Source organism: Pyxidicoccus sp. M6 (assembly GCF_055568925.1).
Genome location: NZ_CM145714.1, coordinates 12,972,343 through 13,028,126 on the forward strand (window position 1 = coordinate 12,972,343; position 55,784 = coordinate 13,028,126).

Here is a 55,784-nt window from a genome sequence, read left to right on the forward strand (position 1 = left end):
AGAACTCGACGACGTCGTACTCCGCGAATGAGAGGACGAAGGCACTGACCTCGTTGCGGTCCTTGTCGCCCAGCCGCTGCGCGCGCCGGAAGGCGGCCTGTTGCTCGGGCGGGAGCGCCGCCACCCGGCGGTGCAGCGAGTCGTAGACGGGCGCAGCCAGGTAGCACGTCGTGGAGCGGATGGACCCCAGGTAGCAGAGCCAGAACTCGCGCCGGTCCTCCTCATTCATGCCGTGGTCAAAGAAGAACGCCAGGTCCTGCTGGATGAGCCCAGCCAGGAAGGCCTGGAAGGCCTCAGGCGCGCGCGCCCGGACCCGCGCCCAGGCCGACGCCTGTGCCTGCTGAGACTGCCGGGGGTCTCCGAACTCAGAATCCTTCGAGACAAGCCGCTCAGCCAGCCGAGCGCGGACGAGGTCACTACAGACGCCCTTTGCGCGGCACTCCAACACGGCGGCCACCACCTCGATGCGTGCCTCCATGGGCGCAGGCAGGACATTCGTCTCCGTCCCGGTGAAGGGCAACCATGCCCGTCCCCGTGCATCGTCCATCAGGAACGCCAGACTGACCGTGCGGTCCTCGCGCGCCTTGATACCCAACCGCAGGTGCTCGGCCACGACATGCCCTGCATAAACGCTCGTCGGCCGCAGCCCGGCGCCCCTTAGCGTCTCGACCACTTCGAGCAGCGAATTGTCCATCCACCGGTCGGCGAGCAGTCCCGGGCCTTCCCGCCGCAGCACGCTCTCGACAGGAAGCGGCAAACGCCACCTCGGGTTGCTCGGGGCCTTGCCCGCGAGCTGCGCCCACCTCGCCATCTCCTGCGCATCCCAGTCGGGGCTCCAGTCTCTCAACAACTGGCGCACCAGACGCGGCCAAGATTGAGGACTCCACTCCAAGAACCCACGCATGGGCTCGACGCCAATGAGTTGCCACAGCGCTGGCACCGCGCGCCGCTCTCGGCGGGAGAGGCTGTCGAAGTCCCTCCTCGCTACATGCTCCTTGACCCTGACCTTGTTGATCGACTCGCGCATGCGCTCGACACGCGAGGGCTCGCGCTCGTCCATGCGCTGCTCTGCGGCATCCAGCCGCTGTGACAGCAGCTTGAGTCCACGTTCCGACTGCACCCGGAACGTCTCCAGCTCCGCCTTGAAGGTGCGCTGACGCTCGGAAACCTTCCCCAGCCAGGACTCAAGTCCCATCGGTTTCTCCTACAGTCGAAGGTCTCCGCGGACGCGAATCACCAGGCGGCGGTTGGCCGGCTCGTTGCCGGACATTCCGGGGCGCGGCGCCGTCTGTCCACGCCCCGAGACGACGAAGTTCGAGTCGAGGCACTCACGCTCGTACCCCGCATCCGCGAGCTGGCTGCGCACGGTGAAGAACACCTCCTGGGCCCGCGCGGAGCTGGCCCTGACGTTGTTCTCGAAGCTGGCCGAAGCCACACCGTTTCGCACGCCGCACTCGTTGCTGGTGCCCAGGAACGGCCGGTCGTCCGTGTGGCCCTCCAGGATGATGGTCGGTTCCGCGCCCGCGTCCCGCATGGCGTCCACCGCCTCGCAGACGCGGTGAATCAGCGGCACGGCACCGCGCTCGAACTGGCTTACGTAGGCCTGAGGCGTGCTGCACTGGCCCAGCCCGAACTGGAGGTTCTTGAACTCAATCTCCAGCGAGTTCACCCCGCCATCAAGCCCGCTCAGGGAGATGAACCCTCCATCCAGCGCGGCGTCCAGCGTGATGAGGTCGGCCCGCAGCGCGACCAGCGACGCCTGCACGCCCTCCTTCTGCGAGTCCACCTTGCCGATGGCGGCCTCCTTCTCCTGGATGGCGGCCTGTTGCTGCTTGCGCGCCTCCAGGATGAAGATGACAGCCAACAGGAGGAACACCACGGCGACGCCGGCCATGAGGTCCGCCAGCGAGCGCTCGCTGCCATCCCCCCCGGCACTCATGTGCGCCTCGCTTGCTGCTTCAGCGCATCCTTCAACTCCTTCACTACGTCGGACAGCTCGTCCACTCCCTGGGCAAGCTCACCAGAGGCCGTCTCGGACACGGACGTGAGCTTGTTCATCACCTGCATCCACTGGCTACTCAAGTACTGGACCTGATTCTTGACGGACTCCTCGTAGGTCCGAACCAGTCCAGAGAGCAGAGGGTCCACTCTGTCCAGCGCCTCCTTCTGCGCGGTGAGCAGCTTCCGCTCGTCCTCGACGACGGCGATTCGCCCCGCCGACTGCTGCTGGAAGGCGCTCGCTGCCTTGCTGAAGCTGTCCGCCACCTGGGCCATCTGGCTGGTGACCTTGCTGGCGCCGTCCTGCGTCGCGCTGACGCCGCGCGTGGCGGAGACGAGCTGCACGGCGGTCTCTTGAAGCTGCTTCGTGAGCGCCAGCAGCCCGTCCTGCGTCTGCTGCATGCTCCGAGAGAACGCCTCGGAGCGGACGTTCAGGTCCTGCATTCCCACGTTCGCGGCAGCCTGAAGCGCCTTTACATGGTCACCAAGGTTCTCCGACTGACGGACCGTATGGTCCTGGAGGTTCTGCGCGGAGGAGGCAGCGGCCTGCATCAGGGCCTTCGTGCTGCCATTCATTCCCGCGAGCACCTCCTCGAAGCGGCCCACTACTTCGGACACCGTGCCACTGAGCTGCCCCAGCACCTGCTGGTTCTCGGTGTTCAGTCGGCGCGAGGACTCGGTCGAGGCATCCAGCGCCCGCTCAGTGGCTGCCTCCAAACCAGTGCGCACCTGGTCGAAACTGCCCACCATCGAGGTGACCTTCTCCGCGAGCGTGTCGATGGCGCGCTGGTTCTCGCTCCCCCACTGGCGCGCGTTCTCCCCGAGGCTCCTGGAGAGGCTGTCGAACTGGCTCTCCAGCCTCGGGAACACGGCCGTGAGCTGCTCCAACTGGCGAGCCATGTCCTGCGACTGGGAATGGAAGCCTCCGGACACAGAGTCCCTGAGCTGTTCGAGGATTCGACCGAGGTCGTGCTCCTGCCGCTCGGAGAGGGCCTTCTGGATTCCCTCCAGGTGCCCGCGAACCGTGGACATCTCCTGCTGCAAGGTCGTGGCGAAACCAGTGGCAATGGTGCGCTGGAGGTTCTCAGCGATTTCCCGTGCCGTCACCTCGACGGAGGATAGCTGGCGCGTCAGCACGTCACCCACGTGCTCCTTCATCATCGTGCCCAGGTGCGTCTTCACGTCGCCGCCAATCTCCTGGAGGCTGACGTTGACGCTCTCCAGCTTCTCGAGCTGCGAGCACAGCTCCTCGCGCGTCTGGGCCAACTCGGTGCGCAGCGCCCCCAGTGCGTCTCCGCGCGCGTCGGCCCTCAGTACCTCATGCGCGTCGAGCGTGCGGGTCTCCTGCTCGAAGAGCACCCGCATAGCGTCCAGCCGGGCCAGCAGTCGCCGCTCCATGAGCGAGGAGAAGGCCTGGAAGAGGAACGAGCCCGCCAGACCCACGGCGGAGACGAAGAACTTCGCGCCCATACCACCAATGGCCTGGGAGAGCAGGTCCGCCTGGGAGGTCGAGCCCGCAGTGCTGGAGCTCCGCAGCGCCTCCTGCACGGGCATGACGAGCGTGTAGCCGAGGAGGCCGAAAGTCATCACCAGCGCGAGCCCCGTCAGGTTGCGCCCCAGGCCCTGCCCGAACGAATGCCGGAACAGGGCCCGGCACGTCTCGCGCAGCTCCCGGGACGGCGAGGTGCGGATGAGGACGGGCCCCGGCACCTTCTGGCTTCCCGGAGGAAAGACGAGCTGCTCGCGGATGGCGCGCCACAGGGCCCGCGCCTCCACGCGCCCCATAGGCTCGGCGCGCGCGCCCGTGAGCAACGCCTTCAACTGGGACTCCAGCGCCTGGACCGCCCCTATCAGCATACGCCCGCGAAGCGCGGCTGCCGCGTGCGCCAGCACAATCATGCAGAACATCACCGCGACGACCGACAACAGCAGCGTGTCCTGCAACACGTTGGACCAGAAGGTCATGATTCACACCTCCCCTTCACGCTCGGACTCCTGAAGCACCTTCGCGTACTGGCTCGCGTCATCCGGCTCTGGCGACAGGAACCCTCGCGCCATGGCGCGCTTGCGCTCGACGAGCGCGTGCAGTTGCTTGTCGAAGCCCGCATCGGGAGAGCCCCGCCGGTGCAGGAGCGGGTAGTAGACATGCACATTCCGCGTCTGGCCGATGCGGTGTGCCCGGTCCGTGGCCTGGTCTTCCTTAGCGGGGTTCCACCAGCGTCCGTAGTGGATGACGTGGTTGGCGGCCACGATGTTGAGCCCCGCACCCGCTGCAATGGGGCTCAGGATGAGGACGCGGAAGCTGCTGGCCCGGGAGAACGCGTCGATGTGGCGCAGCGCCAGACGCCGGTTCTCCGGGTCCCCGTTGATGATGGGTACCGTGTCGAGGCCGAACTCCTCTTGGATGAGCTGTGCCAGCAGGTCCTGCATGGCACGCGACAGCACGAACACCAGCGCCTTCTCCGGCTCCGCGCCACTACCACCAGCCGCAATCCCCTTGAGCAGCTTCAGGCACAGCGCCGTCTTGGGACTCTCGGAGAGCACCGTCGCGGTGGACAGGCGGCGAGAACCGTGCAGCAGCGCCGGATGCTGGTAGAGCTTCTGGAGAGCGTCGAGCGCCCAGAAGGCGCCCTTCTCCCGGACCTGCGCGCTGATTCTCCGCTCCGCGTCCTCCTGAAAGGACGTCATCTCCACCTCGACGACCTGGGGGAGTTTGGGAGGCAGGTCCTTGAGCGCCTCCGACTTCTCGCGGCGCAGCAGCGTGCAGTCGGACTTGGGGTAGCCGAGTGCCTGACGAAGTGACTGCACGGCGCCGTCGCCCTGGAACCGCTGCCTGAAGGATGCGCGCGTGTCGAAGACGCGGGGCATCCGGCTCTGGATGGCATCGTAGATGGCCCAGATGTCGAGGAGCTCGTTCTCCACGGGAGTCCCCGTCAGGGCGACGGCAAAGCTCCGCTTGAGCGCTCGTGCCGCACGGGAGCGCAGTGTGTCCGGGTTCTTGAGATTGTGGGCCTCGTCGAAGACAACGGCGTCGAAGTCCATCTTCAGCAGCGAGCGTTGGTGGGCGCCGAGCGTCTCGTAGTTGGTGAGGATGAGCTCCTGCCGGGCGAGGAAGACCGTATTGAGCCCGCCGTCGCGCATCACTGCATGCACCCCCGCGCCATGCAGCACGTAGGGCGCGGGCCAGACGTGCGCCTCGAAGAAGCGGTCCAGCTCCTGCTCCCAGTTTTCGAGCAGGATGGTGGGACAAACCACCAAATGCGGGCGCCGCTGGGCAGGAGGTGTCTCCAACTGCCTCAGCGTCAGGAAACACGCGACCTGCAGGGTCTTCCCCAGCCCCATGTCGTCCGCTAGCAGGACGCCCGGCCCTCCGGATTTCGCGTGCTGCCACAGCCACTCGATCCCCGATTTCTGGTGCGGCTTGAGCTGCACGCCGGGCCGAAGCACCCGTGCGAGCGTTTCCCAGGACACGGAATGATGTACCGACTCGGAACGAGTCACCGGAGAAGCAATGCCCCCCTCTTTGATGATTGCGCCTACACGCCCACCTGCCTTCGACGAGCCTCCATTCCCAGACTCCGCTGCGTCCGACTTCCGGTCCGGCGCTTCCGTCACCCCGAGCACGCCACGGAGCTGACTGCCCAGTGCCTCGCTGGCGGGGAAGGGAATGCCCCTCACGAGCAGCGGAGTGGAACCGCCCTGCTTCAAAGCGGCGTCGTTGCGCTGCAACAACTCCAGCGCCTCTTCGCGCGAAGTCAGATGAATCGAACGAGAAGGCCCGCCGTCCTCCGACTCGACCTGGAGCGTGAGCGAGAATCCGTCCTCCTCCACCGCCACGAACCACTCCAGCCCCGAGCCCTCCATCCGCTCGGAGGGCTGCCTGCCCCGTAGTACCTCGAAGCCTTCCACCCGCTCCGAGTACTCGGACAGGTCCAGGAACCCATCCGCATTACGTCCCTCTGGGACGAGACAACCAGGGTCCGAGAACTCGCGCGCCACGTCCCTGGGGAGGCGACGCTGCAACGGACGGACGCGCTCCAGCACCTCTTCGGCGCCCTCGGGGAGCAGCAACGGGCGGTGCGCGTCCCCCGCGATGCCGCCAGAGCGGAGGCTTTCGAGGGGCAGTGGTACCGACGTCCCGTCCTGACGGACGGCGAAAGGTTGGAGGGAGACGACCTTCGGGTTGTCGGACTCGCGCTCCCAGCGCAGTCGCAGCCGTGTGACGGGTTGGGGCTCGAACTTCTGGAGATACCCCGTGGGGGAGAACTGAATCCTCCCCTCCAGCAACCTGGAGGCCGCCTCCAGCCCACTCCGAAGGCGGGCCACGCGCGCAAGCTGCGCGGCAGGCACGGCATGGGTCGCGAAGCCAGCCTCGACACACGCCCAGGCGGCAGTAGGCGTCAGCGGGCGATGAACTCCTTCTCTCTGAGAGACGAACCAGGGCAGGGCCGCTGGAGGCTCGGGAATGGCCTTACCATCCACGCGGATGCGGTATCGCGCCCCCTTCCCTCCAGGAATGCCTACCACCTCGCAGCTCACGTCCTGCTGTTCGAGTTCCAGTAGGTCCATGAGCAGGTGCTGGAGCGTGACCCACTCTTCCTGGAGGGCAGCGCGCTCCTCGTCGTCAGCTCCACCTTCGGTGGGCCGCCCCAGGGCGACCCACTGGCTCATGGAAAAGCGCGCATGGTGTGCGTCTCGCCACCCCCTGGATGCCCATTCCTCCCCACGAAGCGCAACGCGAGACGCAAGCTCGCGAGGAAGATCCTTCAAGGAAACACACAACGTGTCGGCTTCGACGAACCAACGAAAAGAAGGTGCGCGCAAGTCTGGAGTCACTGGACGAAGCATTCCAGATGAATCCCTTCACGCCAAACACTGGCAGACAGGGGCAAGAACGACCCGGATTCATCCTTGGGCAAAGCCGGGACGAACACTCCGTCACGATGGACCGGCAGGGACAGTCGCCTCAAGTGCACAGCCACGCTGACCGGCTCACCCTGGAGAGGTATGGCGCCCCCCGAAATCGCCAATGCTCCGTTGCCGCCACGTCCGCCCACCAGAACAGCCGACCGCAAAAAACGCTGCTTCCCGTGGGTTCATCGCAAACACGACGGAGTAGCAACTTCGGGGGGCGCGACTCCTTCGACTAAAGCAGGCTCCGCCGGAGTACCACGCACCGAATGCCTCTCTACCGTTGGCAGGTGTGCGTCACACGGGCCGCGCATCAATCGCGGCGAACGCTCACTTCATTGCGCATCGTGGAAGATGATACCCACCGTGTGCCGGTGCCCGGAGCGCAGCCGGCTCACGCCGTGACGCATGTTGACGCGGTAGTGGCCGCGAGTGCCCTTCACCGGGCGGTGGTGGACCGCGAAGATGACGCCGTCCCCCTGCCCCAGCGGCACCACCTCCGCTCGGGACTGCATGCGCGGGCGCTGCTCCGTGAGGACGAACTCCCCTCCCGTGAAGTCCTGGCCCGGGACGGAGAGGAGGAAGGCGACCTGGAGCGGGAAGACGTGCTCGCCGTAGAGGTCCTGGTGGAGGCAGTTGTAGTCGCCCTCGCCGTACTGGAGGAGCAGCGGTGTCGGCCGCGTCTGCCCGGCTTCATGACAGCGCGCGAGGAACGCCGCATGCGCGTCCGGGTAGCGCACGTCGATGCCCATGGTCTCGTTCCACCGGTTGGCGATGCGCGAGAGCGGTGGGTACAGCTCGGTGCGGAGGGTGGAGACGGTCGCAGGTAGCGGATGGGCGAAGTACTTGTACTCGCCACGCCCGAAGCCGTGCCGGGCCATGACCACGCGGCTGCGGAACGCGGTGTCCGACGAATACATCTCCGCGAGCGCCACGCACTCGGCCGGAGTGAGCAGCGCGCTCACCGTGGCGCAGCCTCGAGTGTCGAGGTCCGCCGAGATGCGTTCCCAGTCGAGCGCCGCCACGCGCTCGGAGAGGGAAGACGCCTTGCGTCGGCGCAGCGCGGCGGTCATGGCGTCACCTCCGCGCGAGCCGCCAGCCGTGCCATCCCATGCCTCATCGCTCTGCAGTCCATGTTGGTGAGCTCCCTTCAGCCGAGAGATGGCGCAGGCACGCGCGGGAGGCGACCCGCTACTTGCGCAGAAAGAGAGCGGGGTTCATAGAATTCACGCCATGGCATGGCATCCCAAACTCGTCGTGCGGTTCGGTAGGGGGCGAAGCATCTTTTCGCCGACCCACAGCTCCGGCTACGTCCTTCTGGGAAGCATGGCGGCCATCATGGCCAGTGCGGCCATCACGGTGGCGGTCACCCAAGAGCCCCTCGTGCTCCTGGCCCTGGTACTGCCGGGCGTCTTCCTGCGTGACACCTGGGCCTGGTTCGCCGCGACGGATGAAGAGCGGGCCTCATTCCGAGCCGAAGTCGAGCGCCTGCGAGCCCAGGGCTGGAGCCCGCCTCCGGACCAGGTCGTCATCGGAAGAAGCTGGGGCCGGAAGCAGGTCGCCGGACTCCTGGCGTGTCTCGCCCTGTCCATCGCTCTGGTCGCATTCGTCCATCCCGCGTTCCTCGTGGGCACGATGTACGCGGCCGCCTTCCTCGTCGTCGCACTGCTCGACCGCATGCGTGCTCGGACGCGGAAGAGCGTTGCCTGAAGCGCTGACGACGTTGGCACCACTTCAGCCCACCTGCGCGACGTGGCCGGCAAACAACGGCCGCGCGGCACCCGACACAAGGTCGTGATACTATTGCAACCCGTTAACACCTGAACCCAGACCCAGGAGCATGCATGCGAGGCACTCTCAGAGGATTGCTGGTGGCGGCGCTGTTGATGGGGTGTGGCGGGACGGAGGCTGATACGGAGGAGCCCTCCTCCCTGGGCGTCGCGACCGAGCGGGTCGACGGGGAGGTCGGGCAGTGCGGCCCGACTCCGACCGGACAGTACTGCACCACCTGTTGCAGGAGCGCATCGGGAAGTGTCATCTCCTGCGCCACTCCCGCCGGCTGTCCCATCGTGGTGAATTGAAGCTGATGCCTGGTGCCCGGAGCCGGGCCATCAGTCTCGAGCTCGTGTGACGTGGGTCCACCCGCGCGCTCCAGTCGCGCGGGTCGGCCACTGCCACCGACGGCGGCTGCGCAGTGCTCGGGGCGCGCCGCCGACGCGGCATGCTCAACAACTCAGGACCGCGCCTGCCGCCGGTACACCCCGGGAGGCACACCCATGTGCCGGCGGAACGCCCGGTTGAACGCGAACTCGGAGTCGTAACCCACGCGCGCCGCAATCGCCGCGAGCCCTTCGTCACCCTGGCGCAACTGCGCGGCGGCCTCCTGCATTCTCAAGTGAGTGAGGTACGCATGAGGCGCCATGCCCACCTCGGCCGCGAAGCGCCTCGCGAGTGTCGCCCGCGACGTCCCCGAGCGGCGCGCCAACTCATCCACACTCCAGTCCCGCGCGGGCTCGGAGTGCATCCACCCCAGCGCGCTCGCGAGCGACCTGTCCCCGAGCGCCCCCAGCCACCCCGCCCCACCCTGCGGCTGCTCATCCGCCCACGCTCGCAACACCTGCACCAGCAGCACGTCCAGCAACCGGGACACGACCACCGACACACCGCGCTCGGAGCGCTCGTACTCCTGCTCCAGCAGCGCCACCGTGGGCAGCATGGCGCGAACCGCCTCGGAGTCCCCACGCAGGTGCACGCGCTCGGGCAGCAGGCGCATCACCGGATGCGCTCCCGGCTCGTCGAACGCGAAGTGGCCACAGAGGAACCGCGATTCCGCTCCACTGCCGCCCAGCACGTGCACGGGCCCATCACCGCGCTCCGCCAGCCACTGCTCCAGCGGCACCTTCGGCGTGCGCGGCGAGTCCGCCACGGAGTGCCCCTCACCCCGAGGCAGCAGCACGACATCCCCGGTCCCCAGGGCGATGACCTCACGCCCCTGCACCAGATACCCGCTCCCCGAGGTGACCAGGTGCATGGTCGCCACGGATGTCGTCGGGAAGCGAAGCCCCCACGGAGCACGCGCCACGGTGCGGCAGTAGAGCTGCCCTCGCAGCCGCGTGCGTTCGAGTATCTGCCCGAGGAGGTCGGAAGCGCGGGAGACATCCATGCCCCCAAGTTATCAACAACCCTCCCGGCCCGCCCGGGAGCTGAGCGTTTCGGGCAAAAGAATGAGCCGTCCACGAATGGTACGTGGAGGCCCCGACGGGCACATTACGCCTCGTGAAACGCGCCACGGCGCGCTCGGAGGCAACATGGATACGAACCGCAACGACTTGTCCTGGAAGCTCACCTCGCCCACCGCCCTGTTCACCCTGCTGCTGGGCGCCTTCATGCTCTTCATCAGCATCAACGCCACCCTCAACCCGGTGGCCGCGGCACAGGGCTTCGGGATTCCCCTCTCCGGGTCCGAGGCCCTCCCCTGGCTGAGCATCAAGGCTGGGAGGGACCTCGGCATCGGACTGGCCATCGTCGGCCTGGTCCTCGCCCGGCAGCGGCTCGCGGCGGGAGTCTTCGTGCTCACCTCCATCGTGATGCCCGTGGTGGATGCGCTGACCGTCATCAAGCACGGTGCCTCGCTCGCCCTGGCCCTCTCGGTCCACGGAAGCGCCGCCATCTTCGGCGTCTTCCTCGCCGCGGCGCTGCTGCGCGGCCGCGCCGCTCGCGCGCAGTGAGCGGAGGGTCTCGCTCAGCCCGTGGTCGCTACCACGGGGTGTGGCGCCCATCCTGCCCAGGCGGCGCGCCGCACCTCCCCGCGCTGCGACGCGAGCGTGAGGTTCACGGCCGCGTCCCATCGGTCCGAGAGCACCAGGGCGCGGAGGTCCAAGACGTGCTGGCCGGACTCCTCCTTCCAGCGGGCCCCCGGGCATTTCATGCGCAGGGCGACATTGGATGCTACCTACCCGCCCTGGTACGTTGTCCTCGCCATGCGCACGCTCCCACTTCTCAGGTATGGTCTGATTCTCGTCCTGCTGACCTCGCCGGCAGAGGCCAGGGATGAGGCAGAAAAGCTCACGATTCGGACCCTCAAGGTGCCGGCACATCCAGGCCAGGAGGCGCCGCCCATTTACGTTTCCTGGCAGGTGGCGAGCGTCCTCCGCTTCGAACAGGACGTCGATCCGGCGAAGACAAATCTCCTGGCTTGGGAGGGGCGGTTCGAGCCCCTGCTCGTGGGAAGCAAGAAGGTGGTTATCGAGCCGCTGCGTGACCTCGACAGCGGCGAGGCGCTGCCCCTGCTCGTGACGCTCGTTGATGGGACGAAGTTCACGTTCCTTGTGAAGCCCAAGAGTCGCGAGAATTGGGGATGGATCGACTATCAGGTCAACGTGTTCAAAGACACCGACAGCTACAACGTGGTCCTCTCGTCTCTCTATGACTCGCTCAACCGCGAGCGCAAGCTGAGCGAGGAGAACGAGCGGCTCAAGAAGGAAGAGAACTCCGTCGATCACGCGCTCGCAACGCTGCTCGCGAACGGCGAGGTGAAGAAGACGCCGTTTCGGCGCGTGAAGGTCGTCCGCCCGAAAAACGAAGACATGGACATGGTCGTCGAGCTCTTCGCAGGACCCGGCAAAGCGGCAGTCGTCGTTACGCTGACGAACACCTACTATGGCGGGCCGTGGGAGTTCGACGGTGCCTACCTGACCCGCGACTTCACTCGCTACACGGCTCGTCCCTTCGCGCTTCGCATGGACCGGAATGAAATCGTTCCCGGTCAGTCAGGAAGGCTCGCAGTCGTTGTGGACAAGAGCGCCTTCGAAATGGAAGGCGGGCAGCTCGCCGATTTGGCCCTCCAGATCTTCCGTGGGGACGGTCTCCTTCAGGTGGCCGTGGCAATGGATCACACGCTCATTCGGAAGTAGAAGTGCCGCTCATGCCCGACGTCAAAGCCCTCTTGCTCAGCTCTATCGCTCTGCTTGCTGCCTCCTCCGGCTGCACCACGACCGGCGGAGTGTCGCTGCGCCCCGACGGCAGTCCGGGTCCGCAGGAGTGCCCAGAGGAGTCAAGGAAGGCGATGCGCTACATGAAACTGCGCGTTGGGGATAGCGCGTTGCTCGATCTCGACGCGAACCAGGTCGGGAGTCGGCGCGTCACGCTCTACGACGGCTCGATTGAGAGCGTCTTGAGGGAGGAATTCGGTCCGCTCGGAGTGACGAGCCGCTTGTATGGTCAGGTCTGGACGAGCGGTCCACAAGTGGTGATTCGGTACTACGAAGCGCAGGCACCGGACGGTGATAAAGTTCCCATCTGCGCGGTGGCGCGGCTCGGCGATGACCAAATGCGGAAGCGGCCCGAGTCGAAGCCGGGAACCGCCATCCTCGACAGTTCTGTCGCAGCGGCGTTCATTGTCGATGCGTTCCGGTAGCCTTGAGCCTTCCGCTCAACCCGAGGTCGCCGCGGAGTCCTCCGCCATCCGGAAGGACAGACAGTAGTAGAACGGAGCCACCTGCTCCTCAATCACAGACACCGCGCCCGGGGGCAGCAGCTCCCGGGGGCAGTGCGGGTCTCGCGAGTAGAACGTAATCGCCCGGAACGCCGCGCGCTGGAGCAGCGAGGGCCGGAAGGCCGGGTCCAGCTGCTCGTCCACCACCACCAGCGGCGTCCCGGGCTTCGCCACGCGCGCCATCTCCGCCAGCGCCGTCGCCGGCTCCCGGTACCCGCCAATCCCTCCCACGTGCAGCACCCGGTCGAACATCCCCTCCGGGAACGGCAGCGCATGCGCGTCCGCCATCATCAGCCGCACGGACTCGAAGCCTCCGCGCACGAGCCGCCGCTGGCAGTGCTTCAGCATGCCCTCGCTCAGGTCCACGCCCCACAGCTCCACGTCCAGCCCGTGCGGCAAGTCCTTGCGAATCAGCGGCAGGTTCGCCCCCGAGCCCACCCCCACCTCCAGCACCCGCACCGGCTGCCCGTCCTCGCGAGGCCGCAGCGTCCCCAACTCCAGACGCCGCATGTACCGCTCGCGCATCCGCGACTCGGTGACGGACTGGAGCAGCGGTGTCAGCACCGCCGTCAGCGGGTCATGCAGCACGGGCAGCCCGTCGTAGATGACGCGCATCAGCCGGTCCGTGCCGCGCACCGCGTCCTCGCGATACAGCCGAGCCATGCCGCGTTGCACGGACCACGCCTCGCCGCAGCCGCCGCAGCGCAGCCAGCCGTAGAAGACGCGCCCGTCCCGCTCCTGCCCGTGGAACACCAGCGCCCCACGACACGCCGGACACGCCAGCCGCTCCACGTCCCGGATGAATGGCCCCGTCATACCCGCCGCAGCGACTCCGCCCGCGTCCACGCCAATTCCTCCCGCGTGCCCAGCTCCGTGAACAACTCCGCCGCGCGCTGCGCGTGCATCCGCCGCGCAGGGTCATCCGGCGGCAGGTGGCGCGCAAGCTCGAGCCGCGCCCGCGCCTCCTCGAAGGCCGTGCCCAGCTTCTCCGCCACGTGGATGCACCTGCGCCATAATTCATACGCACGCGGCGCGTCTTCTTGCGCCCACGCCTCGCTCCCGCGCCACAGCAGCGCCGCGGGCCTGCCGAAGGGGAACACCTTCGCGAACGCGTCCACCGCCTTGCGCGCCGCCCTCGCACTCGCCGCCAGCGTGGCGTCGAAGGCGCCCTCTTGCTCCCACAGCGTGAGCAGCACCTCCGCCACGGACACGACTCCAAAGTACACGAAGTGCGCCACCGGCTTGCTGGCCGACAGCTTCGCCAGCGCCTTCTCCGCCACCTCGCGGGCGCCCGCGGGGTTGCCCTCGCGCAGCCGCAGCAGCGCCAGCGTGCCCTCCACGATGATGCGGTCCGTCTGGCCGCCGTGCGCCTCCGTCCACGCCAGCGTCTGCTCCAGCGCGGCGCGGGCCTTCGCGTAGTCGCCCAGCCGCAGGTGGATGTGCGCCTGGTAGTGCAGCGCCCAGTGCTGCGTCTGCAAGGCATCGCGCCGCCGCGCCGAGCCCTCCACCCACGCCATCAGCGGCAACCCCTGCGAGAACTTCCCCTGGTAGAGGTACGTCACCGTCAGGAACGAGCGGCACTCCTCCGCCAGCCGCAGGTCTCCCGTCGAGTCGACGATGCCGATGGCACGCTCCACCCACTCACGCACGTCCGCCCAGCGCGCCACGTACGCGGCGTACACGGCGTTGCGGACCAGCACGTAGGCCAGGTCCGACGGGCTGCCCACATGCTCGGCCACGTGCCGGGCTCGCCCCACCCACGCCTCCGCCACCGGGTGGATGGGCACCGTCCCCACCACCACCGCCATGTTGGTGTAGCCACGCGCCAGCTCCGGCGATGCGCCCGCGGGCTCGCACAGGTTCAGCGTGCGCAGGCCGGACCAGAGCACCGGCAGCGCCTCCTGCGCGTAGATGAACGCGTCGGTGAGCCGCATCAGCAGCCGCCCCGCCACGAGCCTCACCCGGCGCTTCTCCTCCGTCTCCGCGTCGTACACCTCCGGCCGCGCGCTCTGCGCCAGCCGCAGCGCCACCTGCCCCAGCGTGCCCAGCACCCAGCCCATGCGAGACGACGGCACCGGCCAGCCGAAGTGCCGCAGCGCCCGCTCCGCCAGGGTGCGGAACTCCGCCAGCTCTCCCAACTGGAAGCGGGCCTCCGCGAGCAACGCCTCCAGGTGGCCCAGGGTGACGGCGTCGGCGCCCTGCTCGGACACGCGCTCCAGCGCGCGCTGCAGGAAGGGCACCGCCTCGCGGCACGCGCCCACCCGCAGCGCGTCCTCGCCCGCGCGCCGCGCGTACGCCGCCTCGCGCACCCGGTCCCCCGCCACGCCCCAGTGGTAGCAGAGCGCCGCCGTCCACTCCGAGCCGTCCCCGTGCGCGGCCTCCAGCGCCACCGCCACGCGGCGGTGCAGCACGGGCCGCTCCTCGGAGGAGAGCTCCTCCAGCACGCCCTCGCGCAGCTTGTCGTGCGCGAAGCGCCAGTGGCCGTCCGCCACGTCCAGCACCGCCGCCGCCGCGCAGTCGTTGAGCCAGCGCTCCACGTCCTCGCCGGGTGCCGCGCGCTGGAGCAGCGCGACGTCCACCTGGCGGCCCTGAATCGCGGCCAGCTTGAGCAGCTCGCGGTGAACCTCCGGCACCTTCTCCAGCCGCCGCCGCACCAGCTTGCGCACGCCGCCCGCGAAGACGCGCTCGGGCAGCGCCATGTCGCCCAGCCTGTCCAGCCCGCCCGCCTCCTCCGCCAGCGCGCGCACCACCTCCACGAGGAAGAAGGGGTTGCCCTCCGTCTCGCGGCGCAGCCAGTCCACCAGGTGCGGCCGCGCTCCCTGCGCGCCAATCATCGACTGGCTCAGCACCGCGATTTCCAGCGCGTCCAGCCGAGGCAGCCGCAGCACCTCCATGCCCGGGAGCTGCGACGGGAGCTCCGGCGCCTCGTCGTCGCGGAAGCTGCCCAGCAGCAACAGGCGCTGCGCCTTCGCCAGCGTGGCGAGCCGGGCCAGCAGCAGCAGCGACTCACTGCGCGCCCACTGCAGGTCCTCCAGGATGACGACGGTGGGTTGGGGCAGCCGGGCGAAGACGTCCTCCACCACCTGCATCAGCCGCGCCTGCGCCATCTCCGCGCCCAGCTCCGCGGGGTCCGGCACGGCGTGGCCCAGCAGCGTCTCCAGGTCCGGCACCAGCGGCTTGAGGACGCTGGCCTCGCGCTCCTCCAGCGTGGTGAGGATGGACAGCCAGCGCAGCACCGGGCGCCATTCCTGGTACGGACTGCTACCGGCCGCCACCGCCTGCCCGCGCAGCACCGCCACGCCCCGCACCAGCGCGAGCGCGCGCAGCTCCTCGAGCAGCCGCGACTTGCCCACGCCGCTCTCGCCGCCCACGAGCCACGCGGCGCCGTGTCCCTTGCGCGCATCCTCCAGCACGCCGGTCAGGCGTATCTGCTCGCGCGCGCGGCCCACGTAGCGCGCGGACTGGAGGAAGCTCTCGCGCGTGGCGGGAGACTCCCGCGGCGCCGTGTGGCCGGTGGCGGCGCGGAGCGCGGCAATCACCTCGTCCGCGCCGCGCGGCCGCCGCCTCGCGTCCGGCGACACCAGTCGCTCCAGCAGCGCCTTGAGCGCGGAAGGAAAGCCCGGCGGCGCGTCCACCCGGCCCGCGTGCGGCAGCCGGCCGAAAATCATCTGGCACGCCATGGCGCCCACGCTGAAGAGGTCCGTCACCTCCGAGGGCGGCTGGTCCTCGAACAGCTCCGGCGCGAGGTATCCCGGCGTGCCCGCGGGCTGCGCGCGGTGAACGTGGTCGCGGCCCACCGCGAGCCCGAAGTCCAGCACCTTCACCTGCCCGTGAGCCACCAGCACGTTGGCCGGCTTCAAGTCGCGGTGGATGATGCCGCGCCGGTGCAGGTACGCGAGCGCCGTCAGCGTCTGCACGAGCAGGTCCACCTGCACGGGCAGCGGCTGGCCCGCGCCGGCCCGCACCAAATCCCTCGCGTCCTCCAGCAGGTCCATGGCCAGGTACGGCCTGCGCTCGGAGTCGAAGCCGTAGTCGAGCACGCTGATGACATGCGGGTGACGCACCGACGCGAGCGTCTGGAACTCGTGCGCCAGTGACAGCGCCAGCTCATGCCGCGCGGCGGAGGACGGAGTGTCCGGACTCGGCGGCAGCCGCGCCAGGTCCTCCAGCGTCCGGTGAAGCAACTTCAGTGCGACGGGGCCGGCGAGCAGGTCCTGCGCGCGCCACACGGTGCCCGCGCCGCCCCGACCCAGGAAGTCGATGATTCGGTAGCGGCCTCCCACCACCTCGCCGTCCATGAGACGACGGGCCGTGTCCTCCGGCCGGAGCTGGGGTTCTTCGAGAGGGAGTTGACGCATGGGGGGCCGCCCACCCCGCATGATACAGACAACCCGGGAAACTTCGCGGGTTGTGTCACTCCGTGCTCAGTTCCAGGCGATGTCGTAGACAGCTTCCTCGCCCTCTCGCCGGACAATCCGCACGGAGGGCTCGCGGGCACCGCTGGCCACCAGGCCCGCGTGAAACAGACCCACATAGAAACCCGCCACCACCACGGGCCGGCACGTGAGCGAGTACCGCGTGGGCCCGAGCTGCTGGATGTGGGTCTCCAGATAGTTGGTGCCCGTACGAAGGTTGCGTGTCATCCGCGCCAGCATCCGCTCTGGCCCGAGGAGCCGCACCGTGGCCAGGAGCGCATTGCCGATGAGCGTGGAGCCGAAGCCCTGCACGAAGCGGCGGCCCACGACGATGGCGCCCTCTTCCAGCGGGGCCTGGGGGGCCAGCGTCTCGGCCGCCACCCGGAGCGCGCCCACCCACACGTCCAGCGGGTAGGCCGGCGCGAGCGAGCCCTTCGCATTGATACCCACCTGCCGAAGGCGTCCCGCGCAGCGCTCGTCGAGCTGGTCTCCCAGCGCGCGGATGAGACCTTCGAAGCTCTGCTGAAACACGAGGGGTTCGGGGGTTTGCAAGCGGGCGCATGCTAGCCCGCCTGCCCGGCGACACAATCCGCCAGGTAGCCGCGAGCTGCTCAGCGGACGACAGAGTGCCTGTCCCACAGGCTGACGCCCCTGGCCATGGTGGTCATCTGGGAAGGCCTGAGGGAGGCGTTCGGCGGATGCGTCGGTGGCTGGCGGTGGCGTTGGCGGCGGCGGTTTTGACGGGGTGCGCCGCGGGCTGCTCGAAGGAGAAGTCGCGCCCGTTCCAGCTCAAGGGCGCGGTGGGCTCGCACGGCGAGGACTTCGCGGTAGCGCTGTATCAGACCGTCGGCATGCGGATGGTGCCGGGCAATCACATCCGCTGGGTGAACAACGGCGCCGTCTTCGACACCATCACCGAGGAGGTGAAACAGGCCCGCGTCTCCGTCAACATCGTCATGTTCATCTGGCGGCCGGGCCGCGCGTCGGACCGGCTGCTGGAGGTGCTCACCGCGAGGGCGCGCGACGGTGTCACGTGCCGCGTGCTGGTGGACCCGCTGGGCAGCCCCAGCTTCGAGGCGCAAATCAAACCCCGGCTGGAAGCGGCCGGCTGCCGCGCGCACCTGTTCCGCCCGCTGCCCGCGGACGAGAACCTGGCGCGCAACCACCGCAAGCTGGTCATCGTCGACGGGCGGGTGGCGGTGACGGGAGGCCTCGCCATCCAGGACGAGTGGCTGGGCGACGGCCTGAGCGAGAAGGAGTGGCGCGACACCAACGCGTGGGTGCGAGGCCCGGTGGTGGCGCAGATGCAGCAGGCCTTCGCGGAGAACTGGCAGGAGGCCAGCGGCGAGCTGTTGCCCGTGACTGACTTCCCCGCGCTCGCGGAGCCGGTGCCCGGCCTGGACGGCGCGGGCGAGGGCTGGGCCGCCTTCGTGGGCAGCACCGCGAATCCCGAGGTGACGCGCGCCGAGCGCCTGACGCAGCTCATGGTGCGCGCGGCTCGGAAGCGGTTGTGGATTGCGCAGGCGTACTTCACGCCCAATGACGCGCTGTCGAAGCAGTTGGTTGAAAGGGCCCGCGCGGGCGTGGACGTGCGGGTGCTGGCGCCCGGGGACTACAACGACCAGAAGGTCATCACCGTGGCGCAGCGCGCGGCGTATGACGAGCTGCTCCAGGCGGGAGTGCGCATCTGGGAGTACCAGCCGTCGATGATTCACGCGAAGACGATGCTGGTGGATGACCGACTCGTGCTGGTGGGCTCCATCAACTACGACCCACTCTCCTTCAACCTGCTGGAGGAGGGCTCGCTGGTGCTCCAGGACGACGAGGCCGCGCGAACCATGGAGTCCTTCTTCCAGGAGGACCTCACGCACGCGAAGGAAGTCCGCGCCGAGCGGGCCGCGCGCTAGGCTGCTCACTCCACCTCGGAGGCCCCATGGAAACGCCGTCCCGCCACCTGTTCGTCGCCGGAGCCACCGGTGCCACCGGCCGTACGCTGATGCGTCAGGCGCTCGCGCGTCACGTGCCGGTGATTGCGCAGGTGAGGCCGAAGAGCGCCGACAGCGAGCTGGTGAAGGACTGGCCGCGCAAGGCGGTGGTGGAGCTGTCCGACGGCGAGACGCTCATCGAGATGATGAGCGGCTACACCACGGTGCTCCAGCTCATCGGCACCATGCGCAAGCGCTTCGGCTCGGGCGACACCTACGAGACGAGCGACATCGGCACCACGCGGCAGCTCGTGGAGGCGGCGAAGCGCGCGGGCGTGGACCACTTCGTGCTGCTCAGCTCCATGGGCGCGGGCCGTCCGGTGGGCGCGTACCTCAAGGCCAAGGCCGAGGCCGAGCGGCTGGTGCGCGAGAGCGGCATCCCCTGGACGATTCTCCGGCCCCCGGCCTTCGAGGGCGAGTACCACCAGCCACCGTCCGTCCTCCGCGTCCTCTCGCGGCTGACCCTGTTCCGCAACCTGCGCATCATCCACCTGGAGCAGCTCGCCGCCGTGCTGCTGCGCGTGTCCGAGCGGCGGGCTCCGCTCAATGCGGTCCTGGAGGGAGACAGCCTCTGGGCGGAAGTGGACGCGACGGGCGTGAAGCCGCCGGTCACCACGTGAAGGCGGTGAGCTTCACGCGCCGTGCCTCGGGTTCCACGGTGATGGTGGAGCCATCCGCGAGGAAGCCGCCGTCGACCATCTGGGTGCGCCCCACGTAGACCCCGGGCTCGTCGGGCTTCGGGGTGAGCTGGGAGACGAAGGTCTCGAAGTCATCGGGGGGCAGCGTGAAGGAGATGTCCAGCTGCCACTCCTGGAAGCCCTGGTAGTGGATGCGCACGTCGGAGGCGCTCTGGGGGACGGCCACCGGGAAGAAGGTGTCGAAGAGCTTCCGCTGCTCGGCCTGCGAGAAGTCCCGCTCGTCCTTCTCCATGTCGAGCAGGTCGACGCCGTCGAAGGCGTCGAGAAGCCACGCCAGGCCGCCGCACCCCAGGCACGAGCCGAGTACGAGGAGGGTGATGAGATATCTCCACTTGCGGGGTGACATACGCGGGCCGGAGTGGAGGCGTTAGAGCACCGAGGCCCGGTTCAGTCGCGCCACCTGGCCGTCGGGGAGCATCGCGAAGCGCTTCGCCAGCTCGGAGCGGCCGGCCGCGCCGGTGCCGTCCAGCGCCCCCAGGGGGCCGTACGCCTCGCGGACCTGCGCCAGGAGCTCGTCGTGCATGACGGGCAGTGTCCCCTGGCGAGGCGAGGAAATCCACGCTGGGAATCAGCTCCGCGCCCGGAACAGGGCCACGCAGCCGTGGAGGGTCACTTGTGATTCCCTGAAGCGCTGGCGGAGAGCGCGCTCCAGCGACTCCGGCGTGTCCTGCTCGTTGGAGAAGAGGCCCCTGCGGTTGTAGGCGCGCATCAGCAGGCGGGCCTGCACGCTGCGGGGCGCGTCACCCTGGAGGAGGGTGGAGCCGAAGACGCAACCGCCGGGGTTGAGCAGGGGGAGGAGGTGGTCGAAGACGACGGCCTTCTCGTCCATGGAGCCGGGCAGGCAGTGCAGCAGGTAGTTGAGGCCGATGGAGTCGAAGCGGGGCCCGTCGAAGTCGATGGGGTCCAGCACGTTGCGGCGGTACGTCTCGGGCGAGTAGCGCGCGGCGCGAGCGGCGGCGTGCTCCAGGCTGTTGGCATTGAGGTCCATCAATGCCAGACGCGGCGAGGGCGACGGGTAGCGGCAGTGCGCGGTGAAGTAACCGGTGCCCACGCCCACGTCGAGGTGGTTGGCGGACACGTGGGCGTCGTACCAGTCGAGCTGCGTGCGCGTGGGGCACTTCCAGACGAAGCGGTTGGAGTAGCCCAGCACGCCCACGTCATAGAGGACCCGCAGCGTCAGCCGCGTGTACACGGCCTGGGCCGCGTGCACCTCGGGTGAGAGCTCCAGTTCCAGAGAAGGCGATTCCATGAGCCGCGACTCCTCGACACGTGAGGCGACCGCGACCCTATACCCTGTCCGCTCCGCGACACGCGAGTGGGCGCCGGGGCAGTAGTGACTCCGCGCGCAGCGGGGCCGGGTTCTCCACAGCGGGCTACATGCCGCGAGCACGGCCGGCACGGGCCCGTGCTCGCGGAGGGGGAGCCACGCTACGGGAGGCGGTCCTGCGGCAGGTTGTCCTGGACGCCCGTGACGACGGGGCGAGAGGAGCTCCCGGCGCGGTAGAGGAGGTCCTGCCAGACGATGGGCGAGCGGGTGTGGAAAGCGCTGGTGAGGTTGATGACCGGCGTGCCGCTCCGGCTCAATTGGAAGGACGGTTGGTCGCTTGCCTTCAGGGGCGCGTCGAAGAACCGAGGGCCCGCCTGCACGTCGGCGGTGTAGGCCGTGCCTCCGGAGGTGATTTGCACGCGTCCGCTCGACTTGAGCATGGCGAGGAGGAAGACGCGGTCGACCAGCGTCACGCCGTTCTTCGAGGCGGTGGGCTTGGGCTGCAGCGTGGTGTTGTACGGCTCGGTGCTCAGGTGCATGCGGTGCGAGTAGTAGAGGACGTCTCGCACGAGCGCCGGCTGCTGCCGCGTCTTGAACCAGATCGTGTAGTACGCCGTCAAATCGTAGAACGCGTACTGCACCGCCGAGTTGGGCCGGAGGGCATGGCCTTCGTAGTGGTCATTCCACGTGAGGATTTGGACCATCTTCACGCCCGAGTCGATGGCCGCCTTCCAGGTGTTGTACTGGGTCTTGAAGCCGGCCGTCTCCGTGGTGATGGAGGCCGTGGGCCGGTTGTCCGTGTGGCTCACCGGCGGCGAGTAGGGCACGCCGTTCTGGTCACCCCAGGCCTTGAGCGTGTTGATGCCGTTCAGCGGGTTGGACGTGTACGGGAGGTTGTCCCAGCGCGAGAACGTGGCGCCGACCATGAACGGCTTCAGCGCGTTGCGGTTGGTCTCCGACGGGTCGAGCAGCGTGCCCCACAGCACCGCGTCGATGCCGTGGACGGTCTTGAGCTGGTCGAAGAACTGCTGCCACCAGGTGACGGGGAGGGCCTCGGGCCGGAAGCTGCCGACCACGTACTTGCCGTTGAGCTTCTTCCAGGACGCGCGGGTCTTGAACGTGGCGAGGTCGTCGGCGCGCTGGCGGGGTTCGTCCTTGCCGCTGTTGCCGGAGAGGATGTGCGCGTCGATGTTGGGGATGACGGAGAAGGGAGCGCTGGGGTTCTCGGTGTTGAACTCGTCGGCGGCGTTGAAGAGCTCCGTGAGCCACTTCCAGCGTGCATCCGTGGTGCGGAACCAGAGGTTGAAGAGGAAGCCGTCGACACCGACGGCCGCGGCCGTCTGGATGTCCTGCTTCATGTCTCGCTTGAGGTAGTCGGACTCCGCGGGAGGAATCGCGAGGATGGGGACGGGACGGTCGCGCAGGTAGCCGCCGATGGAGGCGTAGGTGCCCGTGGGCTGGAGCCAGCGGGTGTATTGGTCGTAGTACTGGCCGCTGCTGGAGCCATAGACGCGCAGCGGGAAGTTGTGCCAGTGCGCGAAGACCTTGTACTCGCTGGTCGCGAGGTCCGCGCGGGCCGGCATGTCGAATGGGAGGAGACTGTTCGGCAGCTCGAAGGGCGCCTTCGTGGCGAGGCTGGATGCTTCCGTGCGCTCTTGAGGCGCGGTGGTCTCGGGCTCAGGTGGGGCGCAGGCGGAGATTTCTGCTGCGGCGGCTGCGGTGACGAGGAGGATGAGGAAGCGGCGCTTCGCGTTGAACAAGGGTGCCCTCTCTTTCCATGCGGTGGACACACCCGGCCTGCGGGTGGCTCATGAAGAGGGCTCGAGCGCGGTGGCATCTCACGGGAAATGGGACCGCGTAGTCGCAGGTGCCCTGCCCCAGGGTGGTCTTCCGCGCTGATGACCTTCAAGGTAGAGTCAAAATGGATGAACTTCCAGGGTAGACCCTTTGTGGGACACCCTCCTCATGCCAGAGCAAGCCCGCCGGTCACCGAGTCGCGGGTGGAGTCCTTGGAGGATGTTCCTGCGTGTGCCCTCGGGTTCATTGACGATGGCAGCGGTGCTCCTGCTGAGCACGGCGGCCCTCGCGCAGCCGCAGGGCGCGAAGCGGTGGAAGCGCGTCGAGCGGAGCGTGTCCGTGAGCGCGGGCGACTCCGAGTCCGTCCAGCGACTGCGGCTCGCGCCACACGTGGTGACGACGGTGCTCTTCAACTCGGACATCGTCCCCGAGGTGGCGGACCCGGAGGCCCTGCGCGGGCTGTTCTCCCGGCTGGAGCTGGAGACGAACCACCTCGTGCTCAAGCCGGCCGTCGCCATGCCGGAGAAGGGCGTGCCGCCGCTCGTGGTGCGGTTCGCGGATGCGGACGCGCCAAGGCGCCTCGTGCTCGAGCTGACGACGGATTCCGACGAGGTGGACGCGGTGGTGGAGGTCCAGCGGCAGCCGGCCTCGGCGGAACAGTTGGAAGCGGAGCTGGTGGCGCTGCGGAGCCAGTGCGCGGCGCTGGAGGCGAAGCTGGCCGCAGCGCGCAGGCCGCTTCCACAGGAAGGACTCGCGGCGGCCCTGCTCTCCGGTGCCATCGACCGGCAAGGCGTTGTGTGGAGGTGGGTGGATAGCCGAGGCATCGGGCAAGGATTGAAGGCCCTCAGACTCGACACCTACCGAGCTGGTGATTGGGTGGCTCTCGTCTTCGAGTTGGAGAACCCGCGAGGTGGCGAGGGCTGGATGCCCGGTTCGGCGCGACTGACACGCCTGGACGACAGGGGACACCTCACGGACGAAGTCCTCGATACACCGGTGCTGATGCAGGACGCGCGGTTACGACCCGGACAGAGTGCTCGGGCGGTGGCTCAGTGGCGAATGCGACTGGAAGGCGGACGTACTGCCTACGCGCTGGAGGTGATGGACGTGACTCGCCAGCGGGGCGTGCGTTGGACACGGGTGGAGCTGTAGCTGAGCCATTGGCCAGGAGGAGATTGTCATGCGGTTGGAAGCGCTACACGCTCCGTCACCGAGGGCGCTATCTCCTGGCGCCCGGGTGGGCAGATGGCGTGTGGAGCGCCGGGTGGGCAGCGGCGGAAACGGCACCGTATACGAGGTGCGCTCGAAGCCCGGAGGCCGCAGCTATGCGCTGAAGCTGGCCCACGTCCCGGAGGACACACGCTTCTCGCGTGAGTCGCAGGCACTGCATCTGCTGCGGCACCCGGGCGTGGTGCGCCTGGAGGACGAAGGCCTGTGGCAGGCCGGGCCAGCGCGCTACCCCTACCTGTTGATGGAGTTCGTGCAAGGCGACTCGCTCTATGGTTGGGCGCTGGCGCGGAATCCCACGGCGCGACAGGTCGCTGGCTTGCTGGAGCAGGCGGCTCGTGTCCTGGCGGCGGCGCACCGTGAGGGTGTGCTGCACAGAGACTTCAAGGGAGACAATGTCCGGGTGGACGGCAAGGGCCGGCTGGTGGTTCTGGACTGGGGCGCCGGTTGGCATCCAGAGGCCGCGCCCCTCACCTCGGAGGCGCGGCTTCCTCCGGGCACGTCGCCCTATCGCAGCCCGCAGGCGCTCCTGTGGAGTCTCCAGGCCTGGCGCGAGCCTCGGGTTGGACACTACGTGTACACGGTGGCGGACGAACTGTATGCGCTGGGAGTCACCTTCTACCGGCTGCTGGTGGAGCAATACCCGCCCGCGCGGCTGAGCAAGGCGCCCGAGGGCTCGTCGGAGGGAACCTCTCTCACCAGAATGCGTGCGCTCAATCCCAGCGTGCCCGAGCCCCTGGCTCAGTGGGTCCACTGGCTGCTGGAGTTCGACCCCGAAGCCCGGCCAGCGAGCGCGGAGGTACTGGTCCGGGAGGTACAGCGGGTGATGGCTGAAGCCGGCCCCGCGTGGGATGCGCCGCTCTTCGAGTGGTACAGCGGCCCGGCTCGGGACACGCGCACGACGAGCGAAGGTGCACCGCTGGGGCCCGTGGCGCCCGGGCAGGAGGTGGCGCTGCGGTTGGCGAGAATGCGCCAGTTGGACCGGGCCCAGGAGCACCGGGATGGGAGGAAGGTGCGCCGCAGGCTGCCGGACCACGTGGTTACCGTGACAGCAGCTGGAGCCAGAGCTCGCTCCAAGTGGAGCGTCGTCTCTGGCCGCTCGCGGCTCGTGCTGGGCGTGGTCGCGCTCGTGTCGGTAGCGGGCGTGGCCTGGACGGTGGCGCACCGCGCTTCGACCTCGGAGGCTGCGACCGAAGGCAAGCAACTGGCGCGGTTCATGGGGCTGGCCGACACTGCTTCTTCCGCGGCGGCCCTCTCCCTCCGCTCCGTCGCGCCGCCGTGGCCTGGAGAAGACGCCATGCCCACGACCGAGGCCCACCTGCCGCGCTCCACCCGCCTCCACCACTACCTGCTCGCCACCAGCGCCGCAGCCGGCCTTGCCGCCTGCTCGTCCTCGCAAGTGCGTCCCGAGCCGGCCAACTGCTCCTCCGAGGCCATGGAGACCATGCGACAGCTCCGCCTACGCCCAGGTGATGGCGGCTACACCGAGCTCGACATCCTCCAGCCCGATGACCCCGACCAGGTGAACTACAGCATCGTCGTCAGCGACGGTCCCATCACCAGCCGCCTGGAGAAACCCATGGGCCGGCTGCCCGCGGGAACGCTCATCTACGGGCGGCTGTGGACCGGTGGCGAGCAGGTGCTGGGCCGATACACCCGGGTGAAGACCCCGGACGGGAGCGAGTACCCGGTCTGCTTCGTCCTGTCGGACGAGGACGGCCTGCCCAAAGACCGTGGCTCCAGACCGGGGTACACGCGAGTGAATCCCCTCTCACACGTCATGGTGGTGGACCGATTTCCGTGAGGCCCAATCACGCTGTGCCTCACGCCGGATACGGCGATGCACATGCGCTCAATGCATCCCTACATCTCGGCGAGCGGGACTCCGCATGCCCCGTGCGGCACAGTGCTTCCGCGCGGTGCTCAACGCCTCTCGGCATCACGGCGAGCGGGACTCAGCAACAACGACCGCCGCTACCTCGACATGTCCCTGCTCAATCCCTCTCAAGCACAGCCCGTTCAGCAGACTGCGTGAAGTCCGCCGAGGCCCTCCCCCCTACACACGACTCGGGACTTGCCCCCGGAAAAGAGGGCCTCCTTGGGCGGCAGGCGCTGCTGAAGTCGCAGGAAGAGGGCTTGCTGCTGTCGCGTCGCCTCGTCCCTTTCGCCGGGCTTCAGCTCGAGTTCCTGCATGAACCGCTCGAATGCCTGGGCCACCGTTTCCATATGCGCCGTTCCTCCCTCTACCCGGGGAAATGGTGGAGACCACCGGCATTACATTCCTGCCCATCCAGGGCGTTCCGCCCCTCCCCACCCGGAATGAGCAAGTATTCCCGAGCTGGCGATGAGCAGGCGGCGGCATGTCACACCGCACCACTACGGTGCGAGCCCTTCATGGGCTCCGTCTTCGACCTCATCCTCCGCCGTCTGATACAGGCCCACCCGGACCAACTGCTGCTCCTGCTCTTCGGCCCCAACGCCCCGACGTGGGTGCGAACCGCGGACTCAAGTCTTCCCCAGTCCGAGCGCCGGGCCGACGCCGTCCTCATCGTCGAATCCAAGGGACAGCGTTTCGCAGTGGACATGGAGGTCCAGGCTCAAGCGGACCCGAGCTTCTCGCGGAGGCTGCTGGACTACACGGTCCGCATCCACCTGCGAGAAGGCCTGCCGGTGTTGCCCGTGGCACTCTTCCTGCTCCCCGAGGCCGAAGGGTCACCACCTCCGTACACCTTCGCCTGTGCTGGCCAGCAGGTGCTCTCCTTCAATTTCCAGGTAGTCCGCCTGTGGGAAGTGGACTTCAGCCAGCCTGCCCTCCAGGCGGCCACGGCCCTGCTACCTCTCTCGGTGATGCACACGTCGGCTCGGCCAGAGCAGGTTGCATGGGCCGAGGCCCGCCTCCGTCAGGACCGAAGCCTTTCGTCGGAGGAGCGACTAGACTTGCTCGTGGTTCTCGGCAGTCTGGCGGCACGCCGTTTCGGCAGCCAGAAGCTCAGCGCGTTTTTGAGGAACATCATGCTGGACTCACCTTTCTGGGAAGAACAACGAGCCCTGGAGCGCATCCGTGAGCGTGCCCGGACATTGATGACCTTCGCCAACACCCGAGGGATTGCGCTCCCGCCTGATGCCGAGCAACGCCTCGCTCAGTTGGGTGCCGATGCCCTGGATGCGATCATCCAGCAGGCCTTCGCCGCGCCAGAAAAAGCGGCTGCGGCGCTCCTCGCCGCCACCCGCCCCTCCGGCCACTGAGCCGCGCTACTCCTTCACCGCCCCCGCCGTGAGCCCGGACACAATCCTCCGCTGGAACAACACGGTGAGCACCACCAGGGGCAGCGTGGCCACCACGGACGCAGCGGCAATCTCGCCCCACGGCTCGCGGTACTCACTGGCGAACAGGCTGATGGCCACCGGCACCGTGCGCTTCTCCGGTGTGGACAGGAACGTCAGCGCGTAGAGGAACTCGTTCCACGCGAAGATGAACACCAGAATCGCCGTCGTCGCGAGCCCCGGTGCCGCCAGCGGCAACAGCACCCTCCGGAACGCCTGGAACGGCGTGCACCCGTCCACCCTCGCCGCGCGATACAGCTCGTCTGGCAATTGCCGGAAGAACGACGTCAGCACCCACAGCGTCAATGGCAGTGCAAACGTCGCATACGGCAATGCCAATCCAATCAGACTGTCTCGCAGCCCCACCGAGCGGAGAATCAGATACAGCGGGCTCACCGTCGCAATCGGCGGGAACATGCTCACCGCCAGCGCAGCGCTCAGCAGCACTCCCCTCCCCCGGAACTCCAGCTTCGCCAGGGCAAACGCCGCCGCCGCGCCCATCGTCAGGCAGAACGCCGTCGTCAACGCCGCCACCAGCAGCGAGTTCACCACCACCCTCAGGAACGGCCGTCCCCACAGCACGCTCACGTAGCTCGCCGCCGTGAGGTGCGAGGGCCACGGCCGCGTCAGCTCGCCGTCCGGCCACAGGCTCGTCAGCACCTGCCAGAAGAACGGCCCCAGGAAGAACGTGAGGAACCCCACCACGGCCAGCGCCGTGCCCAGCCCGGGCCGCTTCATCTCGCGCCCTCCTCTCGCCCCAACAGCCGCAGCCACACCGCCGCCAGCACCACCACGCACAGGAACGTCGCCACCGACAGCGCGCTCCCGTACCCGAAGTCCCCCGAGCGCATCAGCGTCTTGTACGCGTAGATGCTCAGCGTCTCCGTCGTGTTCGCCGGCCCGCCCTCCGTGAGCACATAAATCGCGTCGAACACGCGGAACGCATCCAGCGAGCGGAACAGCAGCGCCAGCAGCAGCGCGGGCTTCAGCAGCGGCAGCGTAATCGACCGGAACATCCGCCACGTCGACGCACCGTCCACGCGGGCCGCCTTGTAGAGGTCCTCGGGAATGCCTTGCAGCCCCGCGAGCACCAGCAGCGCCACGAAGGGCGTCGTCTTCCACACGTCCACGAGTATCGCCGCGTGCAGCGCGTACCCCGGGGCTCCCAGCCAGTTGATGTCCTGCCCCGGCAGCAACCGATTGATGACGCCGTACTCGGGGTTGAACATCCACGCCCAGAGCCTCGCGCTCACCACGGTGGGAATGGCCCACGGCACCAGCACCGAGGCCCGCAGCAGCCCCCGCCCCGGAAACGCACGGTTGAGCAGCAGCGCCAACGGCACCGCGAGCAACAGCTCCACCGTCACCGCGATGAGCGTGAAGTACGCCGTGTTCCCCAGCGCCGCCCAGAAGCGCGCGTCGCTCAGCAGGAAGGCGAAGTTGTCCAGCCCCGTGAAGCGCCGCTCGCCGAAGACGAGGATGAAGCGGTGCAGGCTCAGCCACACCGCCGCGAGGATGGGATACAGCGCCACGCCCACCAGCACCACCACCGCCGGCGCCACCAGCAGGTACGCCTGCCGCCGCTCCCGCTCCAACGAGCCCCCGCCGCTCACTCGTCCACCCCCGTCAGGTGGTCCACCTGCTTCTGCGCTCGCTTCAGCGCCTCGTCCGGCGTCCGCAGCCCCGCCACCGCCGCGGAGAACTCGCTCTGCAGCACATCCGAGATGAGGTTGTAGTACGGCGTCACCGGCCTCGGCCGCGCGCGCTCCACCATCTCCTTCAAGTTGGCGATGAACGGGTCCGCCGCGCGCAGCCTCGGGTCCTCATAGACAGACGGCCTCGGCGGATTGCGCGCGTAATTCAATGCCAGCACCAGGTTCGCCTCCGGCGACGTCAGGTGCGCAATCAGCTTCGCCGCCAGCTTCCGCCGCTCCGGTGACACATGCGCATTCACCGCGAGCTGCCACCCGCCCAGCGTCCCCCACCCCGGCTCGCCGCTCTTCGTCGGCAGCGGCGCAATCCCTACCTTCCCCCGAATCGGCGAGTCCGGCTTCTGCGCCTCGCTCCACGCATACGGCCAGTTGCGCATGAACACCGCGCGCCCCTCCTGGAACACACGCCGCGCCTCCTCCTCGGAGAACCCCGTCACCGTCTCCGGCGACACACCACTCGCCACCAGCCCGCGCAGGTATGCGAGCGCCTGGCGCGCCGGCTCCGTGTCCAGCATGACGCGCCCACCCTCTCCGAGTGCCTCACCGCCATGCCCCCACAGCGCCTCGTACACGTTGCAGCTCAGGCCCTCGTACTGCCGCCCCTGCCACACATAGCCTTGCACACCGGGCGCCTTGGCCATCGCCTCGCGTGCGAAGCGTTGCAGCTCCTCGTACGTGCGCGGCGCTCGCGGCACCAGGTCCGTGCGGTAGTACAGGACGCCCACGTCCAGGTACCACGGCACCGCGTACGTCCGCCCTTCCACCACCACCGCCTCCACCGTGCCGCGGAAGAAGTCCGCGCGCAGGCGCTCGGGTGGGAAGTCCTCGGACAGGTCCGCAATCCATCCCGCGCGCGCGAACTCGGGCACCCAGACGACGTCCGCCACCAGCACGTCGAAGTCGTCCGCCCCGCCCTCCAGCGACGTGAGGAAGAACTGGTGCGCCAAATCAGACGAATTCGGCAGCGCCTCGGTGACGAGCTCCACCCCCGGGTTCTCCCGCTCGAAGCGCGCCAGCAATTCGCGGAACGGCTGCGGCGCGCCCCACAGCGGTTGATATTTGAAGACGAGCCGCGTGCGGCCTGCCTGCTCACGCGATGCGTCCGACGCACGCCGACACGCGCCCACCGCCAACAACACGGTGAGGAGTGACACGAGCAGCAGGGTGGCGGAGCGGCGGCTCATGTGCACGGCATGACTCCAGCCTCGCGACCGAGCGTCAATGCACCTGCTCGCCGCAGGGTCCGCGCCCCAACATCCGCCTGCCCGGGAAGACAGGAGCGCTTTCGTGCGCTCGGGAAAGGCTGGCGCTAAGCTGTCGCCCGAACCGCGAGGGGGCTCCTCATGTCACAGCAGGAAGAAGTGAAGTTCGGCACGCACCAGGCGCACTTCGAGCCGCCCGACACGCTGGTGGTCGACTTCAATGGCCTCATCGGCCTGGAAGATGTGAAGCGCACCGCCGAGCTCTACAAGGAGACCTTCGACCGCCACGGCCAGTACTACTGCATCGCCAAAATCGGCGGGACACAGATTGAGACGGCCGGCCGCCGCTACCTCTCCGACAATGGCCGCTCCGAGTGGTTCCACGCCGTCATCTACGTGGGCGCCGACATCGTCCAGCGCACCTTCGGCAAGGCCATCGCCCTCGCCATGCTCTACACCGGCAAGACGAGCTTCGAGACTGTCTTTGTCGCCACCCACGACGAGGCTCGCGCCTGGGTGGCCGCGCACCGCGCCAGCCGCCAGCGCAAGGCCGGGTAGCACCGCCCGGCCAAAGGACGCCAGGAGTCCCCCACTCACGGGGAAGTCTTGAATATCGCGGAGGACAGACTGCGGCGGTATGCTTGCGTGGACTCTGAAGGGAGCACCATGCAGCAGCAGGAATGGAAGTTCGGCGCCCATACGGTGCGCTACGAGCCGCCGGACGTCGCGGTGGCGACCTTCTCCGGGAACATCAGCCTGGAGGACATCAAGCGGGCCGTGGAGCTGTACGGCGAGCTGGCGAAGCACGGCCCGTACTACATGATCGCCGAAATCGGACAGTCCCAACTCGGAGCCGAGGCGCGGCGGTACCTCTCGGAGAATGCCCGCGCCGACTGGTTCAAGGGCTCCATCTATGTCGGCGCGGACATGGTGCAGCAGACCTTCGGCAAGGTGATTGCCCTGGGCATGCACCTCACCGGCAAGACGCGCTTCGAGACGGCCTTCGTGAAGACGCTCCCCGAGGCTCGCACCTGGGTCGAGCAGAACCGCCTCAAGCAGCTCAAGAAGCACGGCTGAGCCCACACCCGCCGTCTCATGCCTGGCGGGCCCATGCCGGGGTCCAGAGGGCCCCGCGCATCCAGAACTGCCCTTCCCCCCGGCTGGAACCGAAGCCCCGGAAGCCGCGCCGATCTTCGTTTGCAGCAAGATTCGGCATGCCCGGAGGTCTCACGCGGGGGCCAGAAACCCGTCACTCGTGGTGGAAAATCCTTCCAGAACAGGACTTTATCTGTCCGGAGTGAAATGTCACGGTGTCATCAGAAACCCGTGGCACTATAAAAATTCGCTCCCACTGGTAAAGAAAAGGGGATTTGTTGTATAGGCAGGCATCCAGGGGGAGCCCCATCCCGCCCGGTTGCTCCCAGTCCGGTTCCCCCCACCCGAGTCGTATTCCTTCGCCACACCATGTGGAGGGGCCCATCCCCTTCACGGTCAGTCAAACCCGTAACCAGGAGGGTGAGCCGGGGGGGCCCGCCCGACCTGATGAGTCTTGCCATGCCCGTGACCGTCCAGAAGCAGGAAGAGACCGGAGTCCCCGCCCACGCCGCAGCCGCGATTCGCTGCCCCCACCTGGGTGCCCAGTACAACCCGTTCGCCGGTCCCCACGTCGAGAACCCCCACCCCTTCTTCGAGAAGCTGCGCAAGGAAGAGCCCGTCACCTTCAGCCCCATGCTCAACATGTGGCTGGTGAGCCGCTTCGAGGACATTGCGGCCGTGCTGAGGGACCCGGCGCGCTTCTCCAACCGGGACATGCTGGGCAGCGGCACGAACCTGACGGACGAGGCGAAGGCCATCCTCGCCAAGGGATATGACACCCGGCACGTGCTGCTGGGCATGGACCCGCCGGACCACACCCGCCTGCGCCGGCTGATGAACCGCGGCTTCACCGCCCAGCGCATCAACGCCATGGCGCCCTTCATCCAGAAGAAGGCCGCGGAGATGGTGGACAAATTCGCGAGCGACGGCCGCGCGGACCTGGTGGAGCAGCTCGCCTACCCGCTGCCGGCCTACGTCATCCTCGGCATCATGGGCGTGCCGGAGGAGGACGTCTGGCGAATCAAGCGCTGGAGCGCGGACTGGCAGCAGCTCACCTTCGAGCACATCCCCGCGGAGCAGCAGGTGGAGATGGCGAAGGGCGTCATGGAGTTCCAGGAGTACTGCGTGCGCCTCGTCGAGGACCACCGCAAGAACCCGCGCGAGGACCTCATCAGCTACCTGGTGGAGGTGGAGGACGACGGAGAGGCGCTCACCATGGACGAGCTGGTGATGGCCATTGGCGCGTCCTTCCTGTCCGCCGGCCACGAGTCCACCACCGCCCTCATGGCCAACACCTGGAAGCTGGCCCTGGAGCACGGCCTGTGGGGCACGCTGCGGGACAACCGCGAGCTGGTGCCGAAGTTCCTCGAGGAGGCCAGCCGCTTCGACTCCGTGCAGCACGCCATGATTCGCACCGCGAACGAGGACGTCATGGTGGGCGGGGTGAAGATTCCAGCGGGCTCGCGCCTGATGCTCCTGTACGCCGCCGGCAGCCGGGACGAGTCGCTCTGCCCCCACGCCAACAAGCTGGACCTGACGCGCGAGAAGGTGCCCCAGCACCTCACCTACGGCCGCGGCACCCACTTCTGCCTGGGCGCCCCGCTGGCCCGCCTCCAATTCCAGCTCACCACCAACGTCCTCCTGGACCGGCTGCCGGAGCTGCGGCTCGTCCCCCACCAGGACTACGGCACGTGGCAGAGCATCGTCCTGCGCCAGATGAAGCACCTGAAGGTGGAGTGGGACGCCCCCTCGGTGTAATCGCGCACCAGCGGAATGAGACGTCAGCGGGCCTGGTGACCGGAAACGGTTGCCGGGCCCGTTTCATGTCCGGAGCCCGCCGCTCCAGGCCGACATTGCCCACACGCCGTGCTTGGCAACCAACACGCCAAGTGAAGCACGAAGTCAGGAACAACCCCCATTGGGTAATTCCTGACCTGAAAGGGTCGTTTCACTCTGGCAGGCTTCCGGTCCTGAAAGAATTTTCTTGCCAGACTGGCCTTTTTCAGGCGAAAAGGTCGAGCTACACCCTGCTTCCGAGTGAAGCAGAAGGAGCCCCCCAACTATGTACGCCGAGGTAGTGGACGAGGCGGACGTCCAGTTCGCCCGCCGGGTAGACCGCAAGGCGCTGGCGGCCGTGACGCGAGAGATGTCGCAGGTGAGCAACACGCGGGCGCTGATGGCGCTGGCGACGCAGTGGCTGGTCATCGCCGCATGTTTCGCCGCCGTGGTCTGGGTGGACCGCTGGTGGGTGTGGCCCTTCGCCGCGCTCATCATCGCCTCGCGGCAGCACGCGATGCTGGCGCTGATGCACGAGGCGGCGCACTACCACTTCCTGTCCAACCGCGCGGTGGGCGAGGTGGTGTCCGACTTCCTGTGCGCCTTCCCGCTGAACATGACGACGGCGGGCTACCGGCACGAGCACATGCTGCACCACCGCTACGTCAACACGCCGCAGGACCCGTACTGGGCGGGGCAGATGGTGGACGCGTCCTGGCACTTCCCGCGCACGCCGCTGCGCGCGTCGCTGGTGTTCCTGGGCGACGCGCTGGGCCTGTACGCCCCCAACCACCTGAAGGTGGTGCTGCCCTGGACGTACTGGGGCCGGCTGGTGGGCAAGGCGAACCCGAAGATTTCCGCCTTCGAGCACGTGCGCTACTGGCTGTACGTGGCCACGCTCGTCACCGTGCTGGTGACGACGGGCGCGTGGCTGCACTGGCTGTTCCTGTGGGTGCTGCCCACGACGACGGTGATGATGGCCTTCTTCCGGATGCGCGCCCTGGGCGAGCACCCCATCGACCCGAACCCGAAGGGCGACGAGACGCGCGAGACGCGCGACGTGGAGGGCACCGCGCTGGAGAACTTCTTCGTGGCGCCGCTCAACGTGAACTACCACCTCACGCACCACGCCTTCCCGTCCGTGCCCTTCTACAACCTCCCCGTGATGCACAAGGAATTGGAGAAGGCCGGCATGCTGGAGGACGGGGTGAACATGTTCGACTCGTACCTCGGCTCGAAGAACAGCATCCGCCAGTACATCACCCGCGCGCCCTCCGCCGACGTCTCGGCCGCAGTGGTCTCGCAGCAGGAGATGGGCGAGCCGCTGCACTCGTGAGGCGTGGGCCGGGGCCGGCACGACGGCCGCCGCGAAGGGCTGGGGGGCTCTCTCGCGGTGGCTGGAAGGTCGGCCCGGGCACACCACCTCACGGGAAGCGGCGCAGTGAAGTCCACGGGAAGGGCCGCCAGAACGGCGTGGCCACCGTGTCCGTGTCCAGCGCGAACCAGGGCGCGTCGTCTCCGCCCGGTGAGAGGACGTGGAAGTCCTGCGCGGGCATGAAGCCCTGGCCCAGCAGCGCCACCCGGCGGCCCTCGGGGTTGGCCGCGACGTCCAGGACGAGCACCGCGTGTCCCGGGCTTCCACCCAGCACGAAGAAGTCCCCGGGACGCACGTCTTCCCGCGCGGGACGCTTCTTGAGGGGCTCCAGCGACATCGTCCCCGCGTAGTTGAAGACCAGGTCCAGGTAGGAACGGAACGCGGCGCGCGAGCTGTCCGCCTTCGCGCTCCTCACCCAGGCCACCTTCGAGCCCGCGACTTTCGCCCGGTCTCCGGCGGCGTAGCGGGACCAGGAGGCGACGTCGCCGCTGGTGAAGCGGTAGGCGATGCTCTCGCGCTGGTTGCTGGACCAGCGCCACTCGGCGTGGAGGCGGATGACGGAGTCCGCGCACTGCTGGAGGTTGGCCGTGCCCACGTCGAGCTCCGCCACCGCGGCCAGCCGTGCATCGTCTCCAGCGAGCACCTCGCCGCCCCGGAAGTGGCGCACGGGGGTGCCTTCGGGACGCAGCGGCAGGCCTCGCAGCCACGCGCCGAACGAGCCGGGCTCCACCGCGACTCGCGTGTAGCCCTTTGGCGGCGTGAAGGTGGATTCCAGCGGGCGGACTTTCACGTCGGCGGAGAGCCAGGCGTAGCGGGCCAACTCCTCGCGGGTGGGAGCTCGGGGCTCGACGGTGGACTCAGCGTGCGCCGCTCCCTGCAGCAGGAGCACCCCCAGCAACAGCGCCGGCACGATGAGCGTCTTCGGACCTGGAGCCCTGGCTCCATGGGTGCGAGGTGAATGGGGATTCACCTTCCGCGCGCACCGGTCGCCCAGGTCCTGGGTGGGAAGAAGGGCTGCACGGGAGGGGACACGATGGGACGCATTCACGGCGCGGAGGCTCCGGGGTGATGGGGTGCTCGGAAGGTGACGCTCCCCTGCTTGGAACATTCTCGCCGGTTCGGAGTTCCCTCGTCGCTCCCGAGCCGGGATGCCCGGAGTCCCCTCGGTGGGCCCTGCACCTGCGTCCCACGGTGGCGTCGGCTCGCGGACTCCGGGCGCCCGGCCCGCATCGCCCCGCCGTGCCGGGGCGTGTTGCCTGCCCGGGGTGGGGTCCGCCGCTGAACGGTCGTCCGCCAGTCCCCGTGCATCGCGGGGGTTGAGGACGCACTTTGGATGCATATGCGTCGCCGGGTGAGCCTCGTACTGCTCAACGCCTTGTCGCTGTCACGCCTGCCGATGGCGGTGGCATTCATTGCCATTTCCGACACGGTGGTGCGCGCGGCGCTCGTGCTGCTGGCGGCGTTCAGCGACTTCCTCGACGGGTGGATTGCCCGTCATCGGGGGCTCGCCACGCGCCTCGGCGCGCTCATCGACCCGGTGGCCGACCGGGGCTTCATGGTGACGGCCATCCTCGTCTGCTACCTCGACGGGCTCATCGCCCTGCCGGAGGTGCTGCTGCTGGTGGTGCGCGACATCGGCACCGCGGTCGGCTTCATCATCGCTCGCGTGGTACCGGGCCTGCGGCCGGTGGAGTTGAAGGCACGGCTGCTCGGCAAGGTCGTCACCACGCTGCAGTTGGTGGCGCTGCTGTGCGTGCTGCTCTTCCCACCCGCGGTGGCGCCGCTCGTCGCGCTCATTGGCGTGCTGTCGCTCGCCTCGGTGGTGGACTACTCGCGGGCGGTGCTGCGCGCGCGGGCGCGCCCCCCCGAGCCCACGCGGCCCACCCTGCGCCAGGGCCCGGTGGAGCGGCCTCCGTCCCCCATGCCCACGGCGCGCAAGTAGCCTCAGCCCTGCGGCGGAGGAGCGGAGTCCGTGCCGTGGGACTCGGGGAGCCCCAGCGCACGGGCCCGCTCGGAAGAAATGGCGGAGCGCTCGCCGTCAGACATCTCCGCCCAGACTTCGTCCATGACATCCAGCAGGGCATCCTCCTCGGAGGAGTCGCCTTCGGGATGCCTCGCACGCACGAGTTGGAGTTTGCGCAGGAGCGCGCGGTATCGGTCATAGGCCGTCATGATGGAAACCTCCCGCCCAGGGACGAGCCCGGGGCGCGTGACTGACGGAGCGTGGGCCGGCTCCCCACCTCATTCCCCCGGAGCACCCGCGCGCAGCACGAAGATCTCCAGCGTCTGGTGCTGGCCCACCATGTCCACCACCGCGCGGACCCGCTCTCCTTTCTCGAGCTGACGCGCGCCGATGCTTCGTCCGTCCCGGAGCACCTTCGTCTTCGCGTCCACGCTCAGCGGCAGGCGCTCGCCCTCGCCCGTGTCGATGACCACCTGGTCCGACGACGCCGAGCGCACCGTGCCCTCGTAGATGGCGTTCACCATCGCCGTGCCGCGGGGCGCGGGGACAGCCGAGCCCGACGGAGGGATGTCACCCACCACGGGGGCCGATGCGCCCGGGCCCTGCGCGGCGCCAGAACCGCCAGTGGCCTGCTCCGTGTTCGACGCACCCGCGCTTCCCGAGCCGCCGGTGCCCGCACGTTCATCCGTGCCCGCGCTTCCCGAGCCGCCGGTGCCCGCGCCCGCGGAACCTCCCACGTCCGTCCGCGCCACCTGCGCGCGCAGACGTGTCACCTCCTGCCGGAGCTGCGCCACCTCCGTGCGCAGCTCGGCCACAGTCCGTTGTAGTTCCGCCGTGTCGCTCGCGGCCGGCGCCTGCTCTGCCGCCTGCTGCTGCTGAGGAGGAGCAGCTTCGGACACACGCTGCTGCGTGCCCGCCGCGTCGGACTGCGCCTCCGCCATGCAGCCACCGCACATCAGCAGCGACAGCCCCGCGATACCCAACACCGTCCAGCCGAGTTTGCGCAGCATGGTCCCCGGCCTCCCTTCGCTTCAAAGTTGGGGACTTCCAGGTCATGGACAACCACCCGTTCGGCCGGGAAGCGCCTGGAGCCCGAGCGACCCACCAGGCACTCTCCCGCCCCCGTGCGAATCCGGCCTACAAGCAATTCGTCGGGCATTCCGGCCATAGTTCGGCTCTTCCTCCTGCCCGGGAGCCGTCCCATGGCCACCAAGCGCCCACCGCCCCCGCCCACTCCAGCGCCGCTCGCCGCGGCCGCCGAGCCTCCACGCACCGCGCTGCGCATCCACGCGCCCTCGGCGATTCCCGCCGCCGCCGAGCTCAACGTCCTGCGCGACCTCAACGTGCTGCGCGCGCCCGTGCCGGACCTCGTGGCCCCCACGGGCGTCCCTCCCGGTACGCCGTTGCGGCAGAACCGCTTCATCACCCAGGGCTACATCGGCATCGCCCAGACGCTCCAGGCGCTGCTGGACCCGGACTTCAAGCCGGGCGGCACCAGCCGCGTGCGCCCGTGCTGGTTCGCCTTCGCGCCCCATGCCTCGCAGGAGGCAGGCAAGGGCATGCTCGGCGCGGCCATCGCCCGGCGCATCATCGACCTCGCGCAGGGCGAGGCGGTGCCCAGCGCCGCGCAGGCGTATGACCGCGTGGGACTCACCGGCCCCATGCGCGCGAATGCGGAGAAGCTCTCCGGCGCGCTCGGCTGGCACGGCCTGCCCGGTGATGCCGCGGCCGCCCTCGGCGCGCTCGCGGGCTCCATGAACCTGGAGCCCCTGTCCGACCCGCGCACGCTCTGGTCCACCGCGCACCGGCTCGCGCGCGTGTTCTTCCAGGCCCCTGGCGCGCTGCCGCTCGACAAGGTCGAGGCCATGGCGCGCACGCTGGAGCGCATGCTCAACGAGGGCAACGTCGCCATCTTCACGGACATCGGCGGCTCGGCGCAGGCGTACCTCTCATGGCGGAAGGGCGCGGGCGCCGTCACCCCGGACCGCGTGCTGAGCGAGTTCACCCTGCGCGGCGCCTCGTCCCTGCAGGCGAAGCGCGCGTATGACGACCTCGTCACCCGCACCCGCGAGCAGCCGGCTCCGTCCGACTTCGCGCGCCTGCTGCCGGACGTGTCGGGCAATAGCTTCGTGGTGGCGGGCTTCGCGCTCACGGAGACCGCGCGCCAGGCCCCGGGCGGCGCCGCGCGCGACGCGCTCATCGCCATCGCCAACAACTGCTTCGCGTGGCGCGAGCAGCACGACGCGGTGCAGCCGGCCTTCACCCCGTCCTCGCGCATCCCGGACGAGGTGTCCCGCCCCGAGCTGATGCAGGCCCTCACGCCGCTGCTGTGCCTGCAACTGGGCCCGGTGATGTGGAACTTCGCGGACTACGCCGCCACGCAGCGAGACCGCGACTACAACCCGCTGACCTCCAAGCCCACCGAGTACAACTGGGCGAGCTTCGCGGACAGGTGGCCCGCCATCCTCACGGCCTTCACGCTCGGCTACCGCAACCCCGCCGCGCTGTGGACGCTGCCTCCTCCGCTCATGCCCGCGGACAGCCCGCTGCTGAACCTGAGCTGAGCGGCTACGGCACCACCACCACCGGAATCGGAAGGCTGCTGTTCGCCTGGATGAGGGAGTCCGAGACGGTGAGCGTCACGGTGAACGTCCCCGGCGCGGTCGGCGTGCCGTAGACGATGCCCGTGTCCTTATCGAGCTGGAGACCCGTGGCCGCGGGGCCGGTCCACGCCCAGGACCACGTGTATGGCGGCGTCCCGCCGAAGGCGCGCAACTGATAGTTGCCGTAGGTGCTGCCCACGCGCCCATCCGGCAGCGAGCGCGTCATCACGTCCACGGCCAGGCCGCCCAGGTCCACCGTCTCCATCGACAACTTCCGCGTGGAGACCTGGGGCGGCGAGTCGCTGTCCGAGACCTCCACGAAGAACTCCACCTTCCCCTTCTGCGAGGCGGTGCCCGTGACGCCGCCATCGGCGGCCAGCTCGAGGCCCGGGGGCAGCGTGCTGCCCCCGGCGAGCTTGAAGGAGTAGGGCTGCTTGCCTCCGGTGGCGTACAGGCGCTCCGTGTAGGCCTTGCCCCTGTCCGAAGCCACGAGCTCCACGGGCCCGGCCATCCGCAGCGTGGGGCTGATGCGCAGGGGGATGCTGCCACTGGCCTGCTGCGGCGGAGTGCTCCGGTCCGTCACGGTGATGGACAGGTAGTAGTCCCCCGGCGCAGCGGGCGTGCCGGTGAGCTGACCTTCACCATCGAGCGTGAGCCCCGCCGGCAGCGTCGCCGGCGACGCGGTGAACGAATACGGCGGCGTGCCACCCCGCGCGCGCAGACGGCCACTGTAGGCCGTGCTCTCGCGTCCCGGCGCGAGCGCATCCGGGTCGAGCGCGAGCACCGTCCCCGCGTCGGACCCCTGCGGGCCCGCGTCCGTGCCGCTGTCCATGCCCGCGTCCGTGCCCGCATCCACCTCGGTGCCCGCATCCACCTCGGTGCTCGCGTCCACCTCGGTGCCCGCGTCCCAGCCCGCGTCACCGGCATCCGCGCCGGACGCAGGTCCGTCGGAGTCACAGGTCCTGTCGCCGCAGTCCGGAATGCAGAGTGATTCGGAGGTGAGGCACGTGAAGCCCGCTTCACAACCGCCCCGCTCATCACACGCGGCGTAGCGCGACAGGTCCGGCGAGAAGGTGCACGCGGCCACCACGCACAATGCGGCCAGCACGCCTGACAGCAGGAGCCTCATGGCAGCTCCCAGACGAGGAAGAACGTCCCGCCCGCGCCCAGCAGCGCGCCCGTGCCCAGCAACACATTGGCCGTCGTGGCCTGCCTGCGCCCCGAGCGCAGCCTGTCATCGAGACACGCGCGGAACGCCTCGCCCTCTCCGCCACACCCCGCCTTGCCCTCCGACAGCCGCGACTCCGCGCGGCGCGCCGCCATGCCGAAGCCCACGCCCGCCACGAGCGCCGCGCCTCCCGCCGCCAGCAACACCTTGGGCCACACGCGCGTCGAGCGCTGCACGCTCGCCGTGGGCACGGCCCCGACGTCCAGCGAGGGCCGCCCCGCCCACAGCGTCTGGAACGTCTGCCGCGCCCGCGCTTCGACTTCGCCGGCCTCCGCATTCGCCGCGGGCACCTGGAAGAACTCCCGCGCCTCCCAGTCCTTCGCGTCCTCCAGCGTCAGCACCACGCTGCGCGACCCGCCCACGCCGAGCGCCACGCCCCGCACCAGCCACGCCGCGCCGGGCGCCACGCTGCGCGCACCGAGGCACGCCGCGCCCTCACACGCCGCCGCCCCGGGGCCCAACGTGCGCAGCCGGGCCACTGTCTCCGCACGTGACTCCAGGCACACCCCGGGCGTGGCGGCCACCGCGCGGCGCACGGCGTCCTCCAGCCCACGCGCCTCCGTGCGCTCCAGCGCCACCCGGTCGAAGGGGACGAGCACCACCTTCTGCCCCTCGCAGGCCGCCGCCGACTGCGTGAGCGACAGCGAGAGGAACAACGCGATGGACAGGACGCTCATGGCGACAGGTCCGGTCCTTCCTCGGGCGCCACCGGCGGCAACTCGAGATTGGCCACATAGCCCCGGTAGTAGCGCGAGCCGAAGGGCACCGAGAACAGCCTGTCGCGCAGCGCGTCCTGCACCGCCCCGCGCGCGGCGAGGGACGTCTCGTGCCACGCCAGCCCGCCCGCATCCACCACCGCCCCCGGCTTCGCGAAGGTGAACGCCGCTTCACGTCCGTGCGTGCGCAGGAAGTAGCCGCGCCCCGGAGGCAGCGCCATCACCAGCGAGCGCTCGCGCTCCTTGTTGAACTCCGCCATGCGCAGGCCCCGCGAGTCCTCCACCCACAGCCGCCCCTCCACACCCGGGGGCACCAACAGGTAGGCCAGCGTCGTCTGCGCGCTCAAATCCGTCAGCGCCACCGAGCGGTCCAGCGCCGGAGGCCGCACGAAGGCCGCGAGCCGCCCGCGCACGTCCTCCGTCCCCTGGCTCGCCGCCGCGACGAAGGCGTGCAGCTCCGAGTACTCCACGCGCCCGTCCCCGTTGACGTCCGCCGCGCCCGTGAGCGCCGAGCGCACCAGGTGGCTGAAGACGCCGGAGCGGATGGCGCTCCACTCGTGGCTCTCCTGCTCCGTCGAGGTGGACAGCACCACGCCCACCTGCGGGTAGCGCTCCAGCTCGCGCGTGGCCAACAGGCCCTTCACCGCCTCCGCGTGCGCGGGCCCCACCGGCAGCGCGCCGCGCGAGTGCACGAAGTAGTACGAGTCACACGCGTCCACGATGAGGTGGATGAACGACGCCTGACTGGGCGCGAGCACGCCCTGGAACAGGTCCGTGCGCGTGAAGGGCCCGTCCATCAGGCTCACCGCGCCCTCGCCCGCGGGGCCCCGCTTCCCGTGGCCGGTGAAGACAAAGTACAAAATCGGACGTTCGCCCCGGGCCTTGTCCTGGGCCATCCGCGCGTTGAGCCGCGTGAGGGTCTCCTTCAGCGCCGCGCGGCTGGGGGGACGCGCCTTCGACGCCAGCCCCGGGTGGAGCACCTGCGTCTCGTCGTCCAGCACGCTCAGCAGCACCGCCTCGCGCACGCGGGGTGCCAGCAACTCGTAGTACCGCGCGCCGTCATCATCCGCGTAGCGCAGGGGGGCCTGGTTCCGGTCCATGCCGCCGTTGTGCGCGACGATGACGGCATAGGCCACGTCCGGGGACGCGGCGCGGGCAGCGGCCGAGAAGAGCAGCGCGACCCACAGGGCCGTGAGGGGTGCGCGAAGGAGAAGTCTCATTCGGTTCGAAGGCAGCGCGACCTGGAGGCTGCCACGAGTCCACTTCCGCAATCCACCCGGGCCACTTCGCGTCAACACCAGATGACGGGAGGCGCACAGCGCGGTAAGCCCGTGAGGGATGGAGTGGGATGACGAGACATTGCGGCGTTTCCGGGACGGCAATCCGGAGGCCCTGGCGGCCGTGTACCGCGCGCACGCGGAGGGGCTCGCACGCATGCTGAGGGCAGCGGCCTGGCGAGGAGGCGTCTTCTCACACCAGAGGGGCGCGATGGAGCTGGAGAACCTCCTGCTGGAGACGTTCGCCCGCGCCTTCGAGCCGCGGACGCGCGCGGCGTACGACGGCACGCGGCCCTATCCCCACTTCCTCATGGGCATCGCCCGCAACGTGCTCCTGGAGCAGTCGCGCAACCGGGAGATGGCGGTGGGGCTGGAGCCCTTCGAGACGCAGGGCGAGGTGCCGGAGGACAACGGCGGACTGGCGCAGACCTTGGAGGACCGGGAGGTGGAGGCGTTGGTGGCGGGATTCAAGGAGGGCCTCTCCGCGGAGGAGCGGCGGCTGTTCGAGCTGCGCTTCGGAGAGGGACTGGCACAGGAGACGGCAGCGAGCCAGATGGGGCTCACCCGCATCCAGGTGCGGCGGAGGGAGCACGGCATCAAGACGCGGCTGCTCGGCTTCCTCCAGGCGCGCGGCTACCTGGAGGGACTGGAGACCCGAGGCTGGAGCTTCTTCAGACGGCGAGGCGATTCATGACGGAGTGCGCGGACACGAAGGCGAAGCAGGCCCTGCAGGCGCTCTTCCGTGGCGAGCTGGACGCGGAGGGCTTCACCTGGCTGCGCTCGCACGCGGCCACCTGCCCGAGCTGCCGCGAGACGTACGACAAGCTCTCGCGCGTGGAGTCGTCCCTGGAGAAGCGCGCGCTGCCGGAAGGACGGCAGGCGCTGCTGGAGCAGGCGCTCTTCGCGCGGCTCTCGGAGAGCAGGGCCGCCGCGCCGGTGAGAACTCCGCGCCCCGCGGAGCGCCCGTCCTTTTTTCGTCCTTGGATGGGCATCTCGCTGGGCCTCGCGACGGCCGCGGCGCTCGCGCTTCTGGTAGTCCTTCCCGAGAAGGGCGCGGACACGCGGGACAGCGCCAACGAATGGGGCGTGCGCTCCGCGGAGGGCTCTGCGTGGGGCGTGCGCGCCTTCTGCATCGGCGCGGACGGACAGGTGCGCGGCGAGGCACGGCCCGGTGGGACGCTGGCGTGCTCCGAAGGGAGCTCGGTGCAGTTCAGCTACACGGCGCCGGAGGCGGCGCGGCTGACGATTGAGACGGCGGCCCCCTCGGGCGAGCCGCTGCGCTTCTTCCCCAGCGACGGCCCGCCGGCGGAGGTGGCTCCGGGCGTGGACGTCGTGTTGCCCTTCAGCACCCCGGTGCAGGGCGGGTGGCTGAGCGGTCCGCTGGAGGTGCGCGCGCGCTTCACTGACGCGCGCGGCCAGCCGCTGGGCGAGACGCGGGTGACGCTCACGCCGCGCTGAAAAAATCGGCTTCGAAATTCGACGCTGAAACTCCGGGCGTGCTCGCGTCACCAGGGGACACCGGGCCTCCGTCCAGGATGCCCGAGGTTTCCTTCCGAGGAGTCGCGTCGTGTCCAAAGCGTCCGTGTGGGTGAGCCTCACCGTGGGGCTCGTGCTGGGTTTCGTCGGGGGCCGTGTGGGCCGTCCCGGCGATGCGTCCGCCAATGCCGTCGAGGCACGGGGGGCGCAAGCGGGCGCCAAGGCGCCGGGGGCCCGGCAGCGGCCTCCGATTGCGTCCACCGTCTTCAAGGTGCCGCTGGACGGCTCGTACTCGGCGGGGCCCGAGGACGCGCTCGTCACGCTGGTGGAGTTCTCCGACTACGAGTGCCCCTTCTGCGCGCGCGCCCATGGGACGGTGAAGCAGCTCCAGGAGAAGTACGGAAAGAAGCTGCGCGTGGTGATGAAGCAGCACCCGCTGGACATGCATCGGAACGCCCGGCCCGCGGCGCTGGCGGTGCTGGCGGCCGGTGAGCAGGGGAAGTTCTGGGAGATGCACGACACGCTCTTCGCCAACGCGCGGGCGCTCGGCGGGGAGAACCTGGAGCGCTACGCGCGCGAGCTGGGCCTGGACGTGGAGCGCTGGAAGAAGGACATGGGTGACGCGCGGCTGGCCGAGCGCGTCCGCAAGGACGAGTCGCTGGCGCTGCAGCTGGGGGCCAACGGCACGCCGGGCTTCTTCATCAACGGGCGCTACATCAACGGCGCGCAGCCGCTGGAGGTCTTCACCGGCGTGGTGGACGAGGAGCTGGGCAAGGCGGAGGCGCTGGTGAAGGGCGGCGTGCGCCCGGCGGAGGTGTACGCGCGCGTCATCGAGAAGGGCGTGGACCGTCCGCCCTCGCAGCCCGCGGCGCAGGCGCAGCAGGAGCTGCCGCCGCAGAAGGTGGAGGTGGGCAACGCGCCCGCGCGTGGGCCTGCGAACGCGCCGGTGACGCTGGTGGCCTTCTCCGACTTCGAGTGCCCGTTCTGCGCCCGCGCGGTGCCGACGATGAAGGCGCTGGAGGAGGAGTACGCCGGCAAGCTGCGCGTGGCCTTCAAGCACCAGCCGCTGCCCATGCACCCGCACGCGAAGCTGGCGGCAATCGCCTCGCTGGCCGCGCACGAGCAGGGGAAGTTCTGGGAGATGCACGACCTGCTCTTCGCCAACCAGCGGCAGTTGGACAGGGCCGCGCTGGAGGGCTACGCGAAGCAGCTCGGGCTGAACGAGGCGCGCTTCAAGGCGGCGCTCGACTCGGGCAAGTACGACGGCCAGGTGACGGCGGACATGAGCGAGGGCACGCGCGTGGGCGCGGGCGCGACGCCCACGTTCTTCATCAACGGGCGTCCGGTGGTGGGCGCCATGCCCATCGACCACTTCCGCCGCATCATCGACGACGAGCTGAAGAAGTCCGGCGTCGCGGCGCGGTAGGCGCCGAGCGATTTCCGCCCGTCAGGCTCGGAGTCCTTCCGACTCCGGGCCTTTTGTTTGCGCACGACATCCCACACCGGCCCTTTCCTCGCGGAGAAAATCGCCGGGAAGATTTATTTCCTCCCCCGTTCAGGTGTCAGCGAGCACGCACCGCTCCACTCACCGAACCCAACGAGGGGGAAGTTTCATGTCCACGCTTCGCACCGCCCTGGTGGCCTCCGTGGCCGCCGTGGGACTGAATGGTTGTGTCTACGGTTACGTCAACGACGCCGCGACGGGCAGCGCCATCGAGGGCGTGTCTGTCACCGTCGCCTCGGGCACCTGCTCCGGCAGCGGCTGCACCAGCCCCAACGTCCAGGCGACGGACACGTCCGGCCTCTTCGTCTTCGACGCCTATGGCAACCACAACGGCGAGGACGATGTGCAGATCATCATGCCCGCCAGTGGTGAGGAGGCCATCAAGCTCGTCTACAGCCGCACGGGCTATCGCTCCGTCAGCGTCTACCACAAGCCCAACTACGAGACGGTCCAGCAGGACGGGAAGGAGTACCAGGTCTCCAACGTGCAGACCGTGTACCTCTGCGGGCTGTTCGCCACCGACTCCGACTCGGACGGCGTCTGCGACGCGGCGGAGAACCAATACGGCACCAACGCCTTCAGCTCCGACACCGACGGTGACAGGCTCAGCGACTTCGCCGAGCTGTACGGCTCCGGCGGCGTGGACCTGCGCTACTACGGCGCCAACCCGAAGAAGAAGGACATCTTCGTGGAGATGGACTACTACCCCGGCCTCAAGCCGATTCAGGCCGCGCTGGACCGCGTGACGGCCTCCTTCGCCGCCGCGCCCGTGAGCAACCCGGACGGCTCCACCGGCATCAACCTGCACCTGGTGCTCAGCCAGCAGATTGCCGCCGCCGACGCGGACATGGACCTCAACCCGGCGTGGACGGACTTCGACGTCATCAAGGCCAAGTACTTCCCCTCGCGCCGCGCGCCCTTCTTCCACTACGCGCTCGTCGCCAACCAGTACGACGCCAGCGGCTCCAGCGGTCTGTCCCGCGGCATCCCCGGCCATGACTTCATGGTGACCATGGGCAACTGGTCCACCCCGGGTGGCACCGAGCAGCAGCAGGCCGGCACCATCATGCACGAGCTGGGTCACAACATCGGCCTGCAGCACGGCGGCAACGAGGGCATGAACTACAAGGCCAACTACCTCAGCCTCATGAGCTACGGGTACCAGCTCCGCGGCCTGACGAAGGACGGCACCGACGGCATCCTCGACTACTCGCGCGTCCGCATCGCCGGCCTCAGCGAGTCCTCCGTCAGCGAGGTCAACGCCTTCTCGCCCATCGCTCCGACGACGGAGGCCGACCTGTCCCACTACGGCGTGCGCATCGGCACCATCCTCCGCACCGGCAACGCGAGCGCCAACCTCGACTTCAACGGCAACGGCGTCATCCAGGCCGGCACCATCGCCCAGGACCTGAACAACGACGGCGACACCTCGGACTTCATCAACACGTCGCAGAACGACTGGACGGCGCTCGTCTACCACGGCGCCAGCACCATCGGTGACGCCAACCTCGGCTCCACCAACAGCCTCATCGCGCCGCAGACCTTCCTCGTCCGGCCCGAGAGCACCGAGAAGTGCATCACCGAGTTCGAGACGCGCCGGTAATCCCGCTCACTGAACGCGCTACACACGCCGCCGGGTTCCTCGTCAGAGGGGCCCGGCGGTCGTGTTTCCAGCGGCGCACACGGTGGTATGCAATCGACCCGGGCATCCATCGTAGGAGCCCCGACCTCCTCCTCTGGAAAACGCCATGCGCCCACAGCTCCGCCGCTTCGCCGTCACCGCTCTCGCCGGCTGCACGGGTGTCGCCCTGCTCACCGCGGCCGACACGCGAAAGCCCTCCACCGAGTGGATGGCCCGTCCCTCCGAAGCAGCCCGCATCGCACGGGTGGAGGCGGGCCTTCCCGCGGTCTCACTCCCCGGCGAGAAGGAGCCCACGCGCCTGTCGCTCCAGCAGTGGATGGAGCTGTACAAGATTCCCGGCGTCAGCGTGGCCGTCTTCGAGAAGGGCGCGCTCGTGTGGGCCAAGGGCTACGGCGTGAAGCAGGCCGGCGGCTCGGACTCCGTCACGCCCGACACACTCTTCCAGGCCGCCTCCATCAGCAAGCCGGTGACGGCGCTCGCGGCGGCGCACTACGTGGAGGCCGGGAAGTGGTCGCTCGACGAGAACATCAACGACAAGCTCGTCTCGTGGAAGCTGCCGGAGAATGAGTACACGAAGACGGAGAAGGTGACGCTGCGCCGGCTGCTGAGCCACAGCGCGGGCACCACGGTGCATGGCTTCCCCGGCTACGCCGTCACCGAGCCCCTGCCCACGGTGCAGCAGATTCTCGACGGGGTGAAGCCCGCGAACACCGCGCCGGTACGGGTGGACCTCGTCCCCGGGACGACGACGCGCTACAGCGGCGGCGGCACCACCATCGTCCAGACGATGATGGTGGACCAGCTGAAGAAGCCGTTTCCGCGAATCATGCGTGAGACGGTGCTGGCGCCGCTCGGCCTGAAGCACAGCACGTACGAGCAGCCCCTGCCCGCGGCCCTCGCGCCCCTGGCCGCCTCGGGTACGAACTTCGGAGGCGACACCCTCGCGGGGAAGTGGCACGTCTACCCGGAGATGGCGGCCGCCGGCCTGTGGACGACGCCGTCCGACCTGGCGCGCATCGCCATCGAGGTGTCGAAGGGGCGGGCGGGAAAATCCAACCGCGTGGTGTCCCAGGCGATGGCGAAGCAGATGCTCACGAAGCAGTCGGAGGCCTTCGGGCTGGGCTTCCAGTTGGGGGACGGCGACCGCTTCGGGCACGGCGGCTCGAACGAGGGCTTCCAGTGCGCGCTGACGGCGTTCGCGGACTCGGGCAGCGGCGTGGCCATCATGACCAACTCCGACGTCGGCGGCCTGCTGCTGGACCGGCTCACCGCCGCCGTGGCCGCGGAGTATGGCTGGAAGTCGTATGTCCCCCGACCGGAGGGGCCCTTCATCCAGCTGGACCTGGTCGCGCGGCTCAAGGGCACGGAGGCCGCCCTCGCGTGGTACCGGTCCATGAAGCGTGACGGGAAGGGCAGCACGCTGTCTGCCGGCGACTTGAACAACCTCGGCTACCGGCTGCTCGGTGAGAAGCAGGTGGCCGATGCCCTGAAGACCTTCCAGGCGAATGTCGAGCTCTACCCCGAGGACGCGAATGCGCATGACAGCCTCGGCGAGGTCTACATGACAGCGGGCCAGAAGGCGGAGGCCATCGCGAGCTACAAGAAGTCGCTGGAGCTGAACCCGAAGAACACCAACGCCGTGAAGATGCTCGAGAAGCTGGGCGCGCCCCTCGACCCATCCTCAAATGTCCCCCGGAGCCACTAGAGTGGCGGCGTGGCTACTGCTCCTCGATGTTTCAACTGTGGCGCTCCCTTCCTGAAGTCGCCCGCTGAAGAACCGGTCTGCGGCCATTGCGGCGCGACGCGGCCCGCTCGCCCGCAGACGCAGCGGGTCGCTCCTGTTCCCAGTGCTCCCCCCACCCCCAGGTCGTCCTCGTCCGTGATGCTGCTCGTCGCCGGCGCGGGGGTCGTCACGATGATGGGTGTGGGGATGGCCGCGTACCTCCTGGCGGCGCCTCCCCGGCCAACACCGCCGCGCCCGACTCCGGCTCCGCCGCCCGTGGCCCGTCCCACACCCCCGGCGCCACCGGTTCCCGCTCCACCTCCACCCGAGGAGAACGCGCACATCGTGGAGCCCACGCCCGCCCCGAAGCCCACCGCGGCGAAGCCCGCCCCGCGCCCGCCCCAGACGAACGAAGCCTGGGGTGCCCAACGCCTGGCGAAGCACCTGAAGGACTACGACTACTGCGGCCGCGAGGCCATCCTGCGCAAGCAGGACATCCCCCGGCGCTACCGGCTGACGGCGAAGTTCGACGCCAACGGTGAGGGCAAGGCCGGCCGGGTGGACCCCGCGCCGGTGAGGATGCTGAACGCGTGCATCCGCAACCGGACGCAGTACATCTACCTGGGCAAGCCTCCGCAGGCGCGTGAGTTCGAGGTGGAGCTCACCCTGTCGTTCGCGCACCTCCGTCCCACGGGAAAGCCGGAGACCCGCGACGACCAGTGGAGCATCCGGGAAGAGGACCCCTACTGAACGGGACGTGCCTCATGGTGCGCGGCCACTTCGACGCGCACCTGCGTCCACGGCTGAGCCGGTGATGGCATCTCCTCTGGTTGCCGAGCTGGGGCCCCGAAGGTAAACGCCTCACGCGCATGCGTGAAGACACGACATCCCGCTGGAAGCGGCCTGCTCCATGGCTCCTGTGCCTGCTGGCGCTCGGCGTGGCCTTGAGCTTCAAGACGAAGTGGCCCGGGCCGAACCTCTACGCACTCCAGGCGGACTCCTGGCTCCACGGCCGGATGGACGTGGGGGCGGACTCGCATGACGTGGCGCTGTACGGCGGCAAGGCGTGGGTGCCCTTCCCGCCGCTCCCGGCGGTGCTGCTGCTCCCGGTGGTGGCCGTGACGGGCCCGGAGCGCGCCCCCGTGCGCGCTGTCGCCTTCGTGCTGGCCCTCGTGGCGGGATGGACCCTGTGGCGGCTCTTCGAGCGACTGGAGCTCGCCCCGAGAGAGCGCGCGTGGATGGTGGCGGCCTTCCTCCTGGGCACGGGCTTCTGGTCCTGCGTGCTGTGGAGCACGGGCATCTGGTTCTTCGCCCACGTGGTGGCGGCCACCTTCCTGGTGCTCGCCGTGGCGGAAGCGCTGGGCCGGGGGCGTGGCGTACTCGTCGGGCTGTGGGTGGGCTGTGCCTTCCTGTCGCGACAGCTCGCCGTCTACAGCCTCATCTTCCTGCTGGTCGTGCTCTGGCAACGGGGCGCGGCGGGAGGGCGGAAGCGCCAGGTGCTGCACGTGGCAGGAGCGCTCACCGCCTTCGGCCTCTGCGCGCTGGTGTACCTGGCGTACAACGCCGCGCGCTTCGGCAGCCCCTTCGACACCGGCTACGCGTACATCCCGCTGGGGGACTACCTGCAGGCGCGGGTGGAGCGGTACGGCCTCTTCCACTGGGCCTACCTGCCCTTCAACTTCATCTCCATGTTCCTGGAGGGGCCGCACTTCGTCTTCTCGCAGCCGCGCCTGCTGCAGCCCATCGCCGTGGATGGCATCGGCACTTCGCTCACCATCGCCAGCCCGTTCGTCTTCGTGGCGTGGGCAGCTCGCGGGCACGGCACCTCCGTCCCCGTGGCAGCGGCCTGGACGAGCGTCGGGCTTGCCCTGTTGCACATGCTACTCTACTACAACAACGGCTTCGTCCAGCTGAACGCGCACCGCTTCTGCCTGGACTTCCTGCCCGTGCTGATGGTGCTCATCGCGCTGGGCACGAAGCACATCCCCCCGGAGCGCTGGAAGCCCCTCGTCGCATGGGCGGTGGGGCTCAACCTGTTCGTCCTCACGCTGATGCCCCACCTGGCACGAATGCTCCGCTCACTCTGAGTCAGGCGCGGCCGCGTCCGCCCGCGAGCAGCGGCACGAGGTCCACGCCGCGCCACAGCCGCTCCCGCATCTCGCGCGAGTCCACCAGCGCTCGCGCGCCCCGGGGCGTGATGACGAACCTCCTCCGCGAGTTGCCCGCGCCGCCCTCCGCCCGCTCCGAGGCGACGAGCTCCTTCGCCTCGAGCCGGTCCAGCGTGGCGTACACCGCGCCAATCGCCACCTCGCGCCCGGCCACCTCTTCCAATTCCCGGCGCACGGCCATGCCGTACGCGCCCCCCGAGTCGGGCGCCCGCGCGGTGCGCACCACCGCGAGCAGCACCTGCTCCTCGAAGGTGCCGAGCGGTGCGTCGGAGGGTGTGTTGGATGCGGACGGCACGGGATGCTCCTTCCGGAACGACGGTTTGAAACGCGTGCGACTCTAGCTCTCGCGGAACACGGCGGCGGGGTCCTGCCCCGGCTGCGCGCGCAGCACCAGCGTCTGCCGCGTCATCGTCATGTCCGCCACCTGCGCGTGCAGCATGTAGCGCGCGGGGACGGAGCCGTCGGTGAGGCCCGCCTCCGCCACGTCCTCCACCACGCCGACGATGCGCTCCAGGCCTTCGAGCCCCGTGTTGATGCGCTGGCCGATGGGGTTCTCCCCCGGGAAGTACTTCTTCGCGAGCGCGCGGTTGATGACCACGGCGCGCTCCGTATCCACCCGGTCGCTCTCCTGCAAGAAGCGCCCGTCGAGCAACTGGATGCCGATGGCCTCGAAGTACCCGGGCGACACCAGTCGCACGTACGTGGTGCTGGAGGGCAGCTCCGGCTTGCCTTCGATTTCGAGCCCCCAGTCCTCACCCGCCCCGCGCAGCGGCAGCTTCTGCGTGGCGCCCACCGAGCGGACACCCGGGAGCGTCACGAGTGATGCCTCCAGGTCCGCAATCACGCGCGGCCGGGCCTCGCGCGCGACGTTGCCCTCCATCACCACGTCCAGCACCGCCACGCGGCCGGTGTCCACGCCCGAGTCGATGGCGCGCAGGTTCGTCACCGAGCGCACGAGCAACGCCGCCCCCGCCGTCAGCAGCACCGCGAGCGCCACCTGCCCCACCACCAGCGCGCCCTCCGTGCGTCCACCGCGCGCGCCGATGCCGCCGGTGCGCGACTTCGACAGCGCGCGCTGCGGGTCGGACCTACGCAGCGAGCGCGCCGGCAGCAGCGCCACACCGAAGGCCGCGACGAGCGCCAGCACGAGCGCCGCGGCGAACACGCCCCAGTCCAGCGAGCCGTGCGGCGCGAGCGGCCCGAGCGGCAACGCCTCACTGAGCAACCGGAAGCCCTGGGCCGCGATGACGGCGCCGACTCCCGCGGCGGCGAGCCCGAGCAGCAGTGCCTCCGCGAGCAACTGCTGCGTCATCCTCCGGCTGTCCGCGCCCAGCGCCACGCGGACGGCGAGCTCCGTGGCGCGGCTGTCCACCTGCCCGAGCATCAGCGCCGCGACGTTGGCGCATGCAATCAGCAGCAGCACCGCCATGGCCGCGAGCGTCGCGAGCAGCGGCGCCTGCAAGGGCCCCAGCAGGTGCTCGCGAAGCGGCGTCAGCTTCGGCGAGCGGGACTTGTCCCAGGCCTGTGGATACTCGAAGCGCTCCTTGAGCCGCGCGCCGAACCGCTTCAGCGCCAGGTCGATGACGGGCCCGTCCGTCCCGGGCGCGCGCCGCCCCACCAGCGCGTAGTTGCCCGAGCCGTCCTCGGGATTGAACGGCTCCGCCACCCAGGCGCGCACCGTCGGGTCCGGGAACCAGAAGCCCTTCGGCATCACACCCACCACCGTGTGCGTCGCGCCGTCGAGCTCCACCGTGCCGCCGATGAGCGACGGCTGGCCTCCGAGGTCGGCGTACAGCCCGTCGCTGATGATGACCGCGGGCGCGGAGCCGGGACGGTCCTCGGTTGGCTCGAAGGCGCGGCCCAGCGCGGGGCGGACGCCGAGGACGTCGAAGAGACCGGCGCTGGTGGAGACGGACGTCACCAGCTCGGGCGAGGCCTGCGGGCCCCGGCGCAGCGGGAGCTCCTTGGTGCGGAACGCCGCGACGGCGCTGAAGCCGGACCAGTCGGAGGACAGGTGGAGGAACTCGCGCTCGGACCAGTCGCCCGGGGACCAGAAGAGGCCGAGCCGCTCCTCGTTGGGGTACGGCAGCGGCGTCAGCAGCAGCCCGCGCACGAGCCCGAAGGCCGCGGCCGTCCCGCCCACTCCGATGGCGAGCGTGAGGATGGAGAGCAGCGCGTAGCTGGGGCGCGAGCGCAGCCGGCGGGCCGCGTAGCGCAGGTCCATGATGAAGCTCTCCATCGGGGGGCCTCCTGGGCGCAGACGGCTGGACGCAGGCTCAAAGCCGGTCCATCCGCGAGTGAAGGTCCGCCGCACCAGCGGCGGCACCGAGCCCAGCACCTGCCGCCACAACCACGCTCGCGCGGCACGGGGGCCCTCACGGGACGCGCGCCAGGCGAACTCGTCGGAGAGCTCGGCAACCACCTCGTCCCGCTCGGCATACGGAAGCCACGCCCGCATCAGGGCCAGAGGAAGTCGGGGGACCTTCACCGGGTCTCCACTCCTCGAGTCCGACGACGGCACGCGCACCTCGGTTGCTGGCTGGGTATTACTACAATGTAGAATACGGAGCCAGCGACGGACGATTGCGTGGGATTTTCAGACGCGACGCCGTGTCACGGAGGACCCGCGCCTACCACTGCACGCGCAGGGTGCCGACGCGCCCCTGCTCGGAGAGGACGGCGGGGCTGATGGTGCCGGTGGTGACGCCGCACTCGTCGAAGAGGAGGAGCAGCGTGCCCTCCCACGCGGCGAAGGACGCGGTGTCGAGCGAGTACGTGGAGCGCAACTCCAGCGTGCCGGAGCGCGGAGACTCGCGCGTCCAGCGGAACGAGAGGCCGGCGAAGAAGGGCCGGCACAGCGAGTCCAGCGCGGCGAAGAGGGCCGCGGGGTCCTTGCCGCTCATCAGGGTGAGCGTCTGCATCCGCGGCTTGAGGTACTTCAGCGTCGTGCTGCGCGTGGCCTCGTAGCCGAGACGACGGACGCTCTCGCGGCCCTTCAGTGACAGCACGGTCTGGAGCAACGGGGCCACGGCATCGATGTCCACCCAGGAGGAGTGCAGCGGAGGCGCGTCCATCAACTTGCCGATGGTGGGAGGGACGCGGCTGCGCACTTCCGCGCGCAGGCCGAGCAGGTCGAGCCCCGCCAGGTAGGAATGAAAAAGGCTGCCGGTGTACTTCCTGAACTGCTGCCCGTTCTTATCCATCACCGGGCATTCATGACCCGGGCACCGGGGCATGAACCAGCGGCGTCGAGTGTGCGCGCGGGTTCGTTCCCGGTAGTACCGACCGGCCAGCCGGGCGCCCGCCACGTCGTTGCGGGCACGCGCTCCATCTTCCGCCCGCGAGTTTCCATCACCGAGCTGGCGCTCCTCGCCGTTGCGCGCACAATCGGATGACGCGCCTTTGCTCGTACCCGTGGCGTCTTGCCCGTACGCTGAGTGCCCGCTCGATGCAGAGTCCTTCGCATGGCACTTCGTCGAACCGTAGCGCTCCTGCTGCTGGCGCTGTTGACCGGATGCGGAACCTCGCGCGTCGTGCGCCTCGACACGGGGCGGGGCACGCCGCTGGAGTACACGCCATCCGCCTCGAAACCCGTCAGGGTGGATGCGGATGCGTTCGAGGAAGCACTGACGCGACTGGTGCTCAATGCGCCCATGGCGCTCCGCTCTCCTCAGCAGGGCTTGCTGGAGCGCGTCTCCCATCAGCCCAACGGCGGCGACGCGGGATGGCGGCGCCTCATGGCCAAGGGCTTCGGAGGCATCTGCAGGGCGGGACAGCGGAGAGGTGATTGCCTGTCGCTGCTCGACGATGCGATGGGCATGGGCGAGTGGGACAAGCTGGGGGTCGCCCTGGCCCTGTCGCTCGACCCAATGAAAGAGAGCATCGCCCGGGCCGTGGAGGAGACCCTGGCTCCCCAGCTCTTCTATGCGGTCATCTCGACGGGGCTCGTGAGCTGGGTCGTCCTGGCGGCGAACCCCGAGCCCGTCTTCACCAAGGCAGCCGCCATCGTCTCGGCGGTGATGTTGAGCTACCTGGGAGTGGAGGTCTTCATCGAAGTGGTGGATGCGTGCCGCGAGCTGAAGCGGACGACGGACCTGGCCACCATGCCGCAAGAGCTGGAGCAGGCCGGCCGACGCTTCGCGAACCGAGTAGGCCCGGAGGTGGCTCGCGTCTTCGTCCTCGCGGTGACGATGGCGGTGAGCCACGGCATGACCGGGGGCGCCGCCTGGCTGGCCTCGCGGGTGTCGATGCTGCCCAGATTCACTGAGGCAGCGGCGGCGGGTGCCTCACAGCTGGGCATCAATCTGGCCAACGTGTGGCAGGTGTCCGCGGTGGCCGTCGTGGGGAATACCGTCGTCATCTCCCTGCCTGCCACTGCGATTGCCATGGTGGCGCAGGGCATGAGTGGAGGTTCAGCGGCATCAGCGCCGAGCGGGCAGCTCCACCATGTGATTTCGAAGCGGATAGCGGAAGCACTTGAAAAGCACGGCACCCTCAGTGGCCACTATTCCGCGAGGGACCCACGCTTCGTCACGCGAGCCGTCGACAAGGACGCCCATAACGGCTACCAGACATGGCACCGGGAAGTGGACAAAGAGGTCATCGACTGGCTGAACCGCTTTATCGAGCAACACCCGAACAATTCGAGGCCTTCTTGCGAGAAATCTACAGTCGCCCAGCCATGCGAGCGAGGTTCCCCAATGGCTTCTGAAGCCATTCCCCCCTCTGCGCACTTCTATCTCCTGGATAAGCAGAATGAAGGCAGGCACGACACCGAGTTCAGCAGGACCAGCTCGAATTTCGGCCCCGCGCTACGCTGCCCTCAGTGTGGAAACACCGTCGGAGCATTGAGCTGGGAGCCTCCCTACCAGGGCGACCTGGAGCTCTATGGCACGGATTTCGGCGACCTCATGAATGGCGCCAGCGGACTCATCATCACCGAGCGCTTCGCCGAAGACTTCCAAGCAGAGGGACTCACGGGACTCAGCGGCTTCCATCCCGTCGAGGTGAAGAAGGTCCGCCGCAGGGGCCGAGGCCCCAAGCCCGGCTCACCACCCAAGTACCTCTACGTCACGCTGGCCTACGGACAGCCGGCCCTGGACCTGGAGCGCAGCCGAATCCTCACCAAGCAGCCCGCGACCTGTACCTGGTGCCGCTACGCCGGCCCGGACGCCATCGACGGCCTCTTCCTGGAAGAAGGAACGTGGA

At 69.0% G+C, this 55,784-nt stretch carries 49 protein-coding genes and 2 pseudogenes (2 of these 51 only partly in view); 24 read left to right on the forward strand and 27 right to left on the reverse strand.

Annotated features, from left to right (window positions below):
- The 5 genes from ACVTJA_RS51250 to ACVTJA_RS51270 form a co-directional block, all read right to left on the reverse strand.
- Window positions 1-1,060 carry the 5' portion of an EH signature domain-containing protein gene (locus ACVTJA_RS51250; RefSeq protein WP_465832092.1) on the reverse strand. Its footprint begins 221 nt before the window's first position, so the window shows 1,060 of its 1,281 coding nt (coding positions 1-1,060); it begins with the start codon at window positions 1,058-1,060; its stop codon lies beyond the left edge, outside the window.
- Between the two features lie 144 nt (window positions 1,061-1,204).
- Window positions 1,205-1,939, reverse strand: coding sequence for a hypothetical protein (locus tag ACVTJA_RS51255; RefSeq protein WP_465832094.1), 735 nt, complete (start codon window positions 1,937-1,939; stop codon window positions 1,205-1,207).
- A complete protein-coding gene (locus tag ACVTJA_RS51260) occupies window positions 1,936-3,963 on the reverse strand; it encodes an ATP-binding protein (RefSeq protein ID WP_465832096.1) in 2,028 nt (675 codons plus the stop codon). Before ACVTJA_RS51260 ends, ACVTJA_RS51255 begins: the two co-directional genes overlap by 4 nt.
- 3 nt (window positions 3,964-3,966) lie before the next feature.
- Window positions 3,967-6,669: a DEAD/DEAH box helicase gene (locus ACVTJA_RS51265; protein WP_465832098.1), complete on the reverse strand. Its 2,703-nt coding sequence runs from the start codon at window positions 6,667-6,669 to the stop codon at window positions 3,967-3,969.
- 575 nt (window positions 6,670-7,244) lie between these two features.
- Window positions 7,245-7,982 (reverse strand): 2OG-Fe(II) oxygenase, encoded by a 738-nt coding sequence (locus tag ACVTJA_RS51270; RefSeq protein WP_465832100.1) that lies wholly within the window; start codon window positions 7,980-7,982, stop codon window positions 7,245-7,247.
- 253 nt (window positions 7,983-8,235) lie between these two features.
- Here ACVTJA_RS51270 and ACVTJA_RS51275 point away from each other — a divergent pair, with 253 nt between their 5' ends.
- Complete coding sequence (locus ACVTJA_RS51275) at window positions 8,236-8,619, forward strand: hypothetical protein (RefSeq protein ID WP_465832102.1); 384 nt, start codon at window positions 8,236-8,238, stop codon at window positions 8,617-8,619.
- A gap of 523 nt (window positions 8,620-9,142) precedes the next feature.
- On the opposite strand, the gene ACVTJA_RS51280 is transcribed toward ACVTJA_RS51275, so the two are convergent.
- The gene (locus tag ACVTJA_RS51280; RefSeq protein WP_465832103.1) at window positions 9,143-10,072 is read right to left on the reverse strand and encodes an AraC family transcriptional regulator; all 930 of its coding nucleotides are present in this window, start codon (window positions 10,070-10,072) and stop codon (window positions 9,143-9,145) included.
- A gap of 145 nt (window positions 10,073-10,217) precedes the next feature.
- Between ACVTJA_RS51280 and ACVTJA_RS51285 the strand changes: the two genes are divergently transcribed.
- The gene (locus ACVTJA_RS51285; protein ID WP_465832105.1) at window positions 10,218-10,637 is read left to right on the forward strand and encodes a DUF4267 domain-containing protein; all 420 of its coding nucleotides are present in this window, start codon (window positions 10,218-10,220) and stop codon (window positions 10,635-10,637) included.
- Between the two features lie 14 nt (window positions 10,638-10,651).
- Here ACVTJA_RS51285 and ACVTJA_RS51290 read toward each other — a convergent pair.
- A pseudogene (locus ACVTJA_RS51290) lies at window positions 10,652-10,855 on the reverse strand (hypothetical protein); the annotation flags it as partial.
- 34 nt (window positions 10,856-10,889) lie between these two features.
- Between ACVTJA_RS51290 and ACVTJA_RS51295 the strand changes: the two are divergent.
- On the forward strand, window positions 10,890-11,822 hold the full coding sequence (locus tag ACVTJA_RS51295; RefSeq protein ID WP_465832107.1) for a DUF2381 family protein: 933 nt from the start codon (window positions 10,890-10,892) through the stop codon (window positions 11,820-11,822).
- Between the two features lie 11 nt (window positions 11,823-11,833).
- Window positions 11,834-12,325, forward strand: a complete 492-nt coding sequence (locus tag ACVTJA_RS51300; RefSeq protein ID WP_465832109.1) for a serine/threonine protein kinase — start codon at window positions 11,834-11,836, stop codon at window positions 12,323-12,325.
- A gap of 15 nt (window positions 12,326-12,340) precedes the next feature.
- Here ACVTJA_RS51300 and ACVTJA_RS51305 read toward each other — a convergent pair whose 3' ends face one another.
- The 3 genes from ACVTJA_RS51305 to ACVTJA_RS51315 all read right to left on the reverse strand — a co-directional run bounded on the left by ACVTJA_RS51305 (window position 12,341) and on the right by ACVTJA_RS51315 (window position 17,349).
- Entirely contained in the window at window positions 12,341-13,219 is an 879-nt protein-coding gene (locus ACVTJA_RS51305; RefSeq protein WP_465832110.1) for a methyltransferase domain-containing protein, read from the reverse strand.
- On the reverse strand, window positions 13,216-16,761 hold the full coding sequence (locus tag ACVTJA_RS51310) for a protein kinase domain-containing protein (protein ID WP_465832112.1): 3,546 nt from the start codon (window positions 16,759-16,761) through the stop codon (window positions 13,216-13,218). The genes ACVTJA_RS51305 and ACVTJA_RS51310 overlap by 4 nt, the downstream gene beginning before the upstream one ends.
- 66 nt (window positions 16,762-16,827) lie before the next feature.
- The gene (locus ACVTJA_RS51315) at window positions 16,828-17,349 is read right to left on the reverse strand and encodes a DUF2378 family protein (protein WP_465832114.1); all 522 of its coding nucleotides are present in this window, start codon (window positions 17,347-17,349) and stop codon (window positions 16,828-16,830) included.
- A 167-nt stretch (window positions 17,350-17,516) separates the two neighbouring features.
- Between ACVTJA_RS51315 and ACVTJA_RS51320 the strand changes: the two genes are divergently transcribed.
- Window positions 17,517-18,725 (forward strand): phospholipase D-like domain-containing protein, encoded by a 1,209-nt coding sequence (locus ACVTJA_RS51320; RefSeq protein WP_465832116.1) that lies wholly within the window; start codon window positions 17,517-17,519, stop codon window positions 18,723-18,725.
- Between the two features lie 26 nt (window positions 18,726-18,751).
- Complete coding sequence (locus ACVTJA_RS51325) at window positions 18,752-19,423, forward strand: NAD(P)-binding oxidoreductase (RefSeq protein WP_465832118.1); 672 nt, start codon at window positions 18,752-18,754, stop codon at window positions 19,421-19,423.
- Here ACVTJA_RS51325 and ACVTJA_RS51330 read toward each other — a convergent pair.
- From ACVTJA_RS51330 to ACVTJA_RS51345, 4 genes are all read right to left on the reverse strand, one after another.
- Window positions 19,413-19,847, reverse strand: a complete 435-nt coding sequence (locus ACVTJA_RS51330) for a hypothetical protein (protein ID WP_465832120.1) — start codon at window positions 19,845-19,847, stop codon at window positions 19,413-19,415. The two genes, ACVTJA_RS51325 and ACVTJA_RS51330, sit on opposite strands and share 11 nt — an antisense overlap.
- Window positions 19,848-19,868: 21 nt before the next feature.
- Window positions 19,869-20,024: a hypothetical protein gene (locus ACVTJA_RS51335; RefSeq protein ID WP_465832122.1), complete on the reverse strand. Its 156-nt coding sequence runs from the start codon at window positions 20,022-20,024 to the stop codon at window positions 19,869-19,871.
- Window positions 20,025-20,069: 45 nt separating this feature from the next.
- Entirely contained in the window at window positions 20,070-20,750 is a 681-nt protein-coding gene (locus tag ACVTJA_RS51340) for a class I SAM-dependent methyltransferase (protein ID WP_465832124.1), read from the reverse strand.
- 179 nt (window positions 20,751-20,929) lie between these two features.
- Complete coding sequence (locus ACVTJA_RS51345; RefSeq protein ID WP_465832126.1) at window positions 20,930-22,528, reverse strand: endo-1,3-alpha-glucanase family glycosylhydrolase; 1,599 nt, start codon at window positions 22,526-22,528, stop codon at window positions 20,930-20,932.
- A gap of 289 nt (window positions 22,529-22,817) precedes the next feature.
- On the opposite strand from ACVTJA_RS51345, the gene ACVTJA_RS51350 reads away from it, so the two are divergent.
- Together ACVTJA_RS51350 and ACVTJA_RS51355 are read left to right on the forward strand one after the other, a co-directional pair.
- Window positions 22,818-23,717 carry a DUF2381 family protein gene (locus tag ACVTJA_RS51350; RefSeq protein ID WP_465832128.1) on the forward strand — a complete coding sequence of 300 codons (900 nt, stop codon included), beginning with the start codon at window positions 22,818-22,820 and terminating at the stop codon, window positions 23,715-23,717.
- Between the two features lie 85 nt (window positions 23,718-23,802).
- Window positions 23,803-25,596 (forward strand): serine/threonine protein kinase, encoded by a 1,794-nt coding sequence (locus ACVTJA_RS51355; RefSeq protein ID WP_465832130.1) that lies wholly within the window; start codon window positions 23,803-23,805, stop codon window positions 25,594-25,596.
- Window positions 25,597-25,811: 215 nt separating this feature from the next.
- On the opposite strand, the gene ACVTJA_RS51360 is transcribed toward ACVTJA_RS51355, so the two are convergent.
- Window positions 25,812-26,018 carry a hypothetical protein gene (locus tag ACVTJA_RS51360; protein ID WP_465832132.1) on the reverse strand — a complete coding sequence of 69 codons (207 nt, stop codon included), beginning with the start codon at window positions 26,016-26,018 and terminating at the stop codon, window positions 25,812-25,814.
- 168 nt (window positions 26,019-26,186) lie between these two features.
- Here ACVTJA_RS51360 and ACVTJA_RS51365 point away from each other — a divergent pair, with 168 nt between their 5' ends.
- Window positions 26,187-27,038 carry an RpnC/YadD family protein gene (locus ACVTJA_RS51365; RefSeq protein ID WP_465832133.1) on the forward strand — a complete coding sequence of 284 codons (852 nt, stop codon included), beginning with the start codon at window positions 26,187-26,189 and terminating at the stop codon, window positions 27,036-27,038.
- A gap of 6 nt (window positions 27,039-27,044) precedes the next feature.
- Here the strand turns inward: ACVTJA_RS51365 and ACVTJA_RS51370 are convergent, their stop codons facing one another.
- Genes ACVTJA_RS51370 through ACVTJA_RS51380 form a run of 3 tightly spaced genes read right to left on the reverse strand, consistent with a single transcriptional unit; the run spans window position 27,045 to window position 30,012 of the window.
- A complete protein-coding gene (locus tag ACVTJA_RS51370; protein WP_465832135.1) occupies window positions 27,045-27,854 on the reverse strand; it encodes a carbohydrate ABC transporter permease in 810 nt (269 codons plus the stop codon).
- Window positions 27,851-28,729 carry a carbohydrate ABC transporter permease gene (locus ACVTJA_RS51375; protein WP_465832136.1) on the reverse strand — a complete coding sequence of 293 codons (879 nt, stop codon included), beginning with the start codon at window positions 28,727-28,729 and terminating at the stop codon, window positions 27,851-27,853. The genes ACVTJA_RS51370 and ACVTJA_RS51375 overlap by 4 nt, the downstream gene beginning before the upstream one ends.
- Complete coding sequence (locus ACVTJA_RS51380) at window positions 28,726-30,012, reverse strand: ABC transporter substrate-binding protein (RefSeq protein WP_465832138.1); 1,287 nt, start codon at window positions 30,010-30,012, stop codon at window positions 28,726-28,728. Before ACVTJA_RS51380 ends, ACVTJA_RS51375 begins: the two co-directional genes overlap by 4 nt.
- A gap of 159 nt (window positions 30,013-30,171) precedes the next feature.
- On the opposite strand from ACVTJA_RS51380, the gene ACVTJA_RS51385 reads away from it, so the two are divergent.
- The 4 genes from ACVTJA_RS51385 (at window position 30,172) to ACVTJA_RS51400 (ending at window position 34,237) form a co-directional block, all read left to right on the forward strand.
- Window positions 30,172-30,588: an STAS/SEC14 domain-containing protein gene (locus ACVTJA_RS51385; RefSeq protein WP_465832140.1), complete on the forward strand. Its 417-nt coding sequence runs from the start codon at window positions 30,172-30,174 to the stop codon at window positions 30,586-30,588.
- A gap of 108 nt (window positions 30,589-30,696) precedes the next feature.
- Complete coding sequence (locus ACVTJA_RS51390) at window positions 30,697-31,107, forward strand: STAS/SEC14 domain-containing protein (protein ID WP_465832141.1); 411 nt, start codon at window positions 30,697-30,699, stop codon at window positions 31,105-31,107.
- A 477-nt stretch (window positions 31,108-31,584) separates the two neighbouring features.
- Window positions 31,585-32,883 carry a cytochrome P450 gene (locus ACVTJA_RS51395; protein ID WP_465832143.1) on the forward strand — a complete coding sequence of 433 codons (1,299 nt, stop codon included), beginning with the start codon at window positions 31,585-31,587 and terminating at the stop codon, window positions 32,881-32,883.
- 304 nt (window positions 32,884-33,187) lie between these two features.
- Window positions 33,188-34,237 carry a fatty acid desaturase family protein gene (locus ACVTJA_RS51400; protein WP_465832144.1) on the forward strand — a complete coding sequence of 350 codons (1,050 nt, stop codon included), beginning with the start codon at window positions 33,188-33,190 and terminating at the stop codon, window positions 34,235-34,237.
- Window positions 34,238-34,325: 88 nt separating this feature from the next.
- Here ACVTJA_RS51400 and ACVTJA_RS51405 read toward each other — a convergent pair whose 3' ends face one another.
- Entirely contained in the window at window positions 34,326-35,177 is an 852-nt protein-coding gene (locus tag ACVTJA_RS51405; protein WP_465840725.1) for a DUF4846 domain-containing protein, read from the reverse strand.
- Window positions 35,178-35,615: 438 nt separating this feature from the next.
- Here ACVTJA_RS51405 and ACVTJA_RS51410 point away from each other — a divergent pair, with 438 nt between their 5' ends.
- On the forward strand, window positions 35,616-36,218 hold the full coding sequence (locus tag ACVTJA_RS51410; RefSeq protein ID WP_465840727.1) for a CDP-alcohol phosphatidyltransferase family protein: 603 nt from the start codon (window positions 35,616-35,618) through the stop codon (window positions 36,216-36,218).
- A gap of 2 nt (window positions 36,219-36,220) precedes the next feature.
- On the opposite strand, the gene ACVTJA_RS51415 is transcribed toward ACVTJA_RS51410, so the two are convergent.
- Together ACVTJA_RS51415 and ACVTJA_RS51420 are read right to left on the reverse strand one after the other, a co-directional pair.
- Window positions 36,221-36,448 (reverse strand): HMG-box domain-containing protein, encoded by a 228-nt coding sequence (locus ACVTJA_RS51415; RefSeq protein WP_465832146.1) that lies wholly within the window; start codon window positions 36,446-36,448, stop codon window positions 36,221-36,223.
- Between the two features lie 69 nt (window positions 36,449-36,517).
- Entirely contained in the window at window positions 36,518-37,249 is a 732-nt protein-coding gene (locus ACVTJA_RS51420) for a bZIP transcription factor (protein ID WP_465832147.1), read from the reverse strand.
- Between the two features lie 192 nt (window positions 37,250-37,441).
- On the opposite strand from ACVTJA_RS51420, the gene ACVTJA_RS51425 reads away from it, so the two are divergent.
- On the forward strand, window positions 37,442-38,803 hold the full coding sequence (locus ACVTJA_RS51425) for a hypothetical protein (protein WP_465832148.1): 1,362 nt from the start codon (window positions 37,442-37,444) through the stop codon (window positions 38,801-38,803).
- A gap of 4 nt (window positions 38,804-38,807) precedes the next feature.
- Here ACVTJA_RS51425 and ACVTJA_RS51430 read toward each other — a convergent pair whose 3' ends face one another.
- From ACVTJA_RS51430 to ACVTJA_RS51440, 3 genes are read right to left on the reverse strand one after another with little or no spacing between them, the layout of a single operon-like run.
- Window positions 38,808-39,971, reverse strand: a complete 1,164-nt coding sequence (locus ACVTJA_RS51430; protein WP_465832150.1) for an Ig domain-containing protein — start codon at window positions 39,969-39,971, stop codon at window positions 38,808-38,810.
- Window positions 39,968-40,747: a hypothetical protein gene (locus ACVTJA_RS51435; protein ID WP_465832151.1), complete on the reverse strand. Its 780-nt coding sequence runs from the start codon at window positions 40,745-40,747 to the stop codon at window positions 39,968-39,970. Before ACVTJA_RS51435 ends, ACVTJA_RS51430 begins: the two co-directional genes overlap by 4 nt.
- The gene (locus ACVTJA_RS51440) at window positions 40,744-42,006 is read right to left on the reverse strand and encodes a hypothetical protein (protein ID WP_465832152.1); all 1,263 of its coding nucleotides are present in this window, start codon (window positions 42,004-42,006) and stop codon (window positions 40,744-40,746) included. The genes ACVTJA_RS51435 and ACVTJA_RS51440 overlap by 4 nt, the downstream gene beginning before the upstream one ends.
- 268 nt (window positions 42,007-42,274) lie before the next feature.
- Between ACVTJA_RS51440 and ACVTJA_RS51445 the strand changes: the two genes are divergently transcribed.
- The 7 genes from ACVTJA_RS51445 (at window position 42,275) to ACVTJA_RS51475 (ending at window position 50,495) form a co-directional block, all read left to right on the forward strand.
- Window positions 42,275-42,757: an RNA polymerase sigma factor gene (locus tag ACVTJA_RS51445; protein WP_465832154.1), complete on the forward strand. Its 483-nt coding sequence runs from the start codon at window positions 42,275-42,277 to the stop codon at window positions 42,755-42,757.
- Window positions 42,754-43,521: an anti-sigma factor gene (locus ACVTJA_RS51450; protein ID WP_465832155.1), complete on the forward strand. Its 768-nt coding sequence runs from the start codon at window positions 42,754-42,756 to the stop codon at window positions 43,519-43,521. The genes ACVTJA_RS51445 and ACVTJA_RS51450 overlap by 4 nt, the downstream gene beginning before the upstream one ends.
- A gap of 109 nt (window positions 43,522-43,630) precedes the next feature.
- Window positions 43,631-44,965 carry a DsbA family protein gene (locus ACVTJA_RS51455; RefSeq protein ID WP_465832156.1) on the forward strand — a complete coding sequence of 445 codons (1,335 nt, stop codon included), beginning with the start codon at window positions 43,631-43,633 and terminating at the stop codon, window positions 44,963-44,965.
- Window positions 44,966-45,152: 187 nt separating this feature from the next.
- Window positions 45,153-46,646 carry a metallopeptidase domain-containing protein gene (locus tag ACVTJA_RS51460; RefSeq protein ID WP_465832158.1) on the forward strand — a complete coding sequence of 498 codons (1,494 nt, stop codon included), beginning with the start codon at window positions 45,153-45,155 and terminating at the stop codon, window positions 46,644-46,646.
- A gap of 145 nt (window positions 46,647-46,791) precedes the next feature.
- Entirely contained in the window at window positions 46,792-48,390 is a 1,599-nt protein-coding gene (locus ACVTJA_RS51465; protein WP_465832160.1) for a serine hydrolase, read from the forward strand.
- 174 nt (window positions 48,391-48,564) lie between these two features.
- Window positions 48,565-49,158, forward strand: coding sequence for a hypothetical protein (locus ACVTJA_RS51470; protein ID WP_465832161.1), 594 nt, complete (start codon window positions 48,565-48,567; stop codon window positions 49,156-49,158).
- 119 nt (window positions 49,159-49,277) lie between these two features.
- Window positions 49,278-50,495 (forward strand): glycosyltransferase family 39 protein, encoded by a 1,218-nt coding sequence (locus tag ACVTJA_RS51475; protein WP_465832163.1) that lies wholly within the window; start codon window positions 49,278-49,280, stop codon window positions 50,493-50,495.
- A gap of 1 nt (window position 50,496) precedes the next feature.
- Here the strand turns inward: ACVTJA_RS51475 and ACVTJA_RS51480 are convergent, their stop codons facing one another.
- The 3 genes from ACVTJA_RS51480 to ACVTJA_RS51490 form a co-directional block, all read right to left on the reverse strand.
- Window positions 50,497-50,871 (reverse strand): PadR family transcriptional regulator, encoded by a 375-nt coding sequence (locus tag ACVTJA_RS51480; protein ID WP_465832165.1) that lies wholly within the window; start codon window positions 50,869-50,871, stop codon window positions 50,497-50,499.
- A gap of 42 nt (window positions 50,872-50,913) precedes the next feature.
- Window positions 50,914-52,815: an ABC transporter permease gene (locus ACVTJA_RS51485; RefSeq protein ID WP_465832167.1), complete on the reverse strand. Its 1,902-nt coding sequence runs from the start codon at window positions 52,813-52,815 to the stop codon at window positions 50,914-50,916.
- A gap of 391 nt (window positions 52,816-53,206) precedes the next feature.
- Window positions 53,207-53,779 carry a hypothetical protein gene (locus tag ACVTJA_RS51490; RefSeq protein WP_465832169.1) on the reverse strand — a complete coding sequence of 191 codons (573 nt, stop codon included), beginning with the start codon at window positions 53,777-53,779 and terminating at the stop codon, window positions 53,207-53,209.
- A 261-nt stretch (window positions 53,780-54,040) separates the two neighbouring features.
- On the opposite strand from ACVTJA_RS51490, the pseudogene sitA5 reads away from it, so the two are divergent.
- Window positions 54,041-55,287: pseudogene (sitA5, locus tag ACVTJA_RS51495) on the forward strand (SitA5 family polymorphic toxin).
- A 136-nt stretch (window positions 55,288-55,423) separates the two neighbouring features.
- A protein-coding gene (locus ACVTJA_RS51500) for a hypothetical protein (RefSeq protein ID WP_465832171.1) crosses the window boundary here: on the forward strand, window positions 55,424-55,784 show its 5' portion. Its footprint extends 176 nt past the window's final position; the window shows 361 of its 537 coding nt (coding positions 1-361); it begins with the start codon at window positions 55,424-55,426; its stop codon lies off the right edge, out of view.

Bases quoted from the DNA above. Each gene is read 5' to 3' on its own strand.
- ACVTJA_RS51260 (WP_465832096.1), bottom strand. From the start codon at position 3,963: ATGACCTTCTGGTCCAACGTGTTGCAGGACACGCTGCTGTTGTCGGTC.
- ACVTJA_RS51325 (WP_465832118.1), top strand. From the start codon at position 18,752: ATGGAAACGCCGTCCCGCCACCTGTTCGTCGCCGGAGCCACCGGTGCC.
- ACVTJA_RS51335 (WP_465832122.1), bottom strand. From the start codon at position 20,024: ATGCACGACGAGCTCCTGGCGCAGGTCCGCGAGGCGTACGGCCCCCTG.
- ACVTJA_RS51285 (WP_465832105.1), top strand. From the start codon at position 10,218: ATGGATACGAACCGCAACGACTTGTCCTGGAAGCTCACCTCGCCCACC.
- ACVTJA_RS51305 (WP_465832110.1), bottom strand. From the start codon at position 13,219: ATGACGGGGCCATTCATCCGGGACGTGGAGCGGCTGGCGTGTCCGGCG.
- ACVTJA_RS51370 (WP_465832135.1), bottom strand. From the start codon at position 27,854: ATGAAGCGGCCCGGGCTGGGCACGGCGCTGGCCGTGGTGGGGTTCCTC.
- ACVTJA_RS51435 (WP_465832151.1), bottom strand. From the start codon at position 40,747: ATGAGCGTCCTGTCCATCGCGTTGTTCCTCTCGCTGTCGCTCACGCAG.
- ACVTJA_RS51395 (WP_465832143.1), top strand. From the start codon at position 31,585: ATGCCCGTGACCGTCCAGAAGCAGGAAGAGACCGGAGTCCCCGCCCAC.
- ACVTJA_RS51450 (WP_465832155.1), top strand. From the start codon at position 42,754: ATGACGGAGTGCGCGGACACGAAGGCGAAGCAGGCCCTGCAGGCGCTC.
- ACVTJA_RS51410 (WP_465840727.1), top strand. From the start codon at position 35,616: ATGCGTCGCCGGGTGAGCCTCGTACTGCTCAACGCCTTGTCGCTGTCA.
- ACVTJA_RS51420 (WP_465832147.1), bottom strand. From the start codon at position 37,249: ATGCTGCGCAAACTCGGCTGGACGGTGTTGGGTATCGCGGGGCTGTCG.
- ACVTJA_RS51270 (WP_465832100.1), bottom strand. From the start codon at position 7,982: ATGACCGCCGCGCTGCGCCGACGCAAGGCGTCTTCCCTCTCCGAGCGC.
- ACVTJA_RS51310 (WP_465832112.1), bottom strand. From the start codon at position 16,761: ATGCGTCAACTCCCTCTCGAAGAACCCCAGCTCCGGCCGGAGGACACG.
- ACVTJA_RS51400 (WP_465832144.1), top strand. From the start codon at position 33,188: ATGTACGCCGAGGTAGTGGACGAGGCGGACGTCCAGTTCGCCCGCCGG.
- ACVTJA_RS51360 (WP_465832132.1), bottom strand. From the start codon at position 26,018: ATGGAAACGGTGGCCCAGGCATTCGAGCGGTTCATGCAGGAACTCGAG.
- ACVTJA_RS51275 (WP_465832102.1), top strand. From the start codon at position 8,236: ATGGCGGCCATCATGGCCAGTGCGGCCATCACGGTGGCGGTCACCCAA.
- ACVTJA_RS51255 (WP_465832094.1), bottom strand. From the start codon at position 1,939: ATGAGTGCCGGGGGGGATGGCAGCGAGCGCTCGCTGGCGGACCTCATG.
- ACVTJA_RS51445 (WP_465832154.1), top strand. From the start codon at position 42,275: ATGGAGCTGGAGAACCTCCTGCTGGAGACGTTCGCCCGCGCCTTCGAG.
- ACVTJA_RS51440 (WP_465832152.1), bottom strand. From the start codon at position 42,006: ATGAGACTTCTCCTTCGCGCACCCCTCACGGCCCTGTGGGTCGCGCTG.
- ACVTJA_RS51350 (WP_465832128.1), top strand. From the start codon at position 22,818: ATGGCAGCGGTGCTCCTGCTGAGCACGGCGGCCCTCGCGCAGCCGCAG.
- ACVTJA_RS51340 (WP_465832124.1), bottom strand. From the start codon at position 20,750: ATGGAATCGCCTTCTCTGGAACTGGAGCTCTCACCCGAGGTGCACGCG.
- ACVTJA_RS51485 (WP_465832167.1), bottom strand. From the start codon at position 52,815: ATGGAGAGCTTCATCATGGACCTGCGCTACGCGGCCCGCCGGCTGCGC.
- ACVTJA_RS51380 (WP_465832138.1), bottom strand. From the start codon at position 30,012: ATGAGCCGCCGCTCCGCCACCCTGCTGCTCGTGTCACTCCTCACCGTG.
- ACVTJA_RS51430 (WP_465832150.1), bottom strand. From the start codon at position 39,971: ATGAGGCTCCTGCTGTCAGGCGTGCTGGCCGCATTGTGCGTGGTGGCC.
- ACVTJA_RS51265 (WP_465832098.1), bottom strand. From the start codon at position 6,669: ATGAGCCAGTGGGTCGCCCTGGGGCGGCCCACCGAAGGTGGAGCTGAC.
- ACVTJA_RS51365 (WP_465832133.1), top strand. From the start codon at position 26,187: ATGGGCTCCGTCTTCGACCTCATCCTCCGCCGTCTGATACAGGCCCAC.
- ACVTJA_RS51475 (WP_465832163.1), top strand. From the start codon at position 49,278: ATGCGTGAAGACACGACATCCCGCTGGAAGCGGCCTGCTCCATGGCTC.
- ACVTJA_RS51415 (WP_465832146.1), bottom strand. From the start codon at position 36,448: ATGACGGCCTATGACCGATACCGCGCGCTCCTGCGCAAACTCCAACTC.
- ACVTJA_RS51460 (WP_465832158.1), top strand. From the start codon at position 45,153: ATGTCCACGCTTCGCACCGCCCTGGTGGCCTCCGTGGCCGCCGTGGGA.
- ACVTJA_RS51320 (WP_465832116.1), top strand. From the start codon at position 17,517: ATGCGTCGGTGGCTGGCGGTGGCGTTGGCGGCGGCGGTTTTGACGGGG.
- ACVTJA_RS51300 (WP_465832109.1), top strand. From the start codon at position 11,834: ATGCCCGACGTCAAAGCCCTCTTGCTCAGCTCTATCGCTCTGCTTGCT.
- ACVTJA_RS51465 (WP_465832160.1), top strand. From the start codon at position 46,792: ATGCGCCCACAGCTCCGCCGCTTCGCCGTCACCGCTCTCGCCGGCTGC.
- ACVTJA_RS51390 (WP_465832141.1), top strand. From the start codon at position 30,697: ATGCAGCAGCAGGAATGGAAGTTCGGCGCCCATACGGTGCGCTACGAG.
- ACVTJA_RS51295 (WP_465832107.1), top strand. From the start codon at position 10,890: ATGCGCACGCTCCCACTTCTCAGGTATGGTCTGATTCTCGTCCTGCTG.
- ACVTJA_RS51490 (WP_465832169.1), bottom strand. From the start codon at position 53,779: ATGGATAAGAACGGGCAGCAGTTCAGGAAGTACACCGGCAGCCTTTTT.
- ACVTJA_RS51330 (WP_465832120.1), bottom strand. From the start codon at position 19,847: ATGTCACCCCGCAAGTGGAGATATCTCATCACCCTCCTCGTACTCGGC.
- ACVTJA_RS51385 (WP_465832140.1), top strand. From the start codon at position 30,172: ATGTCACAGCAGGAAGAAGTGAAGTTCGGCACGCACCAGGCGCACTTC.
- ACVTJA_RS51280 (WP_465832103.1), bottom strand. From the start codon at position 10,072: ATGGATGTCTCCCGCGCTTCCGACCTCCTCGGGCAGATACTCGAACGC.
- ACVTJA_RS51425 (WP_465832148.1), top strand. From the start codon at position 37,442: ATGGCCACCAAGCGCCCACCGCCCCCGCCCACTCCAGCGCCGCTCGCC.